General features: G+C 55.5%; 51 protein-coding genes and 1 pseudogene (2 of these 52 cut by a window edge). 23 read left to right on the top strand and 29 right to left on the bottom strand.

Annotated elements, in window-relative coordinates:
• The 8 genes from ACIP6T_RS21735 to ACIP6T_RS21700 all read left to right on the top strand — a co-directional run.
• On the top strand, positions 1-4 hold the 3' end of the coding sequence (locus ACIP6T_RS21735) for an extracellular solute-binding protein (protein ID WP_176519146.1). Its footprint begins 983 nt before the window's first position; only the last 4 of its 987 coding nucleotides appear in the window; its start codon lies beyond the left edge, outside the window; the stop codon is at positions 2-4.
• A gap of 3 nt (positions 5-7) precedes the next feature.
• A complete protein-coding gene (locus ACIP6T_RS21730) occupies positions 8-1,657 on the top strand; it encodes an ABC transporter permease (protein WP_400458863.1) in 1,650 nt (549 codons plus the stop codon).
• Positions 1,658-1,821: 164 nt separating this feature from the next.
• Positions 1,822-2,868, top strand: a complete 1,047-nt coding sequence (locus tag ACIP6T_RS21725; RefSeq protein ID WP_345827892.1) for an AI-2E family transporter — start codon at positions 1,822-1,824, stop codon at positions 2,866-2,868.
• Positions 2,869-3,119: 251 nt separating this feature from the next.
• The gene (locus tag ACIP6T_RS21720) at positions 3,120-4,724 is read left to right on the top strand and encodes an EAL domain-containing protein (protein ID WP_400458861.1); all 1,605 of its coding nucleotides are present in this window, start codon (positions 3,120-3,122) and stop codon (positions 4,722-4,724) included.
• Positions 4,699-5,658 carry a D-2-hydroxyacid dehydrogenase family protein gene (locus ACIP6T_RS21715; protein ID WP_400458859.1) on the top strand — a complete coding sequence of 320 codons (960 nt, stop codon included), beginning with the start codon at positions 4,699-4,701 and terminating at the stop codon, positions 5,656-5,658. The genes ACIP6T_RS21720 and ACIP6T_RS21715 overlap by 26 nt, the downstream gene beginning before the upstream one ends.
• Before the next feature lie 333 nt (positions 5,659-5,991).
• Positions 5,992-7,497: a glycine betaine/L-proline transporter ProP gene (proP, locus tag ACIP6T_RS21710; protein ID WP_097095755.1), complete on the top strand. Its 1,506-nt coding sequence runs from the start codon at positions 5,992-5,994 to the stop codon at positions 7,495-7,497.
• Between the two features lie 117 nt (positions 7,498-7,614).
• The gene (gene hemB / locus ACIP6T_RS21705) at positions 7,615-8,592 is read left to right on the top strand and encodes a porphobilinogen synthase (protein WP_345827885.1); all 978 of its coding nucleotides are present in this window, start codon (positions 7,615-7,617) and stop codon (positions 8,590-8,592) included.
• Positions 8,593-8,700: 108 nt separating this feature from the next.
• Positions 8,701-9,675 (top strand): diguanylate cyclase domain-containing protein, encoded by a 975-nt coding sequence (locus ACIP6T_RS21700; RefSeq protein WP_400458856.1) that lies wholly within the window; start codon positions 8,701-8,703, stop codon positions 9,673-9,675.
• A 45-nt stretch (positions 9,676-9,720) separates the two neighbouring features.
• Here the strand turns inward: ACIP6T_RS21700 and ACIP6T_RS21695 are convergent, their stop codons facing one another.
• Positions 9,721-10,743, bottom strand: a complete 1,023-nt coding sequence (locus ACIP6T_RS21695; RefSeq protein ID WP_400458854.1) for an alpha/beta fold hydrolase — start codon at positions 10,741-10,743, stop codon at positions 9,721-9,723.
• A 315-nt stretch (positions 10,744-11,058) separates the two neighbouring features.
• On the opposite strand from ACIP6T_RS21695, the gene ACIP6T_RS21690 reads away from it, so the two are divergent.
• Entirely contained in the window at positions 11,059-11,553 is a 495-nt protein-coding gene (locus tag ACIP6T_RS21690; RefSeq protein WP_097095751.1) for a helix-turn-helix domain-containing protein, read from the top strand.
• Between the two features lie 105 nt (positions 11,554-11,658).
• Here the strand turns inward: ACIP6T_RS21690 and yfaU are convergent, their stop codons facing one another.
• The 6 genes and pseudogenes from yfaU to ACIP6T_RS21660 form a co-directional block, all read right to left on the bottom strand.
• Complete coding sequence (gene yfaU / locus ACIP6T_RS21685; protein WP_400458851.1) at positions 11,659-12,459, bottom strand: 2-keto-3-deoxy-L-rhamnonate aldolase; 801 nt, start codon at positions 12,457-12,459, stop codon at positions 11,659-11,661.
• A 13-nt stretch (positions 12,460-12,472) separates the two neighbouring features.
• Positions 12,473-13,759 (bottom strand): annotated as a pseudogene (locus ACIP6T_RS21680) (MFS transporter).
• A gap of 49 nt (positions 13,760-13,808) precedes the next feature.
• On the bottom strand, positions 13,809-15,011 hold the full coding sequence (rhmD, locus tag ACIP6T_RS21675) for an L-rhamnonate dehydratase (protein ID WP_345827879.1): 1,203 nt from the start codon (positions 15,009-15,011) through the stop codon (positions 13,809-13,811).
• 13 nt (positions 15,012-15,024) lie between these two features.
• Positions 15,025-15,807, bottom strand: a complete 783-nt coding sequence (locus ACIP6T_RS21670; protein WP_400458849.1) for an IclR family transcriptional regulator — start codon at positions 15,805-15,807, stop codon at positions 15,025-15,027.
• 178 nt (positions 15,808-15,985) lie between these two features.
• The gene (locus ACIP6T_RS21665) at positions 15,986-16,456 is read right to left on the bottom strand and encodes a DUF1640 domain-containing protein (protein ID WP_400458847.1); all 471 of its coding nucleotides are present in this window, start codon (positions 16,454-16,456) and stop codon (positions 15,986-15,988) included.
• Between the two features lie 163 nt (positions 16,457-16,619).
• On the bottom strand, positions 16,620-17,621 hold the full coding sequence (locus tag ACIP6T_RS21660; RefSeq protein WP_400458845.1) for a GlxA family transcriptional regulator: 1,002 nt from the start codon (positions 17,619-17,621) through the stop codon (positions 16,620-16,622).
• Positions 17,622-17,721: 100 nt separating this feature from the next.
• Here ACIP6T_RS21660 and ACIP6T_RS21655 point away from each other — a divergent pair, with 100 nt between their 5' ends.
• Positions 17,722-18,417, top strand: coding sequence for a cysteine hydrolase family protein (locus ACIP6T_RS21655; RefSeq protein ID WP_400458843.1), 696 nt, complete (start codon positions 17,722-17,724; stop codon positions 18,415-18,417).
• On the opposite strand, the gene ACIP6T_RS21650 is transcribed toward ACIP6T_RS21655, so the two are convergent.
• Both ACIP6T_RS21650 and ACIP6T_RS21645 read right to left on the bottom strand, forming a co-directional pair.
• Positions 18,418-18,765, bottom strand: coding sequence for a hypothetical protein (locus tag ACIP6T_RS21650; RefSeq protein WP_400458841.1), 348 nt, complete (start codon positions 18,763-18,765; stop codon positions 18,418-18,420).
• A gap of 74 nt (positions 18,766-18,839) precedes the next feature.
• Entirely contained in the window at positions 18,840-20,024 is a 1,185-nt protein-coding gene (locus tag ACIP6T_RS21645) for an NAD(P)/FAD-dependent oxidoreductase (RefSeq protein ID WP_400458839.1), read from the bottom strand.
• A 241-nt stretch (positions 20,025-20,265) separates the two neighbouring features.
• On the opposite strand from ACIP6T_RS21645, the gene pitA reads away from it, so the two are divergent.
• Positions 20,266-21,765 (top strand): inorganic phosphate transporter PitA, encoded by a 1,500-nt coding sequence (gene pitA, locus ACIP6T_RS21640; RefSeq protein ID WP_141400270.1) that lies wholly within the window; start codon positions 20,266-20,268, stop codon positions 21,763-21,765.
• Positions 21,766-21,932: 167 nt separating this feature from the next.
• Here pitA and uspB read toward each other — a convergent pair whose 3' ends face one another.
• Complete coding sequence (uspB, locus tag ACIP6T_RS21635; protein ID WP_008108136.1) at positions 21,933-22,268, bottom strand: universal stress protein UspB; 336 nt, start codon at positions 22,266-22,268, stop codon at positions 21,933-21,935.
• Between the two features lie 418 nt (positions 22,269-22,686).
• On the opposite strand from uspB, the gene uspA reads away from it, so the two are divergent.
• Positions 22,687-23,124, top strand: a complete 438-nt coding sequence (uspA, locus tag ACIP6T_RS21630) for a universal stress protein UspA (protein ID WP_097095741.1) — start codon at positions 22,687-22,689, stop codon at positions 23,122-23,124.
• 194 nt (positions 23,125-23,318) lie between these two features.
• On the opposite strand, the gene rsmJ is transcribed toward uspA, so the two are convergent.
• From rsmJ to ACIP6T_RS21615, 3 genes are all read right to left on the bottom strand, one after another.
• On the bottom strand, positions 23,319-24,068 hold the full coding sequence (gene rsmJ, locus ACIP6T_RS21625) for a 16S rRNA (guanine(1516)-N(2))-methyltransferase RsmJ (RefSeq protein ID WP_097095740.1): 750 nt from the start codon (positions 24,066-24,068) through the stop codon (positions 23,319-23,321).
• Between the two features lie 8 nt (positions 24,069-24,076).
• Positions 24,077-26,119, bottom strand: coding sequence for an oligopeptidase A (gene prlC, locus ACIP6T_RS21620; protein WP_345827869.1), 2,043 nt, complete (start codon positions 26,117-26,119; stop codon positions 24,077-24,079).
• A 216-nt stretch (positions 26,120-26,335) separates the two neighbouring features.
• Positions 26,336-26,761 (bottom strand): hypothetical protein, encoded by a 426-nt coding sequence (locus ACIP6T_RS21615; protein ID WP_320204472.1) that lies wholly within the window; start codon positions 26,759-26,761, stop codon positions 26,336-26,338.
• A gap of 310 nt (positions 26,762-27,071) precedes the next feature.
• Between ACIP6T_RS21615 and ACIP6T_RS21610 the strand changes: the two genes are divergently transcribed.
• Positions 27,072-27,914, top strand: coding sequence for a 23S rRNA (adenine(2030)-N(6))-methyltransferase RlmJ (locus ACIP6T_RS21610; RefSeq protein WP_097095738.1), 843 nt, complete (start codon positions 27,072-27,074; stop codon positions 27,912-27,914).
• A 37-nt stretch (positions 27,915-27,951) separates the two neighbouring features.
• The gene (locus ACIP6T_RS21605) at positions 27,952-28,764 is read left to right on the top strand and encodes a CPBP family intramembrane glutamic endopeptidase (protein WP_345827868.1); all 813 of its coding nucleotides are present in this window, start codon (positions 27,952-27,954) and stop codon (positions 28,762-28,764) included.
• On the opposite strand, the gene rnz is transcribed toward ACIP6T_RS21605, so the two are convergent.
• On the bottom strand, positions 28,761-29,672 hold the full coding sequence (gene rnz, locus ACIP6T_RS21600; protein ID WP_400458835.1) for a ribonuclease Z: 912 nt from the start codon (positions 29,670-29,672) through the stop codon (positions 28,761-28,763). The two genes, ACIP6T_RS21605 and rnz, sit on opposite strands and share 4 nt — an antisense overlap.
• A gap of 249 nt (positions 29,673-29,921) precedes the next feature.
• Between rnz and gorA the strand changes: the two genes are divergently transcribed.
• Complete coding sequence (gorA, locus tag ACIP6T_RS21595; protein WP_345827866.1) at positions 29,922-31,274, top strand: glutathione-disulfide reductase; 1,353 nt, start codon at positions 29,922-29,924, stop codon at positions 31,272-31,274.
• A 106-nt stretch (positions 31,275-31,380) separates the two neighbouring features.
• Here gorA and dinD read toward each other — a convergent pair whose 3' ends face one another.
• Complete coding sequence (gene dinD / locus ACIP6T_RS21590; protein WP_345827864.1) at positions 31,381-32,238, bottom strand: DNA damage-inducible protein D; 858 nt, start codon at positions 32,236-32,238, stop codon at positions 31,381-31,383.
• Positions 32,239-32,591: 353 nt separating this feature from the next.
• Between dinD and ACIP6T_RS21585 the strand changes: the two genes are divergently transcribed.
• The gene (locus tag ACIP6T_RS21585) at positions 32,592-33,524 is read left to right on the top strand and encodes a nucleoside recognition family protein (protein ID WP_400458833.1); all 933 of its coding nucleotides are present in this window, start codon (positions 32,592-32,594) and stop codon (positions 33,522-33,524) included.
• Between the two features lie 72 nt (positions 33,525-33,596).
• On the opposite strand, the gene ACIP6T_RS21580 is transcribed toward ACIP6T_RS21585, so the two are convergent.
• A complete protein-coding gene (locus ACIP6T_RS21580; RefSeq protein WP_400458831.1) occupies positions 33,597-34,613 on the bottom strand; it encodes an NAD(P)-dependent alcohol dehydrogenase in 1,017 nt (338 codons plus the stop codon).
• 160 nt (positions 34,614-34,773) lie between these two features.
• Positions 34,774-35,595 carry an SDR family oxidoreductase gene (locus ACIP6T_RS21575; RefSeq protein WP_400458829.1) on the bottom strand — a complete coding sequence of 274 codons (822 nt, stop codon included), beginning with the start codon at positions 35,593-35,595 and terminating at the stop codon, positions 34,774-34,776.
• A 95-nt stretch (positions 35,596-35,690) separates the two neighbouring features.
• Here ACIP6T_RS21575 and ACIP6T_RS21570 point away from each other — a divergent pair, with 95 nt between their 5' ends.
• Both ACIP6T_RS21570 and ACIP6T_RS21565 read left to right on the top strand, forming a co-directional pair.
• Positions 35,691-36,593 carry a LysR family transcriptional regulator gene (locus ACIP6T_RS21570; protein ID WP_097095730.1) on the top strand — a complete coding sequence of 301 codons (903 nt, stop codon included), beginning with the start codon at positions 35,691-35,693 and terminating at the stop codon, positions 36,591-36,593.
• A gap of 95 nt (positions 36,594-36,688) precedes the next feature.
• Positions 36,689-37,606 carry a bestrophin family protein gene (locus tag ACIP6T_RS21565; protein WP_400458827.1) on the top strand — a complete coding sequence of 306 codons (918 nt, stop codon included), beginning with the start codon at positions 36,689-36,691 and terminating at the stop codon, positions 37,604-37,606.
• Positions 37,607-37,694: 88 nt separating this feature from the next.
• Here the strand turns inward: ACIP6T_RS21565 and ACIP6T_RS21560 are convergent, their stop codons facing one another.
• The 4 genes from ACIP6T_RS21560 to ACIP6T_RS21545 form a co-directional block, all read right to left on the bottom strand.
• Positions 37,695-38,591 carry an alpha/beta hydrolase gene (locus ACIP6T_RS21560; RefSeq protein ID WP_097095728.1) on the bottom strand — a complete coding sequence of 299 codons (897 nt, stop codon included), beginning with the start codon at positions 38,589-38,591 and terminating at the stop codon, positions 37,695-37,697.
• A 239-nt stretch (positions 38,592-38,830) separates the two neighbouring features.
• Complete coding sequence (locus ACIP6T_RS21555; protein WP_097095727.1) at positions 38,831-39,178, bottom strand: hypothetical protein; 348 nt, start codon at positions 39,176-39,178, stop codon at positions 38,831-38,833.
• A gap of 26 nt (positions 39,179-39,204) precedes the next feature.
• Positions 39,205-40,554, bottom strand: coding sequence for a sodium:proton antiporter (locus ACIP6T_RS21550; protein ID WP_097095726.1), 1,350 nt, complete (start codon positions 40,552-40,554; stop codon positions 39,205-39,207).
• A 54-nt stretch (positions 40,555-40,608) separates the two neighbouring features.
• Positions 40,609-41,817, bottom strand: a complete 1,209-nt coding sequence (locus ACIP6T_RS21545; RefSeq protein ID WP_097095725.1) for an MFS transporter — start codon at positions 41,815-41,817, stop codon at positions 40,609-40,611.
• 92 nt (positions 41,818-41,909) lie between these two features.
• Here ACIP6T_RS21545 and ACIP6T_RS21540 point away from each other — a divergent pair, with 92 nt between their 5' ends.
• Positions 41,910-42,842 (top strand): LysR family transcriptional regulator, encoded by a 933-nt coding sequence (locus ACIP6T_RS21540; protein ID WP_400458824.1) that lies wholly within the window; start codon positions 41,910-41,912, stop codon positions 42,840-42,842.
• 115 nt (positions 42,843-42,957) lie between these two features.
• On the opposite strand, the gene ACIP6T_RS21535 is transcribed toward ACIP6T_RS21540, so the two are convergent.
• From ACIP6T_RS21535 to ACIP6T_RS21500, 8 genes are all read right to left on the bottom strand, one after another.
• Positions 42,958-43,467, bottom strand: coding sequence for a TIGR00645 family protein (locus ACIP6T_RS21535; protein WP_400458822.1), 510 nt, complete (start codon positions 43,465-43,467; stop codon positions 42,958-42,960).
• Between the two features lie 54 nt (positions 43,468-43,521).
• Positions 43,522-46,194, bottom strand: coding sequence for a two-component system sensor histidine kinase KdpD (kdpD, locus tag ACIP6T_RS21530; RefSeq protein WP_097095722.1), 2,673 nt, complete (start codon positions 46,192-46,194; stop codon positions 43,522-43,524).
• Between the two features lie 119 nt (positions 46,195-46,313).
• A complete protein-coding gene (gene kdpC, locus ACIP6T_RS21525) occupies positions 46,314-46,883 on the bottom strand; it encodes a potassium-transporting ATPase subunit KdpC (protein WP_097095721.1) in 570 nt (189 codons plus the stop codon).
• Positions 46,884-46,894: 11 nt separating this feature from the next.
• Complete coding sequence (kdpB, locus tag ACIP6T_RS21520) at positions 46,895-48,943, bottom strand: potassium-transporting ATPase subunit KdpB (RefSeq protein ID WP_345827854.1); 2,049 nt, start codon at positions 48,941-48,943, stop codon at positions 46,895-46,897.
• Positions 48,944-48,950: 7 nt separating this feature from the next.
• Positions 48,951-50,630: a potassium-transporting ATPase subunit KdpA gene (gene kdpA / locus ACIP6T_RS21515; protein WP_097095719.1), complete on the bottom strand. Its 1,680-nt coding sequence runs from the start codon at positions 50,628-50,630 to the stop codon at positions 48,951-48,953.
• Positions 50,630-50,719, bottom strand: coding sequence for a K(+)-transporting ATPase subunit F (kdpF, locus tag ACIP6T_RS21510; RefSeq protein ID WP_099686964.1), 90 nt, complete (start codon positions 50,717-50,719; stop codon positions 50,630-50,632). Before kdpF ends, kdpA begins: the two co-directional genes overlap by 1 nt.
• Before the next feature lie 108 nt (positions 50,720-50,827).
• A complete protein-coding gene (locus ACIP6T_RS21505) occupies positions 50,828-51,991 on the bottom strand; it encodes an HD-GYP domain-containing protein (protein WP_400458819.1) in 1,164 nt (387 codons plus the stop codon).
• A 164-nt stretch (positions 51,992-52,155) separates the two neighbouring features.
• The gene (locus ACIP6T_RS21500; protein ID WP_400458817.1) at positions 52,156-53,538 is read right to left on the bottom strand and encodes an MFS transporter; all 1,383 of its coding nucleotides are present in this window, start codon (positions 53,536-53,538) and stop codon (positions 52,156-52,158) included.
• Positions 53,539-53,961: 423 nt separating this feature from the next.
• Between ACIP6T_RS21500 and ACIP6T_RS21495 the strand changes: the two genes are divergently transcribed.
• The 4 genes from ACIP6T_RS21495 to ACIP6T_RS21480 form a co-directional block, all read left to right on the top strand.
• Positions 53,962-54,876, top strand: a complete 915-nt coding sequence (locus tag ACIP6T_RS21495; protein ID WP_400458815.1) for a sugar ABC transporter substrate-binding protein — start codon at positions 53,962-53,964, stop codon at positions 54,874-54,876.
• A gap of 298 nt (positions 54,877-55,174) precedes the next feature.
• Positions 55,175-55,750, top strand: a complete 576-nt coding sequence (locus ACIP6T_RS21490) for a DUF3304 domain-containing protein (protein WP_400458813.1) — start codon at positions 55,175-55,177, stop codon at positions 55,748-55,750.
• Between the two features lie 142 nt (positions 55,751-55,892).
• Positions 55,893-56,444 (top strand): DUF3304 domain-containing protein, encoded by a 552-nt coding sequence (locus tag ACIP6T_RS21485; RefSeq protein WP_400459010.1) that lies wholly within the window; start codon positions 55,893-55,895, stop codon positions 56,442-56,444.
• A protein-coding gene (locus tag ACIP6T_RS21480; RefSeq protein ID WP_400458811.1) for a T6SS phospholipase effector Tle1-like catalytic domain-containing protein crosses the window boundary here: on the top strand, positions 56,432-57,671 show its 5' portion. The gene runs 1,211 nt beyond the window's last position; only the first 1,240 of its 2,451 coding nucleotides appear in the window; the start codon lies at positions 56,432-56,434; the stop codon falls past the right edge of the window. Before ACIP6T_RS21485 ends, ACIP6T_RS21480 begins: the two co-directional genes overlap by 13 nt.

The following is a 57,671-nucleotide window of genomic DNA, read 5'->3' as shown; positions in this document are numbered from 1 at the left end:
GTAAGCGATGTCGCGTGCCCTGAACGGATTGATTCTGCTGGCGTTGCTGCTGTTGGTGGCGCTGCCGCTGCTGTTTATCGTGCTGCAGGCGCTGTTTCCACACTTCAGCGCAGGCAGCTGGCGTGACGCCTTCAGCACGTTACCGACACTGCTGAACGATCCACAGCTGTTATCCATGTGGCTGGGCACGCTGAAAATCGGCGGCGGCGTAGCGCTGTGCAGCTTGCTGCTGGGTTTGCCGCTCGGCGCAGTGCGCGGCCTGTTCCGTCTGCCGGGCGCGGCGCTGTGGGATCTGCTGTTTCTGATCCCCTTTCTCACGCCGCCCTATATCGCGGCGCTGTCATGGACGCTGGCGCTGCAACGCAACGGCTATATCGAACAACTCACCGGCATCAATTTCGCCAGCCTGCTGTTTAGCAGCAGCGGCATGGTTCTGGTGATGACGCTAAACATCTTCCCGGTGGTCTATTTCGCGGTGTCACGCTCGCTGATGGCCAGCGGACAGCGTCTCGCCTGGGTGGCGCGCGTGCATGGCGCATCGGCATGGCGCGGTTTCTGGCACATCACCTTGCCGCTTACCTTACCGGCGCTGGCGGGCGGCGTACTGCTGGCGTTTACGCTGGCGATTGAAGAGTACGGCGTGCCCGCGGCACTCGGCGCGCAGGCAAAGCTGACGCTGATGACCGTGGGGATTGAAACCAAACTTGCCGACTGGCCGATCGATCTGCCCGGCGCAGCGTTATTGTCGCTGATGCTAAGTGTGGTGGCGCTCGCAGCGTGGTTGCTACAACGCAAACTCACCGGCAGTAGCGATGTGACGGCGGTGAGCGGCAAGCCGGTTACCCAAGAGCTGGCGCATGCCGGTCGCTGGCAGATAGTGCTGCTGCTGCCGTTTGTGCTCACGCTGCTGCTGGCGGTGGTGCTGCCGCTGGGTGCTATGGCGTTGAGCGGCCTGCTAAATACTCTCTCCGGCGGATTACAGCTCAATAACCTGACGCTGCGTCACTTTGGCGCGCTGTTTAGCCAACAGGGCGATGCGCTGGCAGCCTTCTCCACCAGCATCGGACTGGCGCTCGGAGCGGCATTGTTGACCGGCGCGATCGGTTTTCTTATCGCCTGGCGCGTATCGGAAGGCAAAACTCGCCTGCTCGCCATGATGGATGGCCTGGCGCTGCTGCCTGCGGCAATGCCGGGCGTGGTGGTCGGCGTAGGATTGATTCTGCTGTGGAATCGCGGGTTTTGGCCGGTTTCGCCCTATAACACCCTTGGGATTCTGTTACTTTCGTACAGCTGTTTGCTGCTGCCGTGGCCGGTGCGTTATGTCAGTAGCGCATTGCGCCAGCTGGCACCGACGCTGGAACCTGCCGCCCGCGTTCATGGTGCATCACGCCTGCAGGCGCTGCGTCTGATCGTATTACCGCTGGTGGCACCCAGCCTGCTGGCGGCAATGATGATGGTGTTTGCCGTAGCATCACGCGAGTTGGTGACCTCACTGCTGCTGGCACCGGCGGGCACGCAAACCGTGGCGATCTTTATCTGGCGTCAGTTCGAGCAGGGTTCGGTCGGGCAAGGGATGGCGATGGCCACGCTGACGCTGCTCGCCAGCCTCAGTCTGATGCTTGCCGCCACCGCGCTGATGCAGCGTCAGCGTCGCTGATGATAGCGGTCGCCATAAATGGCGACCCTACAATGAAACGGTGCGGATTTCGTAGGGTGCGCATTCATGCGCACCTGGAAACCTTTTTTCTGTTTGTCTTAAAATACAGAGAGTTATTTTTCATCAGCTACACTTTCCTGAGAAAAAATGTCTCAGGAGAGAGCATGAACAACCTGCTACAGGAAAAAATTGGCCAGAACATCCTGGTAAAACTGGCGATGCTGGTGATTATTCTGGCGGGCATTCGCGCCGCCTCGGACATTCTGGTGCCCTTCTTGCTGGCCAGCTTTTTAGCGATTGTGCTCAACCCGCTGGTGACGATGCTGATGCGGCGCGGCGTAAAGCGCAGCCTGGCGATTACGCTGGTGATCACGGTGATTTTCATCGTGCTGCTGCTGTTGGTGGCGGTGCTCGCCAGCTCAGCCAGCGACTTCAGTGATACCTACCCGCAAATCCGCACCCTGCTCGAACAGAAGCTCGCGGTGGTTCAGCACTTCGCCGGGCGTTTTCACATCAATATTTCCACCGATGCGCTTGCCGCGCGTCTCGACCCCAACGTCATTATGAACATGGCCACCACGCTACTCACTCAGCTCTCCGGCGCAATGACCAACGTGCTGCTGCTGATTCTTACCGTGGTGTTTATGCTGTTTGAAGTGCGCCATCTGCCGTACAAAATGCGTAATGCGATGGTCAATCCGCAGATCCGCATTGCCGGTTTGCACCGCGCGCTGAAAGGCGTGACGCACTACCTGGCGCTGAAAACCCTGGTGAGCTTGATAACTGGCGTCGCCGTTTGGCTGTCGCTGCTGCTGCTCGGCGTGAAGTTCGCGCTGTTCTGGGGCGTGGTAGCCTTCATCCTTAATTTTATCCCTAATATTGGGCCCATCATCGCGGGTATCCCGCCGTTTATTCAGGCGCTGGTGCTGAATAATATTTATGACGCCATGCTGGTGGCCGCGCTATTTAGCGCCATTCATATGGTATTCGGCAATATGCTGGAGCCGCGACTGATGGGGCGTGGACTGGGACTGTCGACATTGGTGGTATTTCTGTCGTTGATTTTCTGGGGCTGGCTGCTGGGCCCGGTGGGCATGTTGCTGTCGGTGCCGCTCACCAGCGTGACCAAAATTTTGATGGAAACCACGCCGGGCGGCAGCCGGTTGGCGATTATGCTGGGCAACGGCCGGCCGGGATCGCGGGCGCGATAACCGCTGCACATTTTCATTCCTCATTTTCAGGTCAATATGCTTGCCTAACATCGAGGTATAGCGATTTTGCCGCTGGGACATGCCAACAGCGGCAAAAGATGATCATTAAACGCAAAGCGGGATTGATCATTGACCTGTATCAGATCGGTTAATTCTTAAATCGCTAACATGCAGCGCCCGATGAAAGTGGTATGCTGCTGACGCCGCTGTTTGCCTGCTTTTAACTGCTTTAACCGACCGAGGAATGTCTGGTGCTTCCGCAAAAACGACATCGCGATTTTGGCTGGCTATTAATTGTCTGCGCCGGGTTATTACCGCTGGTGCTCGGCATCCTTTGCACCGCAATCGAAGCGCGCCACACGGTCAGTCAGCAGCAGATTTCAACGGCCAACACCTTGTTGACGCAGGCTGAAAAGATGAGCGACAACGCCTGGGATATGATCACCGAGCTGCGCCAGTACCACAATCAGCCCTGCGCACAGATTCAGGATAAGCTGCAGCGCGCCGGTACGCTCAACCCCTATTTTCGCTCCATCGGCATGCTGAATGGCGACGACATCAGCTGTTCATCCGCGTTCGGTCTGGCCCACGGCACGCTGGCCGAAATGATGATGCAGCCGCCGCCGATTACCGGCAAAGCCTGGTGGAGCGTTTCGGTGCGCGGCACGGTGGGTGTGCCCACGCGTCCCGCCGTGGTTTTTGTGCGGCAGCTTCCTGATACCAGCGGTTTTTGGGCGGTGATTGACGGCCAGTATTTGATGGATTTCATGCACGCTATCGGTGAATCGCGGGGTTATCAAATGAGCCTGCAATTTAGCGGCGGCGCGGTGATCGGCAGCGGGCCCAGCGACACGTCCCCCGAGTTGTATCTGAAAAGCGAATCTTATCAGACCGAATCCAGCCGCTATCCCATCAGCGTCAACGTTACGGTGCCCGCTTCCGAGCTGCTTAAAGCCTGGCGCCAGGCGCTGTTTATCTTCCTGCCCATGGCGGCAATTTTCTCGATTCTGCTGATGATCCTGACGGCCAACTGGCTGCGTCGGCGTATTTCATGGCGTGACGAGATTCGCCGTGCCATTCGTGGCCGCCAGTTTTCGGTGCATTATCAACCGGTTTACAGCAATAAATTTCAGGCATGTGCCGGTGCGGAGGCGCTGTTGCGTTGGCAGCTGCCGAACGGTGAGATGATTCGCCCCGATATTTTTATCAGCGCCGCCGAAGCCGAAGGGATGATTGTGCCGTTGACGCAGCACCTGCTGGATCTGATGGCGGAAGATATTCAGAGCTGGCAGGTGGATGCCGGCTTCCATATTGGGCTAAATCTGGCCGCTGAACATTTGCAGCATCCAGACTTTATCGCTGATATTGAGCAGTTTGCGGCGCGCATCAAACATAAACAGCTATGCATTACGCTGGAGCTGACCGAACGCAGCCTGATTGAAGACGGTGAAATGGTGGCACGCAAACTGCGTCATTTACGGGCGCAGGGTATGAAGGTGGCGATCGACGATTTCGGTACCGGCCACTGTTCATTGACCTATCTGCTCACCTTCCCGCTGGATTATTTGAAAATCGATCGCGGCTTTATCAATGCCATTGAGGGGTTAGACGTTGAGACGCCGGTGCTGGATGCGATTATCAACCTATGCCATAAGCTGGAACTGGATGTGCTTGGCGAGGGTGTAGAAACCGCGACGCAATTTGCGTATCTGCAGCAGCGTGGCGTGATATTTATTCAGGGCTATTATTATGCCCGTCCGATGGATAATGACCAGCTGCGTGCCTGGCTCAGCGAGCAAGGGCACAAACCGCTTCTTGTTGAGGAACACCATGAGCCTGAACTGCATCATTCTTGATGATTATCAGAACGTCGCCCTAACGCTTGCCGATTGGGCCTCGCTTGAACCACTGGTTTACACCACTTCCCTTTCTGAACATTACGCCGACCAGGATGACTTGGTTAAGCACATCGCCCATGCAGATATTTTGGTAATAATGCGTGAGCGCACGCCGCTGAGCGCCGAGCTGATTGGCCGCCTGCCCAATCTGAAACTGGTGGTCACTTCCGGCATGCGTAACGCCGCAATCGATTTAGACGCCTGCGCCGAGCGTTATATCGCCGTGTGCGGTACCGCCAGCAGCAGCGCCGCGCCCATGGAGCTCAGCTGGGGATTGTTGCTCGGCCTGGCGCGCCATATCGTGCCTGAGAATCAGACGCTGCGCAGTAACGGTGCGTGGCAACACACCTTAGGCATCAGCCTGCAGGGCAAAACGCTGGGCTTGGTCGGACTTGGCAAAATTGGCGGCGAGATGGCCAGGGTCGCGCAGGCATTTGGCATGCACGTTTGTGCGTGGAGCCAGAATTTAACCGCGGAACGCGCTGCCGAGTGTGGTGCAGAACCCATCCCGTCGCTGACGGCGCTGCTCACTAAAAGTGATGTGGTGTCGATTCATCTGGTGCTTAGCGATCGCTCGCGCCATCTGATTGATGCCGATGCGCTGGCGCAGATGAAGCCTGGCGCGCTGCTGATTAACACGTCGCGTGCCGGCATTGTCGATCAACAGGCGATGATCAGTGCGTTGCAGTCGGGTCAGCTGGCGGGTGCGGGATTGGATGTGTTTGAACAGGAACCGCTCCCTGCGGATCATCCTTTGCGCCACTTGTCCAACGTGCTGGCAACCCCGCATCTCGGCTATGTAGCTGACAGCAATTACCAGACCTACTTTACCCAGGCGGTAGAAGATATTCAGGGATGGTTGACGGCCGCGCCGCTGCGTTCACTGCTTTGATCGCCAGTCGCTAGTTAATCCCTCTATTAATGATCTTTTTTAGCCGTACGCATTGGGCGGTTTTGGTGGCTTTACTTGCGCGTTTATTCAGCAGATACACCACAGCATTAGCTAAAAAATAGACAGTTAATGGCGGAAACATGACAAATATCACACAAAATCGGTATACTCTGTCGCGGTTGGCAATCATTACCTCCCTAATAATTGCTGCGGCAGGCCAGGGGAAAACGCTTTTTCACGGCTATGCTTTAATTTTCTCAACGCCGCGGACTGTTCGCTTTAATTGAGTCCGCAGCGTTGAGGATTTTTCGAATTCCAATACAGGGTAACCTCATGAAACTACGTAGGAAGCGTGTAAAACCTATTGGGCTGGATGACGTCACGATTATCGACGACGCCCGTTTACGTAAAGCTATTACCGCCGCGTCTCTGGGCAACGCGATGGAGTGGTTTGATTTTGGTGTTTATGGCTTTGTAGCTTACGCACTGGGTAAAGTCTTTTTCCCGGATGCCACACCAGGTATTCAGATGATTGCCGCACTGGCAACCTTCTCGGTACCGTTCCTGATTCGTCCACTGGGCGGCCTGTTCTTCGGTATGTTGGGTGACAAATACGGTCGCCAAAAAATCCTTTCCATAACCATTGTCATCATGTCGATCAGTACCTTCTGTATCGGCCTGATACCGTCCTATGCCTCTATCGGCATTTGGGCACCGGTGCTGCTGCTGCTGGCGAAAATGGCCCAGGGCTTTTCGGTCGGCGGTGAATATACCGGCGCATCGATCTTCGTCGCGGAATACTCGCCGGACCGTAAGCGCGGCTTTATGGGTAGCTGGCTCGATTTCGGCTCCATCGCGGGCTTTGTGCTGGGCGCGGGTGTCGTCGTCCTGATCTCCACCATCATTGGTGAAGAGAAGTTCCTCGAATGGGGCTGGCGCCTGCCGTTCTTCCTGGCGCTGCCGCTCGGTATTATCGGCTTGTACCTGCGTCATGCGCTGGAAGAAACCCCGGCGTTCCAGCAGCACGTTGATAACCTGGAACAGGGTGACCGCGAAGGTCTGCGCGACGGCCCGAAAGTCTCTTTCAAAGAGATTGCGACCAAACACTGGAAAAGCCTGCTGGCCTGTATCGGTCTGGTGATCGCCACCAACGTGACCTACTACATGCTGCTGACCTACATGCCTAGCTACCTGTCGCATAACCTGCACTACTCGGAAGATCACGGTGTGCTGATTATCATCGCCATCATGATGGGTATGCTGTTTGTGCAGCCGGTAATGGGGATGCTGAGTGACCGTTTCGGTCGTCGTCCGTTTGTGATCATCGGCAGCATCGCGCTGTTCATCTTCGCGATTCCGGCCTTTATGTTGATCAATAGCGGCGTGCTGGGCCTGATTTTTGCTGGTCTGCTGCTGATGGCGGTGATCCTCAACGCCTTTACCGGTGTGATGGCTTCTTCGCTGCCCGCAATGTTCCCAACGCACATCCGCTACAGTGCGCTGGCGAGCGCGTTTAACATTTCGGTACTGGTGGCCGGTTTGACGCCAACGCTGACCGCCTATCTGGTGGAAGCCACCAATAATCTGTATATGCCGGCTTACTACCTGATGGTCGTGGCAGTGATTGGTTTAATCACCGGTATCTACATGAAAGAGACCGCCAACAAGCCGCTGCGCGGCGCAACACCGGCGGCTTCCGACATGGCAGAGGCGCGTGAAATCCTGCAGGAGCATCACGACAACATCGAGCAGAAAATCGAAGATATTGATGACGAGATCGCCAAACTTGAGGCGAAACGAAAAAACCTGGTGCAGCAGCATCCGGACATCAACGAGTAATCTTCCCCCACTCCCGCCGCCCGGCGGGAGTTTTCGTTTCCGCACACAATCCTTCATCCGCAGCCACGAAAAGGGGTAAACTATCGCCACTTTTTTAACCTGCATAAGTTGTAGAGCATGTCTGAATTTAACCTTATCCAGCGCCCAAGAAGGCTGCGTAAAAGCGCCTCAATGCGTGAAATGTTCCAGGAATCTCACCTGAGCCTGAACGATCTGGCGCTGCCGATCTTCGTCGAAGAAGGCGTAGATGACTACGTGCCGATTAACGCCATGCCGGGCGTGATGCGTATTCCAGAAAAACGTTTGGCGTATGAGATCGAACGTATTGCTAAAGCGGGCATCCGCTCCGTGATGACCTTCGGCATTTCACACCATACCGATGCCACCGGCAGCGACGCATGGAATGAGAACGGCCTGGTGGCGCGTATGTCGCGTATCTGCAAAGACACCGTGCCGGAAATGATCGTGATGTCCGACACCTGCTTCTGCGAGTACACCAGCCATGGCCACTGCGGCGTGCTGTGCGATCACGGCGTCGATAACGACCAAACGCTGATCAACCTCGGTAAGCAAGCGGTGGTCGCCGCGCATGCCGGTGCCGACTTTATCGCCCCTTCTGCCGCAATGGATGGCCAGGTAAAAGCGATCCGTCAGGCGCTGGACGCCGCGGGTTTCACCGATACCGCGATCATGTCTTACTCCACTAAGTTCGCTTCCTCCTTCTACGGCCCGTTCCGTGAAGCGGCAGGCACGGCGCTGAAAGGCGATCGTAAGACTTACCAGATGAACCCGATGAACCGCCGCGAAGCGATTCGCGAGTCGTTGATTGATGAAGCGGAAGGCGCTGATTCCCTGATGGTCAAACCGGCCGGAGCCTACCTTGATATCCTGCGTGATATCCGCGAGCGCACCACGCTGCCGCTGGCGGCGTACCAGGTAAGCGGTGAGTACGCGATGATCAAATTCGCGGCGCAGGCCGGTGCCATCGACGAACGCAATGTGGTGCTTGAGAGCCTTGGCGCGATTAAACGTGCCGGTGCCGATCTCATATTCAGCTACTTTGCCCTTGATCTCGCCGAGCAAAAAGTGCTCTGATAATCGTTACGCCTGGCAACGATTATCGCAGTCGTTGTCAGGCGCTTTCTGCCTGTGTGGCAAGACACCAGTGTTGTCGTCATTCCATAATTAAATAAGAGTAACGCGATGAAAGCACCTGCACTGCCTGCGGACGAGTCACATCGTTTGGCCCAGTTACGTGCGCTCAACATTCTGCATACCCCGGCAGAAGAGCGTTTCGACCGTTTAACCCGTCTTGCCCGTCGTCTGTTTGGCGTGCCGGTAGCGCTTGTCAGCCTGCTGGAAGAGGACCACCAATGGTTCAAATCTATTGCCGGGACGAGCGCAGCAACGGCTCCACGTAGTACCTCGTTCTGCGGCCACGCTATTCTGCAAGATGATGTAATGGTTGTAGAAAATCCTTTCGAAGATGAGCGCTTCCATGATAACCCGCTGGTAAAAGATGACGACAACCCGATACGCTTTTATGCCGGTTGTCCGCTACGTACGCCAGCAGGCGCTAAAGTCGGCACGCTGTGTTTGATTGATCACCACGCTCGCCAGTTTAATGCGGACGATATCCATACGCTGCGCGATTTGGCCGCCATGGCCGAAGCAGAATTAGTGGCCTTTCAAACCGCTACCTCCGATGAACTGACGCAAATTACTAATCGCCGCGGCTTTATGACGCTGGGCCAACTGGCGCTGAATGAGTGCCAGCTGAAGCAATTACCGGCGAGCCTCACCTTCCTCGACCTCGACCGTTTCAAAGTTATCAACGATACGCTGGGCCACCGCGAAGGCGATCGGGCGCTGATGGATTTCGCCGATGCCATGAAAGTGAGCTTCCGCCATGCGGATATCTTTGCCCGTTTAGGGGGCGATGAGTTTGTGGTGTTGTTCAACGGCTTACAGCAAGCCGATGCGGAACAGGTGCTGGCGCGCTTTGATCGCTTCCTGCAGCAGCAAACCCAGAATTTGGATCGCCGCTACACGCTGCACTTCTCGTCGGGCATTGTCGAGTTTGATCCCGACCAGCCACAATCGCTGGAACAGCTGCTGGAAGGCAGTGATGAGCGGATGTATGCCGCTAAAAACGGCAAAAAGAAGTTCAGCTCGTGACAAGCAGGTCGCCATGATAGCGACCTGCTTGTTGCGTGCCGACCACTATTTGCGTGCTAAATCCTCGAGCAACGTCTGATTAAACTTCTGCGGCTCTTCCATTTGTGGGGCGTGTCCCATGCCGGGGAATTCGATCAGGCGAGCGCCTGGGATCATCTTCGCCACCTGCTTGCCCAGCACATTGTAATGCCCCAGTTTAGCTTTCACTTCTGGCGACGCGATATCGCTACCAATCGCCGTGGTATCGGCGGTGCCAATCATCAATGTGGTCGGCACGTTAAGATCTTTAAACTCGTAATAAACCGGCTGAGTGAAAATCATGTCGTAAAGTAGTGCCGAGTTCCACGCCACCTTGTTATGGCCCGGTCCACTGTTTAATCCAGCCAGCATATCGACCCATTTGTCATACTCGGGTTTCCATTGGCCGCTGTAATAAGTCTGTTGCTCATACTTCTTAATGCCCGCCGCATCCAGCTTGAGTTCGCGCTGATACCATTGATCCACCGAGCGCCACGGTGCGCCCTTCGCTTTCCAATCCTCGAGACCGATAGGGTTAACCAATACCAGTTTCTGCGTTTGCTGCGGATAAATCAGCGCATAGCGGGTTGCCAGCATGCCGCCAGTGGAATGCCCAACAATCACGGCATTATTGATGCCGAGCTGCTGCAGCAGTTGATGGGTGTTTTGTGCTAATTGCTGGAAGGTATATTGGTAGTTAGCCGGTTTGGTTGAGCTACAGAAACCTATCTGATCCGGCGCGACGACGCGGTAGCCTTGCTGGCTCAGCGCTTTAATGGTGTCATCCCAGGTTGCACCGCAGAAGTTCTTGCCGTGCATGAGCACCACGGTTTTACCGTTCGCCTGATGCGTTGGCTTGACGTCCATGTAACCCATGCTCAGCGTCTGCTGCTGCGAAGAGAAGGTAAAGTGCTGCAGTGGATAGGGATAACGAAAACCTTCCAGCTGTTCACCATACACATTAGCGGCCAAAGCAGGGGCAGCCCCGCATAGCGCGGCCGATGCCAGCACCACGGCAAGTGACTGTTTTGGCTTGAAACGAAACCCCATATTGCCACTCCTTAACGTGAAAACCTTCAGTCTGGCACGTAAATCATGGTTAAGTATTGATGGAGTGTGCCGCAGTACCCATCGGCTTTACTGTTAAATATGACCAGACGATGCAGAATTTGAGTTAATAATAACCTCCGTTATTACATTATCTATTCAACATCACCACAACATAAAAACGTTTAGCTTCACGAAAAACAAGACCGGTCTTGATGACAAATAATAAAACAGCCAAATTATAAGAAAACTTTACATTAATTGCAGATTGGAAAGATTAATTAAATTACACTCTATAAGTGTTTATGGAGGATGATGATGACACAGCAAAAATACAATGAAGGGGTTATTGATTCGGTGACCGAATGGATTATGGCCAATCTGGATCAACGTTTAAGTATCGATGATATCGCATTGAAATCTGGCTATTCCAAATGGTATTTGCAGAAAATATTCGCGCGCTATCACAATGAAACGCTGGCTCGCTATATTCGCAAAAAGAAGCTTGCACACTGTATCAATGACTTGAAATACAGCAATGCACCGATAATCAGCCTGGCAGTGAAATACCATTTTGAAAGTCAGCAATCATTCACTCGATCTTTTAAACACGTATTAGGCTGCACGCCGCTTTCTTGCCGCAAACGACAGCTTGGTGCCGAAGCACAGCAAGCGCTGCGCGAAAGTAGCGATCCCTGCGCAATCTGTCGGCAGAAAGGATTTGATGCGACGGAAAATAACAAAGAGATCCTCACTCCCGTGAAGCGTAATGAGAAATTCCCGCCTCGCATTAGCTGTGCAATTCGCTATTAAACCATTCCCGGATTTATTAACGCTTTTTGGCATGCCTCTATCTTTATTCGTCAACGTTACGCATTATTCGAGCAAAAAAACGGATGGCGCACCATCCGTTTTCATTTAGTAGTTCGATTTATTCGGTGCGATTAAGCTATTTTTAAAATGGGCTAACCGATTATCCAGCGCCTCGGTGTAAAGCATGGTATCAACGCCGACCGCAACAAAATTGGCTCCCCAACTGATGGCACGTTCGGCCATGGCGGGATTCACTGCCAGAAAGCCAGCGGCTTTTCCTGCGCTGCGGATGCGTTTAATACTTTGCTCAATAATCTTCTGTACCTCAGGATGACTGGCATTATCGGGATAGCCCAATGAAGCGGAGAGATCCGCCGGTCCGATAAATATGCCATCCACCCCGTCGACTTCCAGTAAAGCATCCAGATTTTCAATGGCGGTTTTACTCTCGGCTTGAATCAGCAAGCACAGCTCGTCATTGGCGCGCGCCATATAATTTTCCACACGTCCCCAGCGAGCCGCACGCGCCACTCCTGCTCCTACGCCACGCGTGCCATCAGGTGGATAACGCGTCGCCTTGACCAGCGCCCGTGCCTGCTCGGCAGTATCGATCATGGGCACCAGCAGCGTGCGGGCGCCAATATCCAATACCTGCTTAATCAGCGCAGTCTGGCATTCCACCGGGCGAATCACCGGCTGGCTGCGATAAGGCGCAATGGCCTGCAGCTGATGATAAAGATCCTTTACGGTATTAGGCGCATGTTCGCCATCAATCAGTAACCAGTCGTAGTCGCTGGTCGCGGCAATTTCGGCCAGATAAGACGATGTGCTGCTAAGCCACAAACCTATCTGCGTTTCGCCTTTGGCCAACCCGGCTTTAAAGGGATTTTTTAACGGATCCTGCATACTTCCTCCTTATTCAATGGCTTGCCTGCTGAGACTGTGGCAACTGACGTTCCACTTTCAGGCTGAGAATAATTATTGAGCCGACGGCGGCGATCAGCGCCAGCGCCAATAATCCGGCACTGCTGCTGTTGAATTGCATCTCTGCGTTAACGCGAATCAACGGCGCAAGGAATCCGCCAATGGCACCAAACAAATTGACGAAGCCGATGCCGGCCGCCAGCGCGGTACCGGAAAGCAGCTGTGTCGGCATGGTCCAGAACACCGGCTGTACCGCAATGAAACCCACCGCCGCCACGCTAAGTGCAACGATGGCCAATAACGGCGAGACTAAGCCGGAAAGACCAATACCCGCGGCCGCAGCCAGCAAAGTGAACGCGGCAATGCGACGCCGTTCACCGCTGCGATCGGAATAACGCGGAATTAACCAGGTACCAAACAGCGCCGCAACCCAGGGAATTGCGGCCACCAGCGAGGCGAGAAACCCGACTTTAGTACCTAGCAACGCGGCGACCTGTGAAGGCAGGAAGAAGATCAGGCCATACACCGCAATCTGAATGGTCATGTAGATGATCGCCAGCTGCCAGACACGCCCATTACGCAGCGCATCGCGCAGATGCGAGGTGGGCTTTTGCTGCTCCTCATTTTCAAGCTGACGCCGCAGCGCCTGCTTTTCATCAGCACTGAGAAAGCGCGCTTTGGCTGGCGTGTCATCAATGTAACTAAAGGTGAAAATACCGGCGGCTACCGCCAATAATCCTTCAATGATGAACATCCAGAACCAGCCCGGATGCCCCAGCACGCCGTGCATTTCCAGCAGCGCACCCGAGAGTGGCGATCCCAGCGTCAGCGCCAGCGGCGCCCCCATATAAAACAGGCCCATCACGCTGGCACGCTGCTGTTGTGGGAACCACAGCGAAGTCAGATAGATCATGCCAGGAAAGAATCCTGCTTCCGCGGCACCGAGCAAGGTGCGTACCAGCAGAAATTTGGCTTCGGTATCGGCAAACGCCATCGCCGCCGAGAGAAATCCTCACAACAGCGTGGTTCCGCCAATCCAGCTGCGGGCACCAAAACGTCGCATCAGCAAATTGGCCGGCACGCCGAGCAGCGCATACACCACGAAGAAAATCCCGGCCCCTAAAGCGAAGGCTTCATTGCTTAAGCCGGTATCGAGTTGATAAGCCTCTTTGGCAAAGCCGATATTGGCGCGATCGAGAAACGCCAGCACGTAGAGCATTAACATGAAGGGAATGAGACGGGCGCGGTTCTTCTTCACCGCGCTAAGCACCAGATTATCCATTGGGCAAGCCCTCACAAAGGGCTGCGGCTTTTAACCGCAGCCGGTGCAATTAGTGTTGATAAGGACGTTTCAGACCATCGCGATTAAGCTCCACGCCGAAGCCCGGCTTATCCAGTACCGATTTATGTATACGGCCTTTTACCGGTACCGGTTCGTTGATTAACAACGGATCGAACTGCGGACGCAGGGTGCTGCAATCTGGGCTGGTCATCAGGAATTCACTGAAGGGGCTGTTAGTGAAGGTAATGACAGCGTGATGCGAGTAAACCGAGGAGCCATGCGGCACCACCAATTGACCGCGTGATTTAGCCAGCGCCGCCACCTCAACCAGCGTGGTCAGGCCGCCACACCATCCGACATCCGGTTGCAAAATATCAATGCCGGTTTCTGCCAGGGTACGAAACGATTGCAAGGTGCCGTGGTGTTCGCCGCTGGTGATCAACATGCCGTGCGGCGCTTGCTGTTTCAGCTGGGCATAACCTTCAAACTGCTGCGGCGGTAAGCACTCTTCTAGCCACTTCACGTTATACGGCGCGCACGCATGCGCCAGTTTGGTCGCGAAGTTCACGTCCTGGCTCATCCAGCAATCGAGCATTAGCCAGAAATCCGCGCCGCAGGCCTCACGATAGTGGGCAATGCGCGCCACCTCTTTACGAATCCCCTCGTCGCCATCGTGCGGGCCCCACTGCACCGCCATTTTGCCGCCGATAAAGCCCATCTTCTGCGCCAGATCCGGACGTGCTCCGGTGGCGTAGAATTGCAGCTCATCACGCACCGCGCCGCCCAGCAGTTTGTAAACCGGCAGATCGGTGACTTTGCCGAACAAATCCCATAGCGCCAAATCAACACACGAAATGGTGTTCATTACCAGGCCACCCGATCCAGCGTAATACATAGTGGCATTCATCATCTGGTCATGAATCAGTTTGATATCGCTAACGCAGCGCCCTTCCAGGAAGCGGTTCAGATGCTTTTCAACGATAAAGCAGCCCATTTCGCCGCCGGTAGTAATGGCAAAACCGGTTTGGCCGTTATCGGCCTCGACTTCAACAATCAGCGTGCCCAACACGTTGATACCGAAAGACTGCCGTGACTGCTCGTACTGTTTATATTTGCTCATTGGCGTGGCGACATGGTCGTCAATCCAGTGGTTGGCACCTTGATCGTGATAATCGCCGCCGGCAGCGGCTTTATCGGCGGTAGCGCCACCCGCAAAGTAGGCGCGAACGGTTTTAATCTTGGGTAGGGACATGTTCTTCTCCTGGTTACGAGGCTTGTTTTTCGGTTGGGCTTCGCCAGCCCAGCAGTCGTGAAATATCGCGGGCGCAGGCAATCGCCTGGCCTGCAAGGTAATCGCGCTTGTCGTCATCAATGTCGAGGCGGGTGCCTACCAGTGAAATGGCGGCGACCAACTGCTCGCGGGCATTGAAAATCGGCGCCGCCACGCAGCGCACATCGGGATAATCTTCACCGTTATCGAAGCTCCAGCCCTGACGGCGTATACGTGCCAGCTCAGTGCGCAAAGCGTCGGCGTTGCGGAGTGACGTTGGCGTCACGGCAACAAAACGTATGTCGTTAATGATGCGTTCCTGCTCTTCGGGGCGTTGCCAGGCGAGCAGGCATTTACCAATGCCCGAGCGATAGAGCGACAGACTTTTACCTTCGTGCGATCGCACGCTGATGGTGGCAGCCGATTCGAGCTTGAGGATGTAACAGGCATGGCCGCCTTCGAGGATGCCGAGGTGGCACAGCAGATTGGTTTGCTGCATCAGTCGGGTGAGGCGTGGACGCGCGATATCGCGAATATCCATGTTGTGCAGAGCGTGTCCTGCCAGCTCCACCAGTCGCGTCCACAGGCAGTAGTTGTTGTTGCGATCGACAGTGATCAGACGCTGTTTCTTCAGTTCGGCGAACAGCAGATAGGCACTGCTTTTAGGCAGTGCCAGCGTTTCTATAATCTCAGCGGCGCTACACGGTCCGTGCTGCGCAATAAAGTTGAGAATGGCAATAGCGCGCGTCAGGGCGGGAACAGGCGTAACTTCCAACATGCTGGACTCCAGTCTGATTATCTGGAGGGCAGTGTTGTGGTTTTAGGCGGCCATAAGTGTGCGCCGCATCAAATTACCGGGTGTAGAGAAGGTATGCAGGCCGTGCGAGTGCGGGAATGTGAATCGCGCCGCGCTGCGAGTACAGCCGACTGTACTTAACACCCCAGCGCGCGAAAATTTACGAGAAGATGTATTTAACTGCCGCGATCACCATGGTGGTGGCCATTATCATCAGTAAGCGTTTGATCCAGCGCATGTCGGTTTTTAATGCAGAGACGTCGGCTTTCAGTTGTTTGACATCAGCTTTAAGTTCACCAATATCTTTTTCCATCGCGTTGAGCCGCGTTTCAACTGCGAACAGGCGCGTGTTCAGCTCCTGTATTGCACCGCTCAATCGATGATCCAGCTCTTTGATGGCTTTACTCAGCCGATCATCCAGTTCTTTAATTGCTGCACTCAGCCGAAGGTCCAGCTCTTTAATTCTCCTCGTCGTTTCCTCTCCAACCTTCATCAAATCCGCACGTGACAGCGCATTGTCCTGCTGCATTTCAGTAAAGATTTCAACCATCGCTTCGGCTTGTTGATCGCTGACGCCAGCCAGCTGCAACGCTTTAAAAGCTTTATGAGTATTCATCATCGCGAGTGTCATCCGTGAAGCTCCTGAGTTGATGTGACGCGTCTGTCAGACATCATGCCCAGCGAGCAATTATTGCACCATGTGACTGTTTATATTTTGCGCTGAACCGCGAAAAATATCAATTAGTACAACAAGTAACGTGCAATGGGATGCGAGAGAGCTCGCAAAATGTTCATCAGGATCTGCCGCGAAAGGTTTTGCGATATTGTAGTGGGGAGGTATTCAGCTGCTTCTTAAAATGACGGCGCAGCATCAGCGGTGAGGAGAATCCGGCTTTTTCAGCAATCAACTCCACCGGTTGATCGGTTTTCTCCAGAAAACGCTGTGCCAGGGCCAGGCGTTGATTCACTAACCAAGCGCTAAAACAGCCGCCGGTGGTTTGGTTGAAGCGGCGGGTAAAACTGCGGCGGCTCATCAGCGCTTTCTCTGCCAGCTGCTCGAGCGTTAGCGCCTGCTGCAGGTTTTCCGTTGCCCAACTCAGCGCTGACATAAAGCGATCGTTGCCCGCGGAGTGATACACCGGCTGCTCAATATACTGCGCCTGTCCGCCCTGCCGATGCGGCGGCACCACCAGCATACGTGCGACGCTATTGGCCACATCGACGCCGCACTGCTCGCGCACTAAATGCAGACAGCAATCAATACTCGCCGCGGTACCTGCCGACGTCACAATCTGCCCTTCGTCGATATAGAGCACGTCGCGGTCAATCGCCACGTCGGGATAGCGGCGTTCGAAATCCGCCATCCAGCGCCAATGCGTGGTAGCGCGACGCTGACTGAGCAAACCAGCGGCACCAAGCACAAAGGCGCCAAGACACAGGCCAACCACTTGCGCGCCCCGCTGCGCGGCCTGTTGTAAAGCCTGCAGTAATGCTGGAGGAGGTTGGACCGCCGGATCGCTCCAGCTCGGCACCACCACCATATCGACATCGGCGAGTTGTGCGAGTCCATGTTCGGCAACAATCGAAAAACCGCTGTTGGTTTTTAACGGACCGGGATGCGTAGCGCAGATCATCAATTGATAGCAAAGCGAGCCATCGTCCTGTTCCGCTTTCTCAAAGACCGCGCAGGGCACAGAAAGATGGAAAGGGATGATGTCGTCGAACACCACGATGCCCACCTTAATCGGCGATGCCGCGCCTGGCGTTTTTGGCGCAAATTGAACGCTATTTGTCATCCAATGTACTCCTTCACTCACGACGAAATCGCCATACTGCACCCCATCGGAAGCTGCACGAGTCTTCTCTAACCACGACATCATTACAGGATTATTACTCATGAAAAATATTTTAGCTTCAGGAACTTTAGCACTGGCCATGGCGATTTCCGGCAATGTATTTGCTGACGAACGTCAGGCAAGTAAAGCCCCGACGATTCGCACCATGAGCGGTGCCACGGCGACAACGGCGCTCATTGCAAAGCAGACGGCGGTGATCGTCATTGATATCCAGAACGAATATTTTCCAGGCGGGAAAATGCCGATACCTGATGGTATGAAGGCATTGCAAAACAGCAAACGCATCGTCGTGTTCGCTCACAAAAACAATATGCCGGTGTTCTTCGTCCAGCATTTAGGGGAAGCCGATGGCCCGCTGTTTGCGAAAGGCAGCCGTTTCGCTGAGTTCCATAAAGATTTGCAGCCGGGCAAAGAAGACCGCGTGATCGGCAAAGCCACACCAAGTTCATTTGTTGGCACCGATCTACAGCAACAGATGGATGCACTGGGTATCAAGCAGCTGATCGTTACCGGCCTGATGACCCATATGTGCGTCTCATCCACCGCGCGTGATGCGGTGCCGCTCGGCTACGCGGTCATCATTCCGGAAGATGCCACGGCCACACGCGATCTGGCGACCTGGGATAACAAGGTGGTCGATCATAATGTGTTGCAGCAGGCGGCACTGGCGGGTGTTGCCGATGTGTTCGCGGAGATTAAAACCACTGACCAGGTTCTCGCGCTGCCGGTAAACTAATTACTGCACCGGCTGGCCCGGTAACAGTTTCTCTGATAATAAACGGCGGCAGGACAGGCTTTCCTGCCGCGCCTGCTGCTGCTGTTCTGGCGACAAATCCTGCCAAATGGTTTGCAGATGTTCGGCCAACCCCGCCTGGAAGTGAATCTTCTGCAACGCGTAATCGGAATTGCTACCTTCGATAATTTGCTGCATATCCTTCGGCGTATTCCCGCGCCCGTCGTGCGTCAGCGTACAGAACATGGCGATGTAGTAGCCTTTATCTTCGTCACTGTAGTGCGGCATCAGCCACCAGACAGTGGCGCTGATAACAATGAGCAACGGCAGAAGAAATTTGATTTTTAACATGAAGGGCATCACCCGCTGAAGAGTAAAGCGCGCGATAGTAGCAGATTGCGTGCGTGCGGCCTATTCAGCACGCATTAAAGCGCCTGCGCGCACGCCCAAGCCGAGCTCCACGCCCACTGGAAGTTATAGCCGCCCAGCCAGCCGGTGACATCCACCACTTCACCAATAAAGAACAGCCCCGGCACATCGCGTGCTTCCATGGTTTTTGACGATAGCTGTGTGGTATCCACGCCGCCCAGCGTCACTTCAGCGGTACGGTAGCCTTCGGTGCCGTTCGGCTGCACGCGCCAATGATGCAATGTGTTAACCAGCTCGCTCTGCTGCTTGCTATTCAGCTGTTTCAGCGTGACGTCGGGAATCTGCTTGAGTTCCTGCAGCACTTCCACCAGCCGTTTTGGCAGAATCTTCGCCAGGCTGTTTTTCAGGCTGAGATTAGGATGAGCCTCGCGCTGCACATGAATAAAATCATCCAGCGAGGTGGCCGGTGACAAATCAATGGTGACGAATTCGCCAGGCTGCCAGTAACTGGAAATTTGCAACACGGCCGGGCCCGACAAACCGCGATGGGTAAACAGCATCGCTTCTTTAAATAAGGTGCCGTCCTGCGCCGTAATGGTCGTGGGCAATGCCACGCCGGAAAGGGTATTAAGCTGCTCCAGCAAGGGTTTATGCAGCGTGAAAGGCACCAGCGCCGCACGCGTGGGGAACACTTTCAGGCCGAACTGCTCGGCGACTTTGTAGCCGAACGGTGTGGCACCCAAGCCCGGCATCGAGAGTCCACCGCTGGCAATCACCAGTTTTTCAGCCTGCACCGCCGCGCCGTTAAGCTGCAAAGTGTAGCCGTTGTCATCGCGCTCCACGCTCAACACTTCACTGCGTAAGCGCACGCTCACCTGCCCGGCTTCACACTCTTTCAGCAAGAGATCGACAATCTGCTGCGCCGAATCATCGCAGAACAACTGGCCGAGGGTTTTCTCGTGATAGGCAATGCCATGGCGATTGACCAGATCGATGAAATCCCACTGGGTATAACGCGCCAGCGCCGATTTGCAGAAGTGGGGATTGTGCGACAGGTACGCCGCCGGCTCAGTGTGCATGTTGGTGAAGTTGCAGCGGCCACCGCCCGACATCAAAATTTTGCGCCCCGCTTTCTTGCCGTTATCCAGCAGCAGCACGCGACGGCCCAATTGCCCTGCCTGCGCCGCGCAGAACATGCCGGCTGCGCCTGCACCAATAATGATAACGTCAAACTTTTCCACTGCTTTATCCGCCTTGCCTGAAAGGCGCTGATTGTAGAGATCTGTGGCTTTCAGCGCTAGGGTCAAAAAAATGCCGTAAATGTGTCATAATGTAACTCGCTAATTTATAGATGGTTTCACCTTAATTTTTAGGGTGGATGACAAATTTAAGACAATAAAGAGCTATATTTTTCTTTCATATCGCGCACGTTGTCGCAGATAATGCGCCGCGTTCATGTCCTCCCAAAATGGCGTAACGTTTATGCTACATCTGTTTGCTGGTCTCGACCTCAGTACCAGCCTGTTACTGATTCTTGCTCTGCTGTTTGTATTGTTTTACGAAGCAATCAACGGTTTTCACGACACTGCTAACGCGGTTGCGACTGTCATTTACACCCGTGCGATGCGGGCGCAACTGGCGGTTGTCATGGCTGGCGTTTTCAACTTTTTAGGTGTTTTGCTTGGTGGATTGAGCGTGGCTTATGCCATCGTTCACATGCTTCCGACCGATTTGCTGTTGAATGTCGGTTCGGCCCACGGCCTCGCCATGGTCTTCTCCATGCTGCTCGCCGCGATTATCTGGAACCTTGGCACCTGGTATTTAGGTTTGCCGGCGTCCAGTTCTCACACATTGATTGGCGCTATCATCGGTATTGGGCTCACCAACGCCCTGATGACCGGCACCTCGGTGGTTGATGCACTCAACCTGCCGAAAGTCATCAATATCTTCCTGTCCCTGATTCTTTCGCCGATTGTCGGTTTGGTGATTGCTGGCAGCCTGATTTTCCTGCTGCGTCGTTACTGGAGCGGAACCACTAAGCGTTCGCGCATCCACATGACACCCGCCGATCGTGAAAAAATTGATGGCAAGAAAAAGCCACCGTTCTGGACGCGCATTGCTCTTATCGTTTCAGCGATTGGCGTGAGCTACTCACACGGCGCGAATGATGGGCAGAAAGGCATTGGTCTAATTATGCTGGTGCTGATCGGCGTGGCGCCGGCGGGCTTTGTGGTGAATCTGAATGCATCAGGTTATGACATCACGCGCACGCGCGACGCGGTAAACCATCTGGAACAGTATTATCAGCAACATAACGACTCGCTGGCGCATATGGTGCAGCTTGCACCGCCTGTTGTGCCAACGCCGGAAGAGTCAGTCGGCGGCCCGCAGGAGTTTCATTGCGATAGCAGCCGCGCGTTGCAGGCCATCGATCGTGCGCAGCTGCTGCTGAATAACTTGCAGAGCTACGATCAGCTGTCGGTTGATCAACGTGGTCAAATGCGTCGTCTGTTGCTGTGCGTTTCAGACACCGTAGATAAAGTCGCCAAGCTGCCGGAAACCAGCGCCGACGATAAGCGCTTCCTCAACAAGCTGAAAGGCGATTTGCTGGGCACCATTGAGTATGCGCCTATCTGGATTATTGTTGCCGTTGCACTGGCACTGGGCATCGGTACCATGATTGGCTGGCGTCGCGTGGCTACCACTATCGGTGAGAAAATCGGTAAGAAAGGCATGACCTATGCGCAGGGCATGTCAGCGCAGGTGACGGCCGCGCTGTCGATTGGCGTGGCCAGTTACACCGGTATGCCGGTTTCCACCACGCACATTCTGTCGTCGTCGGTGGCCGGTACCATGCTGGTCGATGGCGGTGGATTGCAGAGTCGCACCATCAAAAATATCGCCATGGCGTGGGTATTCACGCTGCCGGTGTGTATTTTGCTGTCGGGTTCGCTTTACTGGATTGCACTGAAATTAATTTGATGGATACCCTAAATAATTCGAATTGCAGGAAGGCAGCAAGTGGGTGAATCCCCAGGAGCTTACTGAAGTAAGTGACTGGGGTGAACACACGCAGCTAACGCAGCTGCAACTCGAAGTATGACGGGTATGGGGGCGACAGCAATGTCGCCCTTTTTTATTGCCGTTATTTATTGCCAGATTGCCATCGCAATCAGGCTGACAACCACCAAAAAACAGAGCCCGCTGGTCAGCACGAACTGCCCGCGCACGCGTTCGCAGCGGCGAATAAATTCGTCGTCATGATGATCGTGATAGCGCTTTTCCCAGATATAGCGCACCAGCCGCACCTGCTTGCTCGGCTGACCGTGTGAAGTAAAGAAACCCGCGCCATCCACATATTGATATAACAGCGGATCGCAACCGCGCAAAACGGCCAATAGTGAGCGCAAAGAAGAGAAGTAGCGCGCCATATTCACCAGACAAACCACACACAGAGCCCAAAAAAGCGCGATAGTGCTGATCATGTTCCCCTCCCGGCTGGAGCCGCAACGACGTCAAACGCAGCGGGGAATTGCTGTAGACGCCGCACGGGAAATAAACCAGCCACTGAATGATTCCGATTGCATTGTTGTTATGCGAACCTGAGTGCGCAACGCATACCGCTGTGGCACTTATTTTCAGTGTAGGAGATCTGTTCAATTTTTTTCCAGCGATGATTTTCGTTCAGTGCGAGTGAAAAACCCGATAACGCTTGATCTTCCTCACAAGCGAACTTTCGCTTGCAGCATTTGTTAACAACTCTGGCTATACTCAGGGCATAACAAGAACCGCCTGCAAGGCTGAAACTATGGTTGGTGGCGCTTCATCGCCGTTTGGCGCAAAGGACATCGCCTACCGTGAAAGCAGGAAGATCGCCCCCAAATCTTGAGAAGGAGTTTTATCATGGCTTATAAACACATCCTGATTGCAGTAGACCTTTCCCCGGAAAGCCAGTTGTTAGTCGATAAAGCCGTTTCGCTGGCCCGCCCTTACGATGCGAAAATCTCGCTGATCCACGTTGATGTTAACTATTCTGACCTGTACACCGGGCTGATTGACGTTAACCTGGGCGACATGCAAAAACGCATCTCTGAAGAGACGCACACCGCACTGAAAGCGCTTTCGATCAATGCCGGCTATCCGATCAGTGAAACGCTGAGCGGCAGCGGCGATCTTGGCCAGGTGCTGGTGGACGCGATTAAGAAATATGATGTGGATTTGGTGGTGTGTGGTCACCATCAGGACTTCTGGAGCAAACTGATGTCATCAGCGCGCCAGTTGATTAATACCGTGCATATCGACATGTTGATCGTGCCGCTGCGCGATGAAGACGAAGAGTAAACCGTAGGGTCGGCATTCATGCCGTAATGCCGCTCACTTAAGCAAAAAAATGCCTGTTTATGCAGGTGCGCATGAATGCGCACCCTACGAAAACCCGGCGATATCCACGTAGGGTCACCATTCATGGTGACCGATTCATGCTTGACTGACGAGCATTACGGCATTCATGCCGACCTTTTTCAATACCGCACGATCTACACCAGCGGCGGATAAATATCAAAACGATGGCTTTTGGTCACCACCGCATCTTGCGTCACCACACCCGCTAACGGTGGCGCGTAGTCCGGACGTTTCACCACAATGCGTTTCTTCGCCAGCTGCCGCGCCGGTTCCAGCAGCGCATCGGCATCTTCATCGGGCCCCACCAGCGACTGAAACACGCGCATCTCTTTCTTCACCATCGCGCTTTTCTGCCGATGCGGATACATCGGATCGAGATACACTACATCCGGTGCAGGCGTGATATCACTGAGCGCCTGCTGGCTCACTACGTGCAGTAGCGTGAGCCGCTCACGCAGCCAGCCGCCGATTTCCGCATCCTCATAGCCACGGCGCAATCCATCCTCCAGCAACGCCGCTACCACCGGATGCCGCTCGAGCATGCGCACACGACAGCCGAGCGACGCCAGCACAAAGGCATCGCGTCCTAAACCTGCGGTTGCATCAATCACATCAGGCAGATAGCCACTTTTGATGCCCACCGCTTTCGCTACCGCTTCGCCACGACCGCCACCAAACTTGCGCCGATGCGCCATGGCACCTGACACGAAATCGACAAAGATGCCGCCCAGTTTCGGCTCATCCAGCTTACGCAGCTCAAGGTGCTCAGACGTTAAAACCAGCGCCATCGTTGCCTGTTGGTCTGATTGCAAACCCCAGCGCTGCGCCAAATGTAATAAGGCGCCGTCTCCGGCGCCTGTTTCATCGATTAAACCAATTTTCACAAGCCGGTTTATCCCTGAATGCCGTAATGTTCCAACATCGCATCCAACTGCGGCTCGCGGCCACGGAAGCGCTTGAACAGCTCCATAGGCTCTTCAGAGCCGCCGCGCGTCAGGATGTTATCGAGGAACGATTGCCCGGTCTGACGATTAAAGATGCCCTCTTCTTCAAAGCGCGAATAGGCATCGGCCGCCAACACGTCGGCCCACAGATAGCTGTAGTAGCCGGCAGCGTAACCGCCCGCGAACACATGGCTAAAGGCGTGTGGGAAACGTCCCCATTCCGGGCTTGGCACCACGGCAACCTGCTTCTTCACTTCGCGCAACGTTTCAAGGATTTGCGCGCCTTTCGCCGGGTTAAACTCGGTGTGCAGACGGAAATCGAACAGGCCGAACTCCAGCTGACGCAGAATAAACAGCGCCGCCTGATAGTTTTTTGCGGCCAGCATTTTATCCAGCAATTCTTTCGGCAGCGGTTCGCCAGTTTCGTAATGGCCGGAGATAAATGCCAGCGCGTCCGGCTCCCAGCACCAGTTTTCCATAAACTGGCTCGGCAGCTCGACGGCATCCCACGGCACACCGCTGATGCCAGATACGCCCGGCGTTTCGATGCGCGTCAGCATATGATGCAGGCCGTGACCAAATTCGTGGAACAGCGTGATCACCTCATCATGGGTGAACAGCGCCGGTTTGCCTTGTAACGGGCGATTGAAGTTACAGGTTAGATACGCCACCGGCTTCTGCAGGCTGCCGTCGGCTTTACGCATCTGGCCAACGCAGTCGTCCATCCACGCCCCGCCACGCTTGTGTTCGCGCGCATAGAGATCGAGATAGAAGCTGCCGCGCAGCTCGCCGCTTTCATCGAACAGATCGAAGAAGCGTACATCCGGATGGTAAACATCCACATCCTTACGCTCTTTCGCGGTGATACCGTAAATGCGTTTTACCACCTCAAACAGGCCACTCACCGCACGCGCTTCCGGGAAATACGGGCGCAGCTGCTCGTCGCTGATGGTGTAGAGATGCTGTTTCTGTTTTTCGCCGTAGTAGGTCAAATCCCACGGATTCATTTCGTCAACGCCGAACTCTTTTTTGGCGAAAGCGCGCAGCTGAGCCAGCTCTTTTTCACCCTGCGGACGCGCGCGTTTAGCGAGATCGGTAAGAAACTCAATCACCTGCGCCGGGTTTTCCGCCATTTTGGTGGCCAGCGATTTGTCAGCGTAGGAGTCGAAGCCCAGTAGCTGAGCCAGTTCGTGGCGCAGCGCCAGCTCTTCCGCCATAATCGGGCCGTTATCCCATTTGCCGGCATTCGGGCCCTGATCGGAAGCACGGGTTGAATAGGCGCGGTACAGCTCTTCACGCAGCGCGGCGTTATCGCAATAGGTCATCACCGGCAAATAGCTTGGAATATCCAGCGTCAGCAGCCAGCCCTCTTGCTCTTTGGCTTCAGCCTGCGCTTTGGCTGCAGCCAGCGCGCTCTCCGGCATACCCGCCAGATCGGCTTCATCGGTCACCAGCTTGCTCCAGCCCATGGTGGCGTCGAGCACATTGTTGCTGTAAGTCGAGCCCAGCTCGGACAGGCGCGCAGCGATTTCGCCATAGCGCTTCTGTTTCTCTTTATCGAGACCGATACCGGACAGCTCGAAATCACGCAGGCTGTTATCCACCGCTTTCTGCTGCGCAGTATCGAGGCCCGCGTAGCTCTCGCCCTCTTTCAGGTTGCGATATGCCTGGTACAAACCTTCGTGCTGGCCAACCCAGGTGCTGTACTCAGACAGCAGCGGCAGCGTTTGTTCGTAAGCTTCACGCAGTTCCGGGCTATTTTTCACCGAATTTAAATGGCTAACCGGCGAGAACAGGCGACCTAAGCGATCGTCAACTTCAGCCAGCGGCTGTACCAGATTTTCCCATGTGTAAGGCGCGCCTTGCGCCACAGCGCGTTCTACCGCGGCACGACAGTCGTTCAGCGCTTCGGTAACCGCAGGAACCACATGTTCAGGTTTGATGGCAGAAAACGGGGGAAGCGTAAAAGACGTGAGTAACGGATTGGTCATAAGCGCAGTCCTTTCATGATGGAGTTGAGGCGCGAGTACTCGCGCGACGCAATCTACCTAACATGCGGCTTGATAGCATGAAAATCAATGCCGCTAAGGATGGACCGGCGAAGAAAAGCTCGCCACAAGGCGAGCTGAAGCGTATTTGAGCGAAGAGGGATAGGAATCGCGTTGCATAGCGCTATCCACACCGACAACGGGCAATCAATGCAGGTGTTAGCCAGCCTGACGAATAATCAGTTGTGATAGACGGTTTTTAATACGGAAGCACAACTCACGCGCCTGGAACTGATAACGTGGCATCACTAAATCATTAATATCTGCGCCAATCGATTGTTTAATTTGCAAATATTTATGGGTTTGTGCGTCAATTTTCTGCAGTTCTGCATTGAAATTGGCATATGACACCTTGCTATAAAGACGCATAGCATCCAGCTCTTTACGGCACTGCTCCATGTTGCCTGAAAGGCCATCGGTCAATGGCGCAGCCTCAGGTTGAGCGGACGGTGAGACCACAACGGATGTCTCTTGTCCTACTGGAGTATTTTGCGCAACAGGCTGTGCTGCCGCAGCAGGCGGCGTGACCAGGCTTTGCACGGGTTGTGGTTTCGCGCAGCCGGTAAGTGCCAACAGACTTGCCATTGCGACACCCGTTATTTTATTCATCATTTTCACCAGAAGTTGTTAAAGGTGCTTTAAGCAAAAAAATCTCCTGCCAGAAACACCTGGCATTTCACTTCGGCGCGTTGAATTGCAGCGAAAATTCGCGTACTGGACAATGACATGGCAAAAATTTCCCACAACAAAACGCATCGCAAGCCGCTATAACGACACCTGGCCATAAAACTTAAATCACCCACGAAACGTCAGCAATTTTTACCCAGCGCGGCTATAATCGCGCCACACACGATGTATAGACTCCCTTTGATCCAACCGCGGACCCCTCTTTTTTATGCTGAGTTATCGCCACAGTTTTCATGCCGGCAACCATGCCGACGTGCTGAAACATACCGTTGAAAGCCTGATCCTCACCGCTCTGATGGAGAAGGAAAAACCTTTTCTCTATCTGGATACGCATGCTGGTGCCGGACGTTACCTGCTCAGCGGTGAGCACGCCGAGCGTACCGGTGAATATCTGGAAGGCATCGGCCGCATCTGGCAGCAGCCGGATGTGCCTGAGCTGCTGAAGCCGTATCTCTCGGCGGTGCGTAACCTTAATCCGCATGGCACCTTAAAGTATTATCCCGGCTCACCGTTAATTGCCCGCTTCCTGCTGCGCGAAGAGGACAAAATGGAGCTGACCGAGCTGCACTCCAGCGATTATCCGCTGCTGCGCACCGAGTTCAGCAAAGATGCGCGCGCGCGCGTAGCGCGTGGCGACGGTTACCAGCAGCTGAAAGCCAAGCTGCCGCCGCTGAGCCGCCGCGGTCTGATTCTCATCGATCCACCGTATGAGATGAAAAGCGATTATCAGGATGTGGTGAAAGGTATTCAGGAAGGCCACAAGCGTTTCGCCACCGGCGTGTTCGCCCTGTGGTATCCGGTTGTCATGCGTCAACAGATCAAACACATGATCAAGGACCTGCAGGCCACCAATATCCGCAACATTCTGCAAATTGAGCTGGCAGTGCGTCCAGACAGCGATCAGCGCGGCATGACGGCTTCCGGCATGATCGTGATTAACCCGCCGTGGAAGCTAAAAGCGCAAATGGAAGAGCTGCTGCCGTGGCTGCATCAGAAGCTGGTACCTGCTGGTACCGGTCACTTCAGCGTCACGCAAATCGTGCCAGAGTAGGTTCGCGTAGCGCCGTCAGCCAACAAGGACAATTACCATGTGGATCATTCTGGCTGGCGCGCTTGCTATGCTGTCGCCCGCCAAACGTTTTTCCGTACTGCTGCTCACGCTGGCCACTATTCTGGGTTTGTTTCAGGATGTGCTGGATTGGCCGGCGATGACACTACTCGGCGCCATCGCCGTTATCGCGTGGGTTCGCGTCGAAAACAGCGCACGCTGGATTCAGCTGGTCAGCGAAGCCCTGCTCGTTGCCATTGCCGTCGGGCTGTTTCTGCATTTTTTCCCCGGTTTCAACAATCCGCGTCAGGTAGAAGATGTGCAGGCCGGACCGCTTAGTGCGCCCTTCAGCTTCTCATATAACTTCGATAAGGCGCTGATTCCGTTTGTGTTGCTCATCTGTTTGCCGCAGCTGTTTCGCACCAAGGCCGCTCCACCGCGCTACAAGATATTGTGGCTGGCGCTGCTGGCGGCGATTCCGCTGCTGCTCTATGTCGCGGTGCAGTTGGGTGGCCTGGCCGTTGAACCCCATTGGCCGGAATGGTTGGGCAGTTTTGTGCTGGCGAACGTGTTCTTCGTTGCGCTGGCGGAAGAGGCATTCTTTCGCGGCTATCTGCAACAGCGTTTGCGCCAACACATCGGTGCCGTAGCTGCATTGTTGCTGACGTCGCTGCTGTTCGGCCTGGCACACTTTCCCGGCGGGCCGTTACTGATGATTTTCGCTACCCTGGCCGGGCTGATTTACGGTCTGGCGTGGCAATGGAGTGGACGCCTGTGGGTCGCCACCGGCGTCCATTTCCTGTTCAACATGACGCATCTGCTGTTTTTCACCTACCCGGCGTTACAGCACTAAACCTCGAATACCGCGAAATCATGTGCCAGCTCGGTCGCAGCAAACACCGACTGGCACTCCGCCAGCAGTTTCTCCCGATCCTTTGACAGATAGCGCGAGCTGAAATGCGTGGCGATCATCCGCTTTGCTCCTGATTGTTTTGCCACTTCAGCCGCCTGAACGGTAGTTGAGTGGCCGCGCCCGTTGGCTTTTTCAACCAGAGCCGCTTCCAGCGTGGTTTCATGCACCATCACATCCGCGTTGGCGGCCAGCTGCAGCGCAACCTCGGTGGGCGCAGTATCGCCAAATATCGCCAACACTTTACCTTTGGTGGCCGGCCCCAGATACTCCGCGCCGTTGATTTCCCGACCATCTTCCAGCTGGATGCGTTTGCCCGCTTTCAAATCCTGATACCATGGCCCGCGCGGTACGCCTTCGGCTTTGAGGCGTGGCGCATCAAGGAAGCCCGGCTTGTCGTGCTGCTCAATGCGATAGCCAAAGCACTCAATCACATGATTCATCGGCCAGGCGGTGACGCGGAACTCGCCATCATCCAGCACCAAACCGGCTTCAATCTCGACAATTTCCAGCGGATAAGAGGTGTATGAGCCGCTTAAGCTGAGCGCCGTCTCAATAAATTGCCGAATACCTTTGGGACCGTAAACCGTCATGGGCTCAAGGATGCCCGCCATCGAACGGCTGGTGAGCAATCCCGGCAGGCCAAAGATGTGGTCGCCGTGCAGATGGGTGATAAAGATTTTTTCCAGCTTGCCCGGCTTGAGCGCCGAGCGCATGTACTGATGCTGCGTTGCTTCACCGCAGTCGAACAGCCAGGTTTCGCCGCGTTTCGACAGCGTCAGCGCAATTGCGGTGACGTTACGTTGCAGGCTGGGCGCACCGCCGCCGGTGCCGAGAAAAGTCAGTTGCATATTCATTTCCTTTTGACGAGTAGCACCCGTCATAATTCATGTTGCAGGAAGGCGGCAAATCCTTTAATCCCCAGGAACATAGTTCACTATGTGACTGGGGTTAAAGGATGCAGCCAACGCGCCTGCGGCTTGAAGTATGGCGGGTTTCGGGATTCAACCCTATTACATTCATAGGTGCAATCTTTGCGCGCCTCACGCCTCAAGCGTTAAACTCTATGCCAATTTTCTTCCAACAGATGGACATAACGGATGACCAGACATTTTGACTACCTCGCCATCGGCGGCGGCAGCGGCGGTATCGCCTCGATTAACCGTGCCGCGATGCACGGCCAAAAGTGCGCGCTGATTGAAGCGAAAGAGCTGGGCGGCACCTGCGTCAACGTCGGCTGCGTACCGAAAAAGGTGATGTGGCATGCGGCGCAAATCGCTGAGGCTATTCATCTTTATGGGCCAGATTATGGTTTCGATACCACGGTAAATCGTTTTGACTGGTCAATTCTGGTGAAAAACCGCAGCGCCTACATCGATCGCATTCACAGCTCATACGATAACGTGCTGGGTAAAAATAAGGTTGAAGTGATCAAAGGCTTCGCGCGCTTTATCGATGCCAATACCGTGGAAGTGAACGGCGAAACCCTCACCGCCGATCACATCCTCATCGCCACCGGCGGTCGTCCAAGCCATCCCAACGTGCCGGGCGCGGAATACGGTATCGACTCTGATGGTTTCTTTGAACTGGATGCATTGCCGAAGCGCGTGGCGGTTGTGGGTGCGGGTTACATCGCCGTGGAGCTGGCCGGCGTGGTGAATGCGCTGGGCGCAGAAACCCACCTATTTGTACGTAAGCACGCGCCGCTGCGCAGCTTCGATCCGCTGATCGTCGATACGCTGGTTGAGGTGATGCAGGCAGAAGGTCCAACGCTGCACACCGAATCGATTCCGAAAGCGGTGATTAAAAACGCCGACGGCAGCCTGACGCTGCAGCTGGAAAGCGGCCACGAGCAAACCGTGGATTGTTTGGTGTGGGCGATTGGCCGTGAACCGGCAACCGATAATCTCAATCTGGCGGCAACCGGCGTGAAGCTCAACGACAAGGGCTATATCAACGTTGATAAGTTCCAGAACACGAACGTCAAAGGCATTTATGCAGTTGGTGATAACACCGGTGCGGTTGAATTAACGCCGGTTGCGGTGGCGGCAGGTCGTCGTCTTTCTGAGCGCCTGTTTAACAACAAGCCGGATGAGCATCTGGATTTCAGCAACGTACCGACCGTGGTGTTCAGTCATCCGCCGATTGGTACCGTAGGATTGACCGAACCGCAGGCGCGCGAGCAGTACGGCGACGATCAGGTGAAGGTGTATAAATCCTCCTTCACCGCAATGTATACCGCTGTCACCCAACATCGCCAGCCGTGCCGCATGAAACTGGTGTGCGTAGGTGCGGATGAGAAAATTGTCGGCATTCACGGTATCGGCAACGGCATGGATGAGATGCTGCAAGGCTTCGCGGTAGCGCTGAAAATGGGCGCCACCAAGAAAGACTTCGATAATACCGTGGCGATTCACCCCACCGCGTCCGAAGAATTTGTGACGATGCGTTAATATTCGGTTTATTCAAATCGGACAGATATTTTTAAGAAAACATCAGGATGATGAAACATCCTGATGTTTAGTAAATTTTAATTCGGTGCTTTTTCAAGAATCAGTTTTAATCGTCCCCACCCTCTTTCTCGAGCTTGTCAGGTTTGATGAGTGATTTCTTTTCAGCGGAAGCCAACCTACGCTCAACTTTTTTGACATCTTCAGCAGCCGGTAGACTTTCTGGTTTAATGCCGCGATTGAGTAATGTTTCTCTTACTGCTTCGTTATTATTAACGTGCTCACCCGATATTTGCTGCTCACTTTTCATCTGTAGCGTTCTGGCGTTATGAATAGTAATTTCTGTTGCGAAATCCTTGGCCTTTAAAATAATGGTTGGTGCGAAATCAGCTAAAGGACGACTTTCTGGCACATTCCACTGTGCTTTCATAACTTGTGTGCTTCGGTTGAACAGTGCGAAATCGCCTTTACTTCGGATAAGGGCAAAATTCTGGCTTCCACCCGTTTGTTCGTAAATAACATTTGAAAGTTCTTTTTCTGTTCCACTGAGTTTTTTCCTCGCCTGCACTCGCTCAGTTTCTAACAGCCTACGTTCAATCAGTTCAGCTTTACGGGTCTGCATTGCGAAGTAAGTCTGGGCGAATGCAATCTCCTGCTTTCTGGGATCGCCGTTTTGAGCAATCAGATAACATGCATAACGCGTAAGCATGACATCATCAATCTCGCGCTGCCCCCCTTTGCCTAGTTCGATCATTTTCCCGACGTCGGCAAAATGATCCAGCACCTCATGACCTGAAATCTCGCAAGCCGTTTTGGCTTTCAAAATCACGCTTTGAAAATTATCCCATTTGCTATATCCCAGCAGATGTTGCACATCTCGCGCTAACCAGAACTCCACGCCAGTATCAGTTTGCTGGGAGCAACCTTCAAAAGCATCGGTTAGCATTTGAATGTGACTATTTTCCATATGTTCCCCCTATAATTCATGTCCGCATCTCACTCAGCGGATCAAACTGCACAGCTTAAGTCTAGTTCGGTAGCAGACCTGTCTTGTTTATTCACTACTCAACCATCCACGTAACGGATAAGATTTATTCCTTTACGGGCAGCCCCTTGCTTAATGCTTTTTCACTCGACATATGAATACCGATATCTCATAGCGCATATTCCGTAGCGGCGCGATTTATCGCGCAATGAATTGCGTCGCTACGGAAGGTGCATTCATTGAGGTTGGTGTGTCACTGAACGTCTTTAGGCACTACTTTGCCTATTTAAATATTTTTTCGGGGACAACGGTGTGAACACAGGTCTGAATCTGGCATGAATATTATCGATATCATTATGTCTGCGGGAAAAGCCTCAGTGGACGTTGCGCTCTACACCTTAATTCCCATTATGGTAGTGATGTTATTCATCATGAAATATCTGGAAGTCAAAGGTCTGTTGGATTTTGTGGTGCGGCATGCCACGCCGCTATTAAAACCGTTCGGTATTACCGGGCTGGCTTTTTTTGCCATGATTCAGCTTAATTTCGTCAGTTTTGCCGCCCCGCTGGCGGCGCTGGCGATTATGGAAAAGCGCGGCACTTCGGATCGTCATATGGCTGCCACGCTGGCAATGTTATTTGCCATGGGCCAGGCCAGTACCTTCTATCCACTGATTCCGGCGGGATTGCACTGGAGCACGGCGCTGATCGTCTCCATCTGCGGTGGCGTACTCGCGGCGGCAGCCACCTATCACCTTTTTGGCCGCAAACTCTCTGATGCCGCGCTGCTCAACGAGGATGAAGCCGTCACCCATCAAGAAAGCAAAATCGGGCTGATTGGCATCATAAACAGCGCCGGTTCCGATGCCATTCGCCTGGCGATGGGTTCACTGCCGATGTTGATTATTTCGTTATCGGTGGTGGATATTTTAAAAGAAGCGGGCGGCATCGAAATGCTGACGCGCCTGCTCTCGCCGCTGCTGGATAAGCTGCACATTTCCGACGTCTACATTCTTCCAGCGCTGACAAAATGCCTGGCGGGCGGCACCGCCTATTACGGCGTGGTGGCGGGACTGGTGGAGAAAGGCTTATACAGCGCCCATAACATCAACGCCTCGGCAGGTTTGTTGATTCAAACCTTCGATCTGCCCGGCATTGGTATTTTCCTTGGCCTTTCAAGCCGCTTCCCGCGCCTGTTCCGCTTCGCCGTTCCCGGCATTCTGCTCGGTATCGCCCTGCGTGCTACGGTACACGCCATCCTATTCTGAGTCTTCATGGCGCTGAATATCCTCTTCAGCACCCTGTGATCAATAACATGCTACTTCACGGTGGTTATGGTTTTACCACTCCACCGTAATTTTGCCGAAATGTCCCGCGCTCTGCTGATGCTTAAACGCTGCCGGGAGATCGCTCAGTGAACCGTAGCTATCGCTGATCACTGGCCGGATATCGTTCTGCTCCAGTGCGCGGACAAAATCCTGCTGCTGGCGGCGATGGCCGACAATCAGCCCTTGAATACGCGCCTGTTTTGCCATCAATAATGAGGTGGGGATCACGCCTTCAAAGCCGGTAAGGACGCCAATTAGCGCGATATGCCCACCAACACGCACCGCCTCAATCGACTGCGCCATGGTGCCAGGACCGCCAAGTTCAATCACCACATCCGCGCCCTGGCCATCGGTTAACTGCTGTACCGCTTTGCCCCACTCCGGCGTGCTGCGATAGTTAATGCCCGCATCGGCACCCAGCTCACGCGCGCGCGCCAGCTTTTCGTCGGAGGAGGAAGTAACAATCACGCGGGCACCCATTGATTTAGCGATCTGCAACGCGGTAATCGACACTCCACCGGTGCCGAGCGTAACGATCGTATCACCCGCTTTGATCTGCGCATCGCCCACCAGCGCACGCCATGCGGTGAGCCCCGACGTGGTGATGGTCGCCGCTTCTGCATGCCGCCAACCGCGCGGTGCCAGCGTGAAGTGCTGCGCCGGACGTACCACCACCTCGGCAGCGAAGCCGTGCGCACCGTCGCCCGGCGTTTGAGTGAAATTGCCCACCTGGCTCAACGGCAACCCATCCTGCCACTGCGGGAAGAAGCATGACACCACATGATCGCCCGGCTTAAATTCAGTAACGCCCGCGCCCACCTCTTCCACCACGCCTGCGCCGTCCGCCATCATAATGCGGCCATCGGCGGTAGGTATCGATCCATCCGCCACCAGCAGATCGTGGAAGTTCAGCGACGTAGCGTAGATCGCTACACGGATCTCTCCCGCGCCAGGTTTGCCGGGATCGGCAAGATCGATCAGCTGCAGGTTTTCTAAGCCGCCGGGATACTTCAGGATCATCGCTTGCATGTTAGAACGTCTCCTTGAGTCATAGGATTGAGCGGATTGGTCGCCATAAATGGCGACCCTACTCTGACCGGTATAGGGTGCACATTCATGCGCACCGGGCAAAATGCATAATGGCTGAGTTTGGCAGCTATCTGCAGATTCCGCCTAACATCCTATGCGGTTACACGTCCGCGCCGAATGCCACATCGCGCTGCGCGCGCAGCTCCGCCAGACGGCTTTCCAATGCCGCTTCGATATGCTGATAGGCGGTGCTGCCAAGCGCCAGGCGCAGCGGCATGCTGGGCTTATCAAGCGTCTCAATCATCGCCGTTACGCATTTCCCGGCGTCACCGGCAATGGTGAAATCACCGGATAAAATCGCACGGCGCAGCTGGCCTGAGGCGTTATCGCGGTATACCTCGAGCGCGTCAGCGATATCCAATCCTGTAGCAAAATTCGTCGCCGTTGGGCCCGGCTCCACCAGCAGGAAATCAATGCCGAAGTTGGCCACTTCCTGACGCACCGCCTCGACAAATCCCTCAATGCCCCATTTGCTGGCGTGATACAGGCTGAAGTTGGGATAAGCCACCTGGCCGCCTTCTGAAGAAATCTGCGCGATACGTCCGCCGCCCTGCTGGCGTAACAGGGGAATGACGGCGCGAATCAGCTGGATAGAACCGGTAAGATTGGTGGCGATCTGGCGATCAATCTGCGCATCACTCAACTCTTCCGCCGCGCCGAACAGGCCGTAGGCGGCATTGCTCACCACCACATCAATGCGTTCGACCGCCTTAAAAGCATCCGCAATGGTGGGCGCTATACGATCGGTTTGCGCCAGATCCAGCGCAACAATCTGCAGCTGCTCGCCATAGGTTTGCTGCAGATCGGCCATCGCCTGTTCGCGACGTATGCAAGCCAGCACGCGATCGCCACGCGCCAGTAAACGTTCACTCATCAAACGACCTAGCCCGCTGCTGGCGCCGGTAATTAACCAGGTTTTCATGTTGTGCTCCTCCTATTGAAAACCTGATGGTAGATCGCTTTACTGGTGGAGATAATCTACCTAATCGCGTATGACCCGGTGAGGAAAAACCACCAATGAAACGACCTTCGTGGCACGAGCTGCAAGCCATCAAAACCCTTGGTGAACAGCGCAGCTTTCGTCGTGCCGCCGAGCAGCTCGGATTAAAGCGCTCTTCGCTCAGCCATCTGGTGAAAACGCTGGAGCACAATCTGGGCGTTCAGCTGTTTCAGCGCACCACGCGCAGCGTGTCGCTCACCGATGCCGGGCAGCAGCTACTGGATCGACTCTCGCCGCTCTTGAATCAGATGGATGAGGTGCTGCACGACATCTCAGCCAGCCGCCAACAGCACTACGGCACGTTGCGCATCAGCGCCAGTGATGCCTCGATCGGTTTGCTGTTGCAGCACGTAGTGGCGGAATTTAGCGCCCGTTATCCCGATATCCAGCTCGATTTCGCCGCACAAGGCGCATTGGTGGATATCACCGCCGCCGGTTTTGATGCCGGAATCAGGCTACTTGAGGATGTACCGCAGGATATGGTGGCGGTTCCGCTCGGTGGTCCGCTGACGTTTGTCACCGTGGCAGCACCGGCTTACCTGGCGCTGCACGCGCCGATTAAGCATCCCCGCGATCTCCTGCGACAGCAGTGCATACGCCAGCGCTTACCCAGCGGCAAACGTTATCACTGGGAATATGCGCAGGCGGCAGAAACGCACGAAATTGATGTGCCCGGCACGCTCACGCTGGACAGCAACGCGCTGATGGCGCAGGCCGCCCTTGCCGGGTTAGGCATTGCTTATGTGCCGTCGCTGTATGTGGAAAAAGCATTGCGCAGCGGCCAGTTGGTTGAACTGCTGGCCGATTGGCGAGTGCAATCAGCGGGGATTGCGCTGTGGTTCCCGCCCAACCGCCACCAATCCATGGCGCTGCGGTTGTTTATTGATGCGTTGAAAGTCAGCTTGCCGCGCATCTCATGATTCGGTCTTAAAAAAGCGTCAGCAATGGCGTTGATTCCGCCATGCTGACCGGCGTACCCTAACGCCACAAAACCTAAAAAATACACCATCGCAAAATGATCGTACGTCCCCATCAACACTGGTTTATCCGGCTGTTTGACTGGCATGGCTCGGTGCTTAGCAACATCGTGTTTCGCCTGTCGCTCAATCTACTCATGTCGCTGATCGCTATCTTTGGCTATCCGTGGTATTCGACCCTCGGCATTCACCTCACCACCGCGCCTTTTAGTTTGGTCGGGGTGTCGATCGCCATCTTCCTTGGTTTTCGCAACAACGCCAGCTATGCGCGTTTTATCGAAGCCCGCCACTTGTGGGGTAACTTGCATATCACCGAGCGTTCGCTGCTGCGGCAAATTAAAAGCATTCGCGGCATCCGTGAAGAACAGGTGCGGGAATTTACCGGCTTGCTGCTGGCGTTTAGCTGGAGCCTGAAACACCGCCTGCGTAAAACGCCGGTGCAGGCCGATTTGCAGCGCCTGCTGCCCGATAACTGGCACAGCGCAGTGCTGAATCATCCTATGCCTACATCGCAGGTTTTATTGTGTTTGAGCACCTGGCTGGCACAGCGCCGCGATGAAGGGGACATATCGGATATTATCTGGCAGAGCATTGATGAAAATCTCAATCAGCTGTCCACCATTCTGGGCGGCTGCGATCGCATCGCCAACACGCCGATTCCGTTTGCCTACAGCCTGATCCTGCATCGTACCGTGTATCTGTTCTGCACGCTGCTGCCGTTCGCGCTGGTGGCGGATTTGCACCTGATGACGCCGCTGGTGTCGATGTTTATCTCCTACACCTTTTTGTCACTGGAAGCGCTGGCGGAGGAGCTGGAGCACCCGTTTGGCACCGCGCCGAACCATCTGCCGCTTGATGCGCTGTGCGTTAATATCGCACGCGATCTGAAAGCGATGAATGGCGAACGGTCGCTACCGGAACCGTTACAGCCGGATGCGCATTTTAATTTGACGTGATGTTTCTGGAGATCTGTAGGGGCGCCATTTATGGCGACCGTCCCCATGCACGCACGAATCATGATGACGCCCTTTATGGCGCCCGGGGTTAACTCAGATTATCCAGCCAGCGCACATAAGCCTGATCCCACAACGCGGCTGGCGTGCCCGCTTTACCGAGGCCGAACCCGTGTCCGCCTTTGCTGAGCTCAATCAGCTCAACCGGCACGCGCATGCGGCGACAGGTATCCCGCATGATTTCAGTGTTATGAGGATTGGAGGTGTGATCGTCTTCGGCCTGCGCGAGGAAGGTCGGTGGATAGTGCCGCGTGACGTAGTTTTGCACTGACCAGTTGGCTTCCTGCGTTGGCGTGGCGTTATTGCCAACCAGCATCAGGTGGGTGTTGGTGTGCTGATAAGGCGCTTCAAGGGTGATTACCGGATAAATCAACCCCACGCTATCGACGTTAGGCGTGACCTGATCCAGCGGATCTTGCGCCGGATACGAGTCGAAATTCGGACGCGCCGCCGCCATGCCGAGCAGATGCCCACCGGCAGAAAAGCCCAGCACGTGCACTTTGCGCTCCATCGAACGCACCAGGCGAATCGCCCGTTGTGCATCCTGCAGCGGTGCCAGATTGCCCGCCTGCCACTTTTCGCCCGGTAAACGGTAGCTGAGGACATACACGGTGTAGCCGTTTGCATTCAGCCAGCGCGCTACCGGCCAGGCTTCGCGCCCCATACCGATAAAACGATAGCCGCCGCCCGCAGCGACGATCACCGCTTCGCCGTTGGGATTTTCCGGGCGGAAACGCTGAATGGCGGGGGAAACGATGTTGGTCCAGGAACCGTACTTGTTCACTTTAAGCAAACCTGAAGGGCCGCCGCCGCCTGGCGGATCGTCGGGCCACAGCGGAATGACGTCATCGCGAGCAAACAGCTTGCCCGTGGTCATGGAGAGAACGGTTGCTCCGGTAGCCAACAAAAAGTGACGACGTGTAATCATCTTGCCCAGTGTCAGTATGCAAAAAATGCCAGCTATAAAAGCTGAATCTCATTATGTGATGCGTGTCTTATTTCAACGCTGGCGATTATGTATGTAAATCATACAAAAAAGCCATAAAAAAACGCGCCTGATAAGGCGCGAGCTTTTTCGAATAACCTAAATAATTCGAGCGGCAGCAAGTACGTGACAGGGGTGAACGAACGCCGCCAACGCAGCTGCCGCTTGAAGTATGACGGCTATTAATCTTGCTGCTGGAACTGGGTCATCACCGTTTGCTCACATTGCGATTGATCGTGGCGCAGCTTTCCGCGTTCATCCTCGCCCAACTCCAGCCAGGCGCTAATCACTTCCTGCGCGATTTCTTCATTAAATTCCGGTTGCTGTATCGCCGATGACGACTGGCTGGCCGCGAGCTGCGACTTCATTTTCTCGGTGTAACCATCCAAATCGCTGGTCTTCTTTTCGCTACTCACCAAATGACACAGCTGGCTGGCATAAACATTTTCTTCCTGATTATTATCACCGTCGGCGGCCAGCGCGCTGGCGGACAGTGACAGCCCAACGAGGGCGAGTAATAACGCTTTCATAATAGGCTCCAGTAATTTCCAATAAATCAGTTTTCATTGTGCTCTGCGCGGGCGGCCTGGCGGGCGGCACGCCAGTTAAGCAGCGGCGTCACCGTCACGCCGTGCAACACAATGCTGCACACCACCAACGTCAGCGCCATATCCACCATCTGTTCTGCCTCGGGACCGCGCATACCGTGCACCCATGCATAAGCAATATAATTGATACTGCCGATGCCGCGAATACCCAGCCAGCCAATCAGCAGCCGTCGCATCAGCGGAATGTCGCAGCGCCAGGTGGTGATCCACACCGCCAGCGGGCGCACCACCACAAACAGCAGCAGCGCCAGGCCAATACCGGTGAGATTCCAGTGCTGTGCCAGCGTAATGCCCAGCACCACCATCATGCCCGCCGCCAGCAGGCGTTCGATAGTATCACCAAAGGAGAGCGCATCGCCGATCACCAACCCGACCGATTTCACCATGCCGCTACTGCCTTGCGCCAGGCGCTGGCCGGTATTCACGCGGGCTTCTGCTGGCAGGAAACGCTCCTCTTCTGACATCTCATCTTGTGGATAGTGCTTCACCACGCGTAATTCCGCGCGCCGCAAGCCCACGCCTGCGGCAAACGTGGCGAGGAAGCCCGACGCATCCACCGCCTGCGCGGCGGCGTAGCTCAACGCAATCAACGCAAGGGCGAACAGATCGTTGGGTGCCACATCCTGATTGGCGGTGCGTAAATGCGTTGCCAGTTGGCCAATCAACCAACCCAATGCGAAGCCAATCCCGAGGCCACCGCCCATGGCCCAGAGCGTATCTTTGGCGAACCATTCACCGAATGAGGAGAGCGTCAGCGCGCCCGGCTGCAGCATGATCATGGCCAGCATCAGCAGCGGCAGCGCTGAGCCATCGTTCATGCCCGCTTCGCTGGAGAGCGCCACGCGCAGTGCGTCGTCATCGCGCGCATCGTTCACCGAAATCAGGCTGGCAAGCACCGGATCGGTCGGCGCCACAATGGCGCCAAATGCCAGCGACAGTGCCCAATCAAAGCCGGTGATCCAGTGCACCAACACCGTCATACTGCCAACGGTCAGCAACATCGCCGGAAACGCCAGCCTGACGCCGATGCGCCATGCGTGCGCGTTGAGCGGCAAACGCAGCTTAAGCCCGGTGATAAACAGCGAGGCGGCCATGGTAATTTCAGTGATGTGCGCGGCGAGGTTGGCGTGACCGATGATATCGACTTGCAGCAAGTTGAGCATCCACGGACCACACAGGATGCCGGCGAACAGATAGAGACCAAATGAGGTCACGGGCCCACGGTGAATCCAACCGGAAGCCAGTGACATAAGAAGTAAGAGACCGCCGGTGGCAGCGGTCCAGGCCAGGAAATTCATAACGCTCCGTTTTTAAATCATATTCTTCCTTTAAGCCTGGCACATGTTAGGCGATCAGTTTTTCAGATGGCGGCTCGCAAGGCGAATCATCAGGGCAAGCGCAGCGGCGAGCGTGGAGAGCGCTACCACGCCGGTCCAGCCCCAATGTGCCAGCGCCAGGCTGCCGAGCGCCGCGCCGGTTGCCATACCGATGAAAACAACGGTAAACATTAAGGCGTTAAGACGGCTGCGTGCTTCCGGCGCCAGGCTGTAAACCAGGGTTTGATGCGCTACCAGCGTAGCCTGCACGCCCAAATCAAAACCGATAGTGCTGATGATAATCAGACCAAGCTGTGCCGGCATCGGCAACAGCGGCAGCAGGAACATCAGCGCGAACGACACCATCACCAATGTGGCGCCGTACTGCGTCACACGCGCAGGGCCGATGCGATCCGCCACGCTGCCAGCTAACGGTGCCGCTAAGGCCCCTGCTGCACCGGCCAGGCCGAACGCACCGGCGACGGCGCTATCCAGATGGAATTTGTCGCTTAGCATTAACGCCAGCGTTGACCAGAAGGCGCTAAAGCCCACCGATAACAAGCCTTGCGCCAGCGCAGCACGGCGCAGCGTTTGATGGTGCTGCCACAAATGCGCCAGCGACAGCAGCAAACGCGGGTAGCTCACCGACGTTCCCGGCGTGAAGCGCGGTAATACGCGCCACAGCGCGACGCTAATTAACAATACGGCCACCGCCGCCACCATATACATGGTGCGCCAGCCGAAATACTCTGCCACCACGCCGCTCACCACGCGCGAAAGTAAAATGCCGACCAGCAATCCCGTCATCACCGTGCCCACGGTTTTACCGCGGCTGCGCTCCGGTGCTAACGCCGCCGACGCCGGAACGATATCTTGCGCCACGGTGGCCGTTAAGCCAGTGACAAAGCTGGCCATCAGCAAGGCGTTCAGCCCCCCTGAAAAGCCGCACAGTAGCAAAGCGGCAACCAGCAGCAAGCCTTTGACTAAAATGATGGTGCGACGATCGTGGCGGTCGCCGAGCGGTGCCAGCAACAAAATGCCCAGCGCATAACCCGCCTGCGTCAGCATCGGCACCATGCCAACGCTGCCAATGCCGACGTTAAACTGTTTGCTGATGATATCCAGCATCGGCTGGCTGTAGTAAATCGATGCAACGCTAAGGCCTGCACCGGCAGCAAGCGTAAAGACCAGCGGTGCGGGCAGTTTCTCCGCCGTGATGACTGAAGATGATGACATGGCTGACATAGTGGATTCCCCCGAGAAAGTGCGCTTATTAAAGCGCGTCGCCGCCATACGCGGTAGAGTGTTCAAACACAGAACTGTTATACGTGGTGCGTATGAATACACCCTCCAGCGTTGACCGCATCGAACTGATGCAAACCTTTATCCGCATTGTTGAAAGTGGATCACTCTCAGCGGCAGCGACGCAGCTGGGTACCACCCAGCCCACTATCAGCCGCCGCCTGCAGGCGCTTGAACAGCGGCTGGGCCTCAAATTGATTCTGCGTACCACCCATGCGCTGAAGCTCACCGATGATGGCGAGCGTTGTTATGCCCAGGCGCGTCAGCTGCTGGCCACCTGGCACGCGCTGGAAGATGATCTGACCGGTGCCAGTGACGATCCCATTGGCACCCTGCGGGTACGCGCGCCACACGCCTTTGGTCAGGATCAGCTGATTGAACCGCTGATTGATTATCTGCATCGCTACCCACGCTTAACGGTGGAGTGGACGCTGAATGACCGCACGCCGGACTTCATCAGTGAAAACATCGACTGCGCGATTCAGGTCGGTGCGCCGAGCGACTCATCCATCGTGGCGATATTGCTGGCTGAGGTGCCGCGCTTTGTGGTGGCGGCCCCCTCGCTGCTGGCGGCGCATCCGCCGGTGAAGGACGTATCGCAGCTCACCCAACTGCCGTGGCTGGCGCTGACCAGCTTTTATCGTAACGAGATCGCTTTGCAGCGTATCAGCGACGGGCAGCCGGTGAATCTGGCGATTGCCCCGCGCCTCGCCAGCGACAGTTTGTACGCGGTACGCAAAGCCGCCGTGGCCGGGATGGGCGCAGCAGTGGTGTCATCCTGGGTGGTGCAGGAAGATTTAGCGAAAGGGGATTTGATTCAGTTAATGCCAGAGTGGCAAGCGCCGCCGCTGCCGGTGTGGCTGACCTATCCGTGGGCCAGCTATTATCCGGCGCGATTACGGCAGTTTTTCGAGATGATTCGGGAAGTGATGCCAAAGCTGGCGGGAACGCAGCCGGCAACGCGGTAGTGGTTTTCCCCTCACCCTAACCCTCTCCCAGTGGGAGAGGGAACTGATGGCTGCACGGTCAGCCCCCTCGCCCGCTTGCGGGAGAGGGCTGGGGTGAGGGCTATCGCGCACCAAACTACATCTTTGCCACTTTCTTATCCGCCTTCGACATATTATCCAGCCAGCCCATTACAAACGCCGACAGCACAAATGTCAGGTGAATAATCACGTACCACATCAGCTTTTCGTTGGCGACGTTACGGGCGTCCATAAAAATGCGCAGCAGATGAATCGATGAAATTGCCACAATCGATGCGGCGACTTTATTTTTCAGCGAGCCGGAATCCATTTTACCCAGCCAGCTGAGCTTCTCACGGTCTTCATCGATGTCCAGCTTAGAGACAAAATTCTCATAACCCGAGAGCATCACCATCACCAGTAAGCCGCCCACCAGCGTCATATCCACCAGCGACAGCAGCAGCAAAATCAGATCGTTTTCCGCAATGCTGAAAACATGCGGCAACAGGTGGAAGATTTCCTGGAAAAATTTGATGGTCAGCGCCAAAAGGCCCAATGAAAGTCCTATGTAAACCGGAGCCAGCAGCCAGCGCGATGAATACATCAGGTTTTCGATAAAACGTTCCATAAGTTCCCATTAATCAACAGACAAGTGGGCGAGTATAACCGAACTTATGTGAAGTTATTTCAGTCCCTCTTCAGAAATTTCAGGCGCGGCGGGCAGCGGCAGCGACAAACGAAACACCGCGCCACCTTCTGGCCGGTTTTCTGCCCAGATGCGCCCGCGATGCGATTCGATAATGGTTTTGCCAATCGCCAAACCCAACCCAACGCCGGGCACCGCTGACTCTTTATCCCCGCGCGCAAACTTGTCGAAAATACGCGTGAGATTCTCTGGCGCAATGCCGGGTCCGCTATCCCACACCGCAATCTCCAGCCGATCGCGCTCGCGCCACGCACGAATGCCGTGCTGCGCGGCATTTCCAGCATATTTCAGGCTATTTTCAACCAGATTGGTAAACACGCGCTCCAGCATGGCGCTGTCGCCCTTGATCAGGACCATTTCGGGCAGGTCGAGAATAAATTCATGCCCCTTGAGCGACGGTCCCATGCTGCTCAGCGCGCCGCCAATCACCTCATCCAGCGCCACCCACTCTTCGCGCAGATTAAGCCCGCCCGACTGAATGCGCGCCATATCCAGCATGTTGCTCACTAAGCGAATGGTGCTCAGCGTCTGCTCGCGAATTTGGTTCGCCTGTCCCACATATTTCGACTGTTCGCTGGCGAGATCGAGCATCAGCATTTCCGCCTGACCAAACAGCACCGTCAGCGGCGTGCGCAGATCGTGTGATAGCGCCGACAGCAGCGCATTACGCAGTTGCTCGCGCTCGGCGGCAAGACGCGACGCCGCTTCACTGTGCGACAGCGCCATACGCTCCAGCGCGTTGGCGATCAGTACGGTGAACGTTTCCAGCAGACGCTGCTGCTCGGGAATCATCAGCTGTCGCAGGTTTTCCGGCTCAACCACCAGTAAACCGCGACAATGACTGCCGCTTTTCAGCGGCAGAATCTGGTACGGCACCGCCGGTAAAGTATCGGTACCTGCGCCCGCGGGCTGGCCTTTGCTGAAGCTCCATTTGGCGATGGCGAGATCCGGCGGCGTGCCAATCGCGGTATCGCCCACGGTTTGTAGCTCGCCCTGTTCATCGGGCAACAGCAGCAAACTGCGCGCCTGCAAGGTAACGTCAATAATTCGCTGGCTGGTGGTGGCAATATCCTGCGGCGTGAGATCGCTGCCGAGGGATTTCGCCATCTCATACAGATGGCGCGCCCGCTGTTCACGATAGCGCGCCACTTTGGCCTGATAGCGCACGCCCGCCGTCAAATTCCCGACAATCACGCCCACCGCCAGCATCACCGCAAAGGTCACCAGATACTGTAAGTCCGATACCGCGACGGTACCGGTGGGAGCAACAAAAAACAGGTCAAAGGCGAGGATATTGATCACCGTGGCGAACACCGACGGCCAGCGCCCATAGCGCAGCGCTACCAGCACCACCGCCAGCAGATAAATCATGACGCCGTTGGCCGGATCAAACTCCTTCAGCAGCCAGCGGCCCACGGTGGTAACCAACACGCACAACAGCAACGCCATCAGGCAGCCGCGCAGGTGCAGCCGCCATTTTTCACCGCTGGCACGCTGGCCACCGAGCGGATGCGGCGCATCGCGCACCGGTTCGTCCAGCGCCACTACTAATAAATCGAGATCCGGACCGAGTTCGCCCAGACGTTGAGCAAAACTGTCGCGCCGCCAGCGCCGCTGTGGCTGGCGTCCGGTGACAATTTTGCCCAGATTATGCTCGCGCGCGTAACGCAGCACGGCACGCGCTTCATCAGGATCGGAGAGCGTCGCGGTTTCTGCCCCCAGCTCCTGCGCCAGCTGCAGCGTGCGCAAAATAGCGCGACGACGCGCCTCGGGCAGACGATTGAGGCGAGGCGTTTCCACATACACGGCGTGCCATTCGCTGCCGAGCCGTGCCGCCAGGCGCGCAGCGGTGCGCACCAGCTTTTCGCTGCCGGTGTCATCACCAATGCACAGCAGAATGGCATCACGCGTGTGCCACACTTTGTCGCGGCCCTGCTGATCGCGCCAGGCGCGCATCTGGTCATCCACGCGATCGGCGGTGCGCCGTAGCGCCAGCTCGCGCAGCGCGAACAGATTGCCTTTACGGAAGAAGTTTTCGATGGCGCGCTCGGCGCGGTCGCCGACGTAGACTTTGCCCTCTTTTAACCGCTGGCGCAGATCGTCCGGCGGCAGATCGACCAGCACCACTTCGTCGGCGCTATCAAAGAACGGATCGGGCACGGTTTCACGCACCTGAATACCGGTTACACCGCCAACCACATCATTCAGGCTCTCCAGATGCTGGACATTGACGGTAGTGATGACATCGATACCCGCCTCGAGCAGCTCCTCAATGTCCTGCCAGCGTTTAGGATGGCGTGAACCCTGCACGTTGGTGTGCGCCAGCTCATCCATCAGAATCACCGCCGGATGGCGCGCCAGCGCGGCATCAAGATCGAATTCAGCATGACGCGAACGCCCGGTGGCACGACGCGGCAGCACCGCCAGCCCGTTGAGCAGCGCGGCGGTCTCTTCGCGGCCATGCGTTTCCACCACGCCGGCTAACACATCGAGGCCTTGCGCGCGCAGGCGCTGTGCTTCCTGCAACATGGCGAAGGTTTTACCCACGCCCGCGCAGGCGCCGAAGTAGATTTTCAGCTTACCGCGATGGCTGTCGCTGTGATTCAGCAGCAGTGCATCGGGATCGGGGCGAGATATGTCGTCGTTCATCGATCGTCCATTGTAAAAACCGCGCGATAAATCGCCTATGCTTGCAGGTGCGCATGAATGCGCACCCTACGAAAATCTCGCAAAATTAGCGTAGGGTCGCCATTCATGGCGACCGGTTGTTACTGCAAATCATCCAGCGCCATATTCAGGCGCAGCACGTTCACCGTCTCTTCACCGATAAACGGCAACAGCGGGCGCTCGGTTTGACGCGCAATCAGCGCCTCAACATCTTGCAGCGCCATGTGATGCGCGGCGGCGATGCGCGGAGCTTGCCACAAGGCCGCTTCCGGCGAAATATCAGGATCTAAACCGCTCGCCGACGCGGTGACCAACTCCACTGGCACCGCTTTAGCGGCCTGCGGATTCGCCGCGCGCAGCGCAGCGACGCGTTCCGCCACGGCTTTATCCAGCGCCGGATTGCTGGCGGCCAGATTGCTGCCGCTGGAGGACAGCGGGTTATAAGGCGCATCACCGGTAGCGGAAGGACGGCCCCAAAAGTGGCCCGGCTGGCTAAAGGCCTGGCCGATCTGCTCAGAACCGCGCACCGCGCCATCCTGCTCAATCAGCGAACCCTTGGCCTGCGACGGGAACCACCACTGCGCCAAACCGGTGGTGAGCAGCGGATACACCGCGCCGGTAAGCAGCGTCAGTATCATTAACAATACAATAGCCGGACGTAACTGACTCATTTCTCTTCTCCTCAAGCCAGACCAAGCAGCGTCAGCAGCAGGTCGATAGCTTTAATCCCGATAAACGGCACCACTAATCCGCCCGCGCCATAAATCCACAAGTTGCGACGCAGCAGCGCTGCGGCGCTCAACGGGCGATAACTTACGCCTTTTAGCGCCAGCGGGATCAGAAACACAATCACCAGCGCGTTGAAAATCACCGCCGACAGAATCGCCGAATTAGGCGAATGCAGCCCCATCACGTTCAACATGTTGAGCTGCGGATAGGTGGCGGCAAACGCGGCCGGAATAATGGCGAAATACTTCGCCACGTCGTTGGCGATACTGAAAGTGGTGAGCGAACCGCGCGTCATCAGCATCTGTTTGCCGATGTGCACCACTTCCAGCAGCTTGGTCGGGTTAGAGTCGAGATCGACCATGTTACCCGCCTCTTTTGCCGCCTGGGTACCGGAGTTCATCGCCACCGCCACGTCGGCCTGCGCCAGCGCCGGTGCGTCATTGGTGCCGTCGCCGGTCATCGCCACTAAACGCCCTTCCGCCTGATACTGGCGAATCAGCGCCAGCTTGGCTTCCGGCGTGGCTTCCGACAGGAAATCATCAACGCCCGCTTCCGCCGCAATCGCCGCTGCGGTTAACGGGTTATCGCCGGTAATCATCACTGTTTTGATGCCCATCTTGCGCAGCTCGGCAAAGCGCTCTTTAATGCCGCCTTTGACGATGTCTTTCAGCGCCACCACGCCCAGCACTTGTGCACCTTCAGCCACCACCAGCGGTGTACCGCCGGCGCGCGCCACCTCTTCAACGTCAGCGTTCACTTGCGCGGGAAAACGGCCGTTGCTGGCTTCGATATGGCGACGAACGGCATCTACCGCGCCTTTACGGATCAGGCGATCCTGCACGTTGACGCCGCTCATCCGCGTTTGCGCCGAGAACGGAATGAAGCTGGCGCCCATGCTGCTCAGATCGCGCTCACGCAGGTTAAATTTCTGCTTCGCCAGCACCACGATGCTGCGCCCTTCCGGGGTTTCATCGGCCAGCGACGCCAGCTGCGCCGCATCGGCCAGCTGCTGCTCGCTAACGCCCGGTGCCGGCAGGAATTGCGTCGCCTGACGGTTGCCGAGGGTAATGGTGCCGGTTTTATCCAGCATCAACACATCGACGTCACCCGCCGCTTCAACGGCACGACCGCTGGTAGCGATAACATTCGCACCGAGCATGCGGCTCATGCCCGCCACACCGATAGCCGACAACAAGCCGCCGATGGTGGTAGGAATCAGGCACACCAGCAGGGCGACCAGCACCGTCACGCTGACGGGCGTGCCACCATAGGCTGAGAAGGGCCACAGCGTGACGGTCGCCAGCAGGAACACAATCGTCAGCGACACCAGCAGAATGGTCAGCGCCACTTCGTTCGGCGTTTTGCGACGTTTGGCGCCTTCCACCATGGCGATCATGCGATCGAGGAAGGTTTCCCCCGGATTGACGCTGCACTGAATCACCAGCCAGTCAGACAGAATGCGTGTACCGCCGGTTACGGAGGAGAAGTCGCCGCCGGATTCACGGATCACCGGCGCAGATTCACCGGTGATCGCGCTTTCATCCACCGATGCGCCGCCCTCCAGCACTTCGCCGTCGCAGGGAATGATGTCACCGGCTTCCACCAGCACCACATCGCCTTTGCGCAGCGTGTCGGCGGCCACGTTGTGCCACTGCGCGCCATGGCGCGGTTCGGCCAGTTTTTTCGCATCGCTGGTTTTGCTGATGCCTTTCAGGCTGTTGGCCTGCGCCTTGCTGCGCCCTTCCGCCAGCGCTTCGGCAAAGTTAGCAAACAGCACGGTGAACCACAGCCAGATGGCAACCGCAGCGGTAAAGCCAGCGCTGCCGCTGAGCGTGCCGACGGCCATGCCAGCCGCTAATACCGAGGTCAGCACGCTGCCGAGCCACACGATAAACATCACCGGGTTGCGGAACTGTACGCGCGGATCGAGTTTTTTTAGCGCATCCAGCATGGCAACGCGCGTTAGCGCCGCATCAAACAGCGCCAGTTGTTGACGACTCATGATTCCGTTATCCCTGAATAAGTTGCAGATGTTCCGCTACCGGGCCAAGCGCCAGCGCGGGGATGAACGTCAACGCGCCCACCAGCAAGACGGTGCCAATCAGTAGCGCGATAAACAGCGGGCCGTGCGTTGGCAGCGTACCGTTGCCCACCGGCTGAATTTTCTTCGCCGCCAGCGAACCGGCAATCGCCAGCACCGGAATGATGATGCCGAAACGACCGATCAACATGCAGAAACCCAGCAGCAGGTTCCAGAACGGCGTGTTTGCGCTCAGGCCGGCAAAGGCGCTGCCGTTGTTGTTGGCCGCCGATGACACCGCATACAGCACTTCGCTAAAGCCGTGAATGCCGGGATTGGCCATCCCCGCGCGGCCAGCGTCGGTCATCATCGCCAGCGCGGTACCGAGCAGCACCAGCGTTGGCGTCACCAGAATCGCCAGCGCGGTCATCTTCATCTCCCACACGTCGATCTTTTTGCCCATATATTCCGGCGTGCGACCGATCATCAACCCGGCGATAAACACCCCCAGCAGCACGAACAGCAGCATGCCGTACAGACCCGCGCCAACGCCGCCGAATACCACTTCACCCAACTGCATCAGCCACATCGGCACCATGCCGCCGAGCGCGGTGAAAGAGTCATGCATGGCGTTCACCGCACCGCACGATGCCGCGGTGGTGATCACCGCAAACAGGCTGGAGTTGAGGATGCCAAAGCGCGTCTCCTTACCTTCCATGTTGATGGCGCTGTCCGCGCCAAGCGTCAGGAAGTGCGGGTTACCACGCAGTTCGGCCCACATCACGGTGATCACCGCCAGCACGAACATAATGGTCATCGCCCACAGCAGCATGTGGCCCTGACGACGATCGCCAAGATGCTGACCAAAGGTGAAACAGAGCGCTGCCGGGATCAGGAAGATGCTCAGCATCTGGATGAAGTTACTCAGCGCCGTCGGGTTCTCGAACGGATGCGCCGAGTTGACGTTAAAGAAACCGCCGCCGTTGGTGCCAAGCATTTTGATCGCTTCCTGCGACGCCACCGGTCCGAGCGGCAGCGTCTGCTGCGCCCCTTCCAGCGTGGTAAGCGCGTGATAAGGCTCGAACGTTTGAATGCTGCCCTGGCTGACGAAGAACAGCGCCATCACCAGGCTGATCGGCAGCAGCACGTAAACGGTGATGCGCGTCAGATCGCGCCAGGCGTTGCCGAGCGTCGCCAGCGAACGGTTGGCGAAACCACGAATCAGCGCAAACGCCACCGCGATGCCGGTTGCCGCCGACAGGAAGTTCTGCACCGTGAGGCCCGCCATCTGACTGAAATAGCTCAGCGTGCTCTCCCCGGCATAAGACTGCCAGTTAGTATTGGTGACGAAACTGATGGCGGTATTCAGCGCCAGATCCCAGCTCAGATTGGGCAGATGCTGTGGGTTGAGCGGCAGCGCCGCCTGCGTCATCAACATCAGCAGCAACACAGCAAAACCGAGCAGGTTAAACAGCAAAATCGCCAGCAGATAGTGCGGCCAGCGCATGGCGTCGCCGTCCGCGCCGGCCAGTCGCCACAGCGCGCGTTCGGTGCGCGGCAGCAGCGGCTTATCAGCGACGAATAGCGCGAGGTAACGACCCAGCGGTTGCGCCAGCACCATCAGTACCAGCAGGAATACCGCAATCAGCAAGAATGCATTCGCAGCCATCAGAACGCCTCCGCATTAAGCAGGGCATAAATCAGGTAGCCCAGAAGAATAAACACCAGCACGATGCTGGCTATCACGCCCACGCTCACAGCAACCTCCAGAGGATTTGGTAGTGCTGCAAGCATGCGCGGCGCGGCATAAAGAAGGGGTAAAAAGGCAGGAGACGGGCGTAAATAAAGTATAAAAATGGTGTGAAATTAAGCGCTTTCTAACGCCCAGATACGATTCAGATCGACGTTGTGCCACAGTCCGCTGTCCTCAGCGCCGGTAATACTGTCGGTGCAGAAGCTGTCGCCGAGATCGAGCGCTTCCGCTTTCACTTCGCGTTGAGCGTGAAGCGACCAGAAAACATGCACTTTTGGTTTCAGCAATGATTTTTCACCGGCCTGCACCACCAGCGCCACGCGCCCGGAAGCCAGCCGTACCAGCGATCCCACCGGATAAATCCCGATAGTACGCACGAAAGTATGCATCAGCGTGTTGTCGAAATGGCCGCGCCAGCTCAGCATATGGTGCATCGCTTCAGCAGGGGTCCAGCCTTTGCGATACGCGCGATTCGAAGTCACCGCATCATAGACGTCACACACCGCCGCCATGCGGGAAAACAGCGTGATGTCCTCTCCTTTCAGGCCGTGTGGATAGCCGCTGCCGTCATATTTTTCATGGTGGTGCAGCGCGATATCCAGCAGATCTTCACCGGCATCGGCTTCCATCAACATCTGCGCGCCGACAATCGGATGCTGGCGCATCACGGTAAACTCTTCGTCGCTCAGCCTGCCGGGCTTGTTGAGAATCTCCAGCGGTACCGCCGCTTTGCCGACATCATGCAGCAAACCGCCCATGCCGACGCGACGCAGCTGTTGCTCATCCAGGCCCATTTTTTTGCCGAGCGAAATCATTAATCCGCACACCGCCATCGAGTGCAGATAGGTGTAATCGTCATGATTTTTCAGCCGTGCCACACTGAGCAATGCCGTTGGCTCGCGGGTAATCGAACCGGCAATTTGATCCACCAGATCAAGGGTATAATCAAGGTCAAGCCTTTGCCCCATGCGCGCCTCATTAAACATCGCCAGCACCTGCAGCTTCCCCTGATTGAAAATACTTTGCGCTTGATCCATCTCCTGAAAAAAGGGCGTTTGCGGAATAGCTTTCTGCGGCATAGGCGCGACAGGAGCCTGAACCGATTTATCGAGATCGATCCACAGCTGCAGGATCCCCTCGTTACGGATCATCGCGATCTGGCGTTTATCGGTGATCAGCATTTGGTTGCGGATGCGCTTATCTTTTACCCACCAAACCTCAAGTTTGTGGATAAACATGCCCTGCCGCAGTTCGTCAACGTTAATCAGCTTTATCACGATATCGCTCCTTAATATCAGTGGGTGGTAAGGAGATATCGGCAGCTGAACAAAAAATCTTCAGGAGGGATTTGTGCGATTGGTGAGGATTGTGGGGGGAGGTGCGCATCGATGCGCACCGTATGACGGTAAGGGCTTTGACCAGGTGCGCATAAATGCGCACCCTACGGGGTTGTAGGGTCGCCATTCATGGCGACCTGGCTTGAAGTCTCCTGCTCCTCGCCGACGCGTTCAATCGGTCCCATCACCAGCAGGAACAGCAGTGCCGCGACGACACAATGCGCACCCACGAATACCAGCCCGATGCTGTAACTGCCGGTTAAACCGACGATGATGCCGAACAGCAGCGGCGTGATAAAACCAGCCATATTGCCGATGCCGTTAAAAATCGCACCTGCCAGGCCAACCGCTTCTTTCGGTGCAGTATCGCTAACAATCGTCCAGGTGCCCGCGCCTGCCGCCACGCCTTTGCCAAAGAAGGCGAAGGACATAATGGCGATAATGCCGACGTTGCTGGGGATAATCGCCGCCAGAATCAGCGATGCGGCCATCAGCATGCCAACGATATACGGCGTCTTACGCGCCCACGACAAACTCCAGCCGTTCGCCAGCAGTTTGTCGGAGATATAGCCGCCGCTGATACCGCCGAGGAAGCCGAACAGCGCCGGCGCGATGGTGGCAAAGCCGGCATCCATAATGTTCATGCCGCGCGCCTGCACCAGATAGATCGGGAACCAGGTGATAAAGAAGTAGCTCAGCGCAATAGTGCAATATTGGCCGATATAGGCGCACCACAGCATGCGGTTACTCAGCAGCTTTTTGAACATCGCTTTGCTCAGCGGCGGCCGGGCTTTTAAGGTGTGCGCCTCATCAATATCCACCAGCGCACCGCCCTGCTCGATATAGCGCAGCTCCGCGTCCGATACCTGTGGATGGTGGCGCGGGCTGCGCATAAAGCCCATCCAGACAAACACCGCCAACACGCCAATGCCGCCCAATACAAAGAACGGCCATTCCCAGCCGAAGCGCGACACCAGCCAGCCAGAAAGCGGCGAGAAGATGGCCACGGCAAAATATTGCGCCGAAGCAAATAACGACGAGGCACGACCGCGTTCAGCGCTCGGAAACCACATAATCACCGCGCGCGCATTGGCAGGAAAACTCGGTGCTTCAATCAGGCCCAGTGCAAAACGCAGCGCAAACATCAGCGTTAACGCCATGGTCATTCCGCTGGAGAACTCTCCCACAAAGCCCATTAGCAGCGTGGAAATCGACCACAGCGCCAGCGTCACGCCATAAACTTTTTTGGTGCCGAAGCGATCGAGAAACAGCCCGCCAGGGATCTGGCCGATCACATACGCCCAGCTGAAGGCTGAGAGGACCAGGCCAAGCTGAATCGCCGAAAGTCCAAACTCATCTTTGATCGCCGATCCGGAGATCGACAGGATCGAACGGTCGGCGTACGCCACCACGGAAAGAAACAGGATCAAGCATAAGATCCACACGCGTACGTGGCTATTCTGCCTGCGGTTATTGGCTTTGTGCATGGGCTGAATTCCTTAATGAGTGCGCTCGATGTCTTGCAGGAATACCGCTTTATTTCCCCTGTTCAGCAACTATAGGAAGCCAATTCAGCCGCGGTCATTGGGCGAATGGCGGAATCGCGCGGGCAAAATGGCATCGGATTTGGCAACTGCCACAAGGCGAGGTGCGGCGCTGCACAAAACCAACAAGAACAGCGTGCTTTTGCACCAGAATGTGCGCCTGTTCTAGGAAAATCCTTCGCATCAACACTATGAGCGCGCGAAGAGAAGGCGCGCCTGGCAGCAAAGTGTGCGCTTAGCTGCAAAATCCGCCCAAGCAGATTGTCAGCCGCCTGACGGACTCGTAGGCTGAAAATGATTTCATTGAGCCATTTTTAATATCAATGAAACATTCATTCTAATAACAAGCTTACTCTGGAGTCTGCGATGAAAACCCTCAAGGCGATTGTGTTGCTCGGCCTGCTCTCAGTTTCTGCCTCGGCACTGGCGGAAAAAATTGGCGTATCAATGGCCTACTTCGATCAAAACTTCCTGACGATTATTCGCCAGTCGATTGATAAAGAAGCTAAAGCGCGCGGACTCGATATTCAGTTTGAAGATGCACGCGGTGACGTTGGCCGCCAAACCGATCAGGTGCAGAGTTTCATCGGCTCAGGTGTGGACGCCATCATCGTCGATCCAGTCGATTCCGCCAGCACGCCGCAACTCACCAGGCTGGCGCAGCAGGCGAAAATTCCGCTGGTGTACGTTAACCGCACGCCGGGCGATAAATCGCTGCCGCCGGGCGTAGTATTTGTCGGCTCCGACGAGCGTGAATCCGGCACTTTGCAGATGGAAGCGCTGGCCAAAATGGCCAATTACAAAGGTAACGTGGCGATCATGATCGGCAACCTGACCGATGCCGGCGCGCTGCAACGTACTAAAGACGTTGAACAAGTGGTGGCGAAATATCCCGGCATGAAAGTGGTGCAGAAGCAGCCCGCCAACTATGCGCGTAACGAAGGCATGGATCTGATGAACAACTGGCTTGGCAACGATGAAGCGATTGATATTGTTGCAGCCAACAACGATGAGATGGCGATTGGTGCCGCTATGGCGCTGGCAAAGGGCAACAAAAAAGTGCTGGTGGGCGGCATTGATGCCACGCCGGATGGTTTGAAAGCGCTGTCGCAGGACAAGATTCAGGTGACGGTGTTCCAGGATGCGGTCGGCCAGGGCAAAGCGTCGGTGGATGTGGCGCAGAAGCTGATTAAAGGCGAGAAAGTCGATTCACACGTGTGGATCCCGTTCGAGCTGGTAACCAAAGAGAATATGCAGAAGTACGTGGAAAAGAGCCAGTAACCGTACACCCATGCAGGGTTGGCCCAGTTGGGCCAACCGCGGATAATCACGCTCGATAAGATAACCTGGCAGGATTTAACTTATTGATCGAAAAGTGATTTATACCATTCCCCCATCGCTAGTTAGGTGGTAAACCAGCCTTAAAACAAACACCTTATATGAAAAGCCCAAAGCAGTGTCCTGACTTTGTAATCCCCTACAACATGCCGTTTTATCATTTGATTTCTTAATGAAACCCTCTCAGAATCCACACAAAGTACAGGCCATTAATTAATCAACAAGCAAAAGGGATTGCGCTGTGAAACTTAAACCTTCCGTAGGGATAGCGGGGGTCTTGCTGCTGACCGCATTCTTTCAGCCTGCTTTCGCCGGCACTATTGAAGCAGTAAATCATACGAAATGGGCCATCAATCACTTCAGCGTGAATGGTCAGTCCGGGCTGGATGCTATAGGCCCGTTTCAAGGGGGCGGTGGAGGATGCTGCTATCAGTCACCATCTGCGTGGAAACCAGGATTGACCGTTCGGGTCGAATGGGAAACCGGCATTGCTTTTGCCAGTGATGCTCCAGAAATACCCAGACCAAAACCCCCAGTGAATCACGGGCAAACTAAAAAAATTTGGGAGCAAGAAGCAAGAACTTATAACAATGATTTAGCTGCATGGTTTCAGAAAATCAAATTACTGAACAAAACGCACTCCGCGGTTGTTCAGCTTCCTCCCTACACCTCTTCTGAAAAAACCTGCGGTATCACGGTCCACTTCTTCCCCTGTGAACAGATCAAGGTAACAACCAGTTGTGCCAGTTATGGCAGCCCTGCTTATCCCATCAAAGAACCTGTGAACATGAAGGAGCCTGCTGTATGTCCGAAGTAAACACCGCACTAACCTGGTATCCGCCAGAACTTCTATGACTTAGCACACTTAATGAAAAGCGGAATGATTTACATAAATACACGTCTTTAACCATCCAACCAGCAAAAGGAATTTGGCTGTGAAAATAAAATCTTTTGTAGGGATCGCGGGGGTCTTGCTGCTGACCGCATTCTTTCAGCCTGCTTTCGCCGGCACTATTGAAGCAGTAAATCACACGAAGTGGGCTATTAATCACTTCAGCGTGAATGGTCAGTCCGGGCTGGATGCTATAGGCCCGTTTCAAGGGGGTGGTGGAGGATGCTGCTATCAGTCACCGTCTGCGTGGAAACCAGGATTGACCGTTCGGGTCGAATGGGAAACCGGCATTGCTTTTGCCAGTGATGCTCCAGAAATACCCAGACCAAAACCCCCTGTTCTAAAGGGGCAAAGCAAAGAAGCCTGGCATCAGGAAGCGGTTGCTTATTACCAAAAAGAGCAAGAATGGTTTCAAAAAATTAAATTACTGAACAAAACGCACTCCGCGGTTGTTCAGCTTCCTCCCTACACCTCTTCTGAAAAAACCTGCGGTATCACGGTCCACTTCTTCCCCTGTGAACAGATCAAGGTAACAACCAGTTGTGCCAGTTATGGCAGCCCTGCTTATCCCATCAAAGAACCTGTGAACATGAAGGAACCTGCCGTATGTCCGAAGTAAACACCGCACTGACCTGGTATCCGCCAGAGTTTCCGGCATTGGGGAGATTGCCCAAAGATGCAGCACTGGCTGGCAAGAATTACCGACAGCAGGACAGTCAGGAGCTGGCATATCACAACGAACTCTCTATGGCAGCAGGCCGCCGCGTAGAACCTCCCTGCTGCAAGACCCTGCACATTAGCCTGTTTTTTGATGGTACCGGCAACAACCTCAATCACGACCTCTATATATCCAAACCGAAACATCCTACCAATATCGCCCGCCTGTTCCGGGCAACCATAGGCCAGGGCTATGCCGCTGGTCTTGGCAGCAGGAATTCAGAGCTAACGGACCTCGCGGAAAGTGCCGGCAACAAATATTACAAATACTATATGCCCGGCGTGGGTACTCCTTTTCCTGAAGTAATGGACCTGGATTTCAGTATGACCGGTTTAGCCTTTGCGATGCGGGGTGAGGACAGGATTAACTGGGGGCTTCTGCGGATAATTGACGCTCTGCGACGTACCACCGGGCTGGCGAAAATTGATGATGGTGAATGCTGGAAATCAGTGCAGAACATGGCAACGTCAATGGCTATCTTCGGCTTTACTGGCAGCAGCAACCGTTATGAAGAGTTTCAGCGCCTGCTCAAGGCCCCAGACTTACAGGAAAAACTGAAGGTCGCGCTGAACCCGGCGGAACCGGGAAAAATCAAGTTGCTGGGCATTAAGCTCTATGTTTACGGTTTTTCACGCGGGGCAGCGGCAGCCCGCACCTTTGTCAACTGGCTCAGCGAGCTACTCCCCTCACCTCAAGACGGAAAGGGCACGCCAGAGCAATGTCTAATGGCTGGCGATCTAAAAATACCGCTCAGCGTAGAATTTCTCGGCCTGCTCGATACGGTGGCCTCGGTGGGGGTACCCCATCTGGCACCGATAGCGCAAGGCCATATGGGATGGGCCGACGGCAATCAGGAGCTGCCTGACGAAGAAACCTACAGCGGCCTGATAAAACGCTGTGTACACCTGGTTTCCGCCCACGAGCAGCGGTTGTGCTTCCCGCTGGACTCCATCCGCCGCACTGACGGCACTATGCCAGCCCACAGCGTTGAAGTTGTATACCCCGGTATGCACTCCGACATTGGTGGCGGCTACCCGCCGGGCGACCAGGGCAAGGCAAACGGGCCGGACGATGGCATTCTTCTTTCTCAAATCTCGCTCCATGATATGTACGCCGCTGCCTTTTACG

It is taken from the genome of Pantoea sp. NPDC088449, assembly GCF_044753225.1.
Taxonomy (GTDB): domain Bacteria; phylum Pseudomonadota; class Gammaproteobacteria; order Enterobacterales; family Enterobacteriaceae; genus Pantoea; species Pantoea floridensis.
Note: the sequence above shows the minus strand (reverse complement) of the source record. Positions and strands in the feature narration are given on the sequence as shown.

Coding starts and splice junctions, on each gene's coding strand:
- ACIP6T_RS21730 (WP_400458863.1), top strand. CDS start 8: ATGTCGCGTGCCCTGAACGGATTGATTCTGCTGGCGTTGCTGCTGTTG.
- ACIP6T_RS21725 (WP_345827892.1), top strand. CDS start 1,822: ATGAACAACCTGCTACAGGAAAAAATTGGCCAGAACATCCTGGTAAAA.
- ACIP6T_RS21715 (WP_400458859.1), top strand. CDS start 4,699: ATGAGCCTGAACTGCATCATTCTTGATGATTATCAGAACGTCGCCCTA.
- proP (WP_097095755.1), top strand. CDS start 5,992: ATGAAACTACGTAGGAAGCGTGTAAAACCTATTGGGCTGGATGACGTC.
- hemB (WP_345827885.1), top strand. CDS start 7,615: ATGTCTGAATTTAACCTTATCCAGCGCCCAAGAAGGCTGCGTAAAAGC.
- ACIP6T_RS21700 (WP_400458856.1), top strand. CDS start 8,701: ATGAAAGCACCTGCACTGCCTGCGGACGAGTCACATCGTTTGGCCCAG.
- ACIP6T_RS21695 (WP_400458854.1), bottom strand. CDS start 10,743: ATGGGGTTTCGTTTCAAGCCAAAACAGTCACTTGCCGTGGTGCTGGCA.
- ACIP6T_RS21690 (WP_097095751.1), top strand. CDS start 11,059: ATGACACAGCAAAAATACAATGAAGGGGTTATTGATTCGGTGACCGAA.
- yfaU (WP_400458851.1), bottom strand. CDS start 12,459: ATGCAGGATCCGTTAAAAAATCCCTTTAAAGCCGGGTTGGCCAAAGGC.
- rhmD (WP_345827879.1), bottom strand. CDS start 15,011: ATGTCCCTACCCAAGATTAAAACCGTTCGCGCCTACTTTGCGGGTGGC.
- ACIP6T_RS21670 (WP_400458849.1), bottom strand. CDS start 15,807: ATGTTGGAAGTTACGCCTGTTCCCGCCCTGACGCGCGCTATTGCCATT.
- ACIP6T_RS21665 (WP_400458847.1), bottom strand. CDS start 16,456: ATGACACTCGCGATGATGAATACTCATAAAGCTTTTAAAGCGTTGCAG.
- ACIP6T_RS21660 (WP_400458845.1), bottom strand. CDS start 17,621: ATGACAAATAGCGTTCAATTTGCGCCAAAAACGCCAGGCGCGGCATCG.
- ACIP6T_RS21655 (WP_400458843.1), top strand. CDS start 17,722: ATGAAAAATATTTTAGCTTCAGGAACTTTAGCACTGGCCATGGCGATT.
- ACIP6T_RS21650 (WP_400458841.1), bottom strand. CDS start 18,765: ATGTTAAAAATCAAATTTCTTCTGCCGTTGCTCATTGTTATCAGCGCC.
- pitA (WP_141400270.1), top strand. CDS start 20,266: ATGCTACATCTGTTTGCTGGTCTCGACCTCAGTACCAGCCTGTTACTG.
- uspB (WP_008108136.1), bottom strand. CDS start 22,268: ATGATCAGCACTATCGCGCTTTTTTGGGCTCTGTGTGTGGTTTGTCTG.
- uspA (WP_097095741.1), top strand. CDS start 22,687: ATGGCTTATAAACACATCCTGATTGCAGTAGACCTTTCCCCGGAAAGC.
- prlC (WP_345827869.1), bottom strand. CDS start 26,119: ATGACCAATCCGTTACTCACGTCTTTTACGCTTCCCCCGTTTTCTGCC.
- ACIP6T_RS21615 (WP_320204472.1), bottom strand. CDS start 26,761: ATGGCAAGTCTGTTGGCACTTACCGGCTGCGCGAAACCACAACCCGTG.
- ACIP6T_RS21610 (WP_097095738.1), top strand. CDS start 27,072: ATGCTGAGTTATCGCCACAGTTTTCATGCCGGCAACCATGCCGACGTG.
- ACIP6T_RS21605 (WP_345827868.1), top strand. CDS start 27,952: ATGTGGATCATTCTGGCTGGCGCGCTTGCTATGCTGTCGCCCGCCAAA.
- rnz (WP_400458835.1), bottom strand. CDS start 29,672: ATGCAACTGACTTTTCTCGGCACCGGCGGCGGTGCGCCCAGCCTGCAA.
- gorA (WP_345827866.1), top strand. CDS start 29,922: ATGACCAGACATTTTGACTACCTCGCCATCGGCGGCGGCAGCGGCGGT.
- dinD (WP_345827864.1), bottom strand. CDS start 32,238: ATGGAAAATAGTCACATTCAAATGCTAACCGATGCTTTTGAAGGTTGC.
- ACIP6T_RS21585 (WP_400458833.1), top strand. CDS start 32,592: ATGAATATTATCGATATCATTATGTCTGCGGGAAAAGCCTCAGTGGAC.
- ACIP6T_RS21580 (WP_400458831.1), bottom strand. CDS start 34,613: ATGCAAGCGATGATCCTGAAGTATCCCGGCGGCTTAGAAAACCTGCAG.
- ACIP6T_RS21575 (WP_400458829.1), bottom strand. CDS start 35,595: ATGAAAACCTGGTTAATTACCGGCGCCAGCAGCGGGCTAGGTCGTTTG.
- ACIP6T_RS21570 (WP_097095730.1), top strand. CDS start 35,691: ATGAAACGACCTTCGTGGCACGAGCTGCAAGCCATCAAAACCCTTGGT.
- ACIP6T_RS21565 (WP_400458827.1), top strand. CDS start 36,689: ATGATCGTACGTCCCCATCAACACTGGTTTATCCGGCTGTTTGACTGG.
- ACIP6T_RS21560 (WP_097095728.1), bottom strand. CDS start 38,591: ATGATTACACGTCGTCACTTTTTGTTGGCTACCGGAGCAACCGTTCTC.
- ACIP6T_RS21555 (WP_097095727.1), bottom strand. CDS start 39,178: ATGAAAGCGTTATTACTCGCCCTCGTTGGGCTGTCACTGTCCGCCAGC.
- ACIP6T_RS21550 (WP_097095726.1), bottom strand. CDS start 40,554: ATGAATTTCCTGGCCTGGACCGCTGCCACCGGCGGTCTCTTACTTCTT.
- ACIP6T_RS21545 (WP_097095725.1), bottom strand. CDS start 41,817: ATGTCAGCCATGTCATCATCTTCAGTCATCACGGCGGAGAAACTGCCC.
- ACIP6T_RS21540 (WP_400458824.1), top strand. CDS start 41,910: ATGAATACACCCTCCAGCGTTGACCGCATCGAACTGATGCAAACCTTT.
- ACIP6T_RS21535 (WP_400458822.1), bottom strand. CDS start 43,467: ATGGAACGTTTTATCGAAAACCTGATGTATTCATCGCGCTGGCTGCTG.
- kdpD (WP_097095722.1), bottom strand. CDS start 46,194: ATGAACGACGACATATCTCGCCCCGATCCCGATGCACTGCTGCTGAAT.
- kdpC (WP_097095721.1), bottom strand. CDS start 46,883: ATGAGTCAGTTACGTCCGGCTATTGTATTGTTAATGATACTGACGCTG.
- kdpB (WP_345827854.1), bottom strand. CDS start 48,943: ATGAGTCGTCAACAACTGGCGCTGTTTGATGCGGCGCTAACGCGCGTT.
- kdpA (WP_097095719.1), bottom strand. CDS start 50,630: ATGGCTGCGAATGCATTCTTGCTGATTGCGGTATTCCTGCTGGTACTG.
- ACIP6T_RS21500 (WP_400458817.1), bottom strand. CDS start 53,538: ATGCACAAAGCCAATAACCGCAGGCAGAATAGCCACGTACGCGTGTGG.
- ACIP6T_RS21495 (WP_400458815.1), top strand. CDS start 53,962: ATGAAAACCCTCAAGGCGATTGTGTTGCTCGGCCTGCTCTCAGTTTCT.